This window comes from Pseudomonas sp. NFACC08-1, from assembly GCF_900106735.1.
GTDB classification, from domain to species: domain Bacteria; phylum Pseudomonadota; class Gammaproteobacteria; order Pseudomonadales; family Pseudomonadaceae; genus Aquipseudomonas; species Aquipseudomonas fluorescens_Q.
Map to the genome: position 1 here is coordinate 656,788 of NZ_FNNL01000002.1, position 57,671 is coordinate 714,458.

Consider the following 57,671-nt stretch of genomic DNA (forward strand, 5'->3'; position numbering starts at 1 on the left):
CGGTCAGCGTCGATCTGATCTATGGCCTGCCTTTGCAGACCATCGCCAGTTTCGATGTCACCTTGAGCAAGATCATCGCCCTGCGTCCGGACCGGATCGCGGCCTACAGCTACGCCCACCTGCCGCAACGTGTGCGGGCGCAACGGATGATCCGGCCAGAAGACATGCCGCCGCCAGAGCGCAAGCTGGAGTTGCTCGAGCTGACCATCAATCGCCTGACTGAAGCCGGCTACGTCTATATCGGCATGGACCACTTTGCCTTGCCGGATGACGAACTGGTACGCGCCCGCGCCCAGGGCAGCCTGCAGCGCAATTTCCAGGGTTACTCCACCCACGCCGACTGCGACCTGATTGGCCTGGGGGTGTCCTCGATCGGCAAGGTGGGCGACAGCTACAACCAGAACGTCAAGGAGCTTTCCCAGTATTACGCCCGGTTGGATCAAGGCTTGTTGGCGGTGCAGCGTGGTTATCGGCTGAGCAACGACGATCGCCTGCGGCGCGAGGTCATCAGCGAACTGATGTGTCACGCACGCATCGACTTCGGCCTGATCGAGCGCGCCCACGGCATTCGATTTACCGAGTACTTCGCCGATGCCTTGGACCGACTCCAGGAGCTAGTGCGCGACGGACTGCTGGACCTTCGCGACGACAAGCTGGTGTTGTTGCCCCAGGGGCAATTGATGATGCGCAACGTGGCCATGGCTTTCGACGCGTACCTGGGGGCGGACCAGACGGTTCAGTATTCGCGTACGGTCTGAAAACCGCTCTTGTGGCGAGGGAGTTATCTTCCGGGCTGCAAAGCCCTTTTCAGAAACGCCGCCGTCCGGCTTTCCCGGCAGGCTGCGACTTCCTCCGGAGCCCCGCAGGCCACGACGTTCCCACCTTGGGAACCTGCGCCCGGGCCGATGTCGATGACCCAGTCACTCTGTGCCACGACGCGCATGTCATGTTCCACCACAACCACCGTGTGACCGTCCTCCACCAGGCGATTCAACTGTACCAGCAAGCGGTCGACGTCTTGGGGGTGCAGCCCGTTGGTGGGCTCATCCAACACATACAACGTCGCCCCCCGGGCCTTGCGCTGCAGTTCTGTCGCCAGCTTGATCCGCTGGGCTTCGCCGCCGGACAGTTCCGTGGCCGGTTGGCCCAGGCGCAGGTAGCCCAACCCGATATCCTGCAGCACCTGCAATGAGCGCCTGGCCGCCGCTTGCTCGGCAAACACCTCGAGTGCCTGGTTCACGGTCAGTTGCAGCACTTGGGAAATGTTCAAGCCCTGCCAGTTCACTTCCAGGGTCTGCGGGTTGTAGCGCGCCCCGTGGCAAGTGGGGCAGGGCGCGTACACGCTGGGCATGAACAGCAATTCCACACTGACGAAACCCTCGCCCTCACAGGTCTCGCAACGGCCCTTGGCGACGTTGAAGGAAAACCGTCCGGCATCGAATCCCAGTGCTTGCGCCTGCGCTGTCGCGGCAAACAGTTTGCGCACGTGATCGAACAGCCCGGTGTAGGTGGCGAGGTTGGAGCGCGGGGTGCGGCCGATGGGTTTCTGGTCCACCTGCACCAGCCGCCTGACCGCCTCAAGCCCAGCGCTAACGCGTCCGCCGCTGGTTTGCACGGGTTCGTCTTCCAGGCTTTGTTCATCGGGTTCGGCGTTGGGGCTGGCCTGGCCCAGGTGGGCGCCGACCAGATCCAACAGGGCCTGGCTGACGAGGCTGGATTTGCCTGAGCCGGAGATGCCGGTCACGGCGGTGAAGCAACCCAAGGGAAAGGCCGCGCTCAAGTTGTCGAGGTTGTTGCGGGTGATGCCTTCCAGGCGCAGCCAATCCCTGGGTGTCCGAGGGCTGCGTGCCATAACGTGTTCCTCGCCAAAGAGGTAGGCGCGGGTGCGTGATTCCGGCACTTGGCCGAGGCCTGACGGCGGACCGCTGTAGAGGACTTTCCCGCCTTGTTCGCCGGCGTCCGGGCCGACGTCGATGAGCCAGTCGGCCCGGCGCATGGTATCGAGGTCATGTTCGACCACAAACACCGAGTTGCCCGCTGCCTTGAGGCGTTGCAGGGCGCCAAACAGCGCCTCGCTGTCGGCCGGATGCAGGCCGGCGGAGGGTTCGTCCAGCACGTAGATCACCCCGAACAACTGGGAATTGAGCTGGGTCGCCAGGCGCAGGCGTTGCAGTTCGCCGGACGAAAGCGTCGGCGTGCTGCGTTCCAGGGCGAGGTAGCCCAGGCCCAGGTCGATCAGGGTGACGATCCGTTCCAGCAGCTCGGCGGCGATGCGTTGGGCGGCCAGGCGTTTCTCCAGGGAGAGATTGGGTGTGTGGCGCGCGTCGGGCCCACCCGCGTGCGGGTTGTCGCCCCTGGCGGCGCGTTGCTCGCGGGCTTTTCGGGTTTGCTGGTGGCTGAGGACGTCGCCCGTTTCTTCGGCCTGTTCCAGGTAGTCGGGTGCCAGGACGCGCTTGAGCACTTCGGCCAACTCAAGCAGCGGCAGGTGCGACAGCTCGGCGATGTCCAGGCCGGCAAAGGTCACCGTCAACGCCTGGCGTTTGAGCCGCTTGCCTTCGCACACGGGGCAGGGGCTGGCGCGCATGTATTGCGCCACGCGTTTGCGCATCTGCGCGCTTTGGGAGTGCATGAAGGTGTGCAGCAAGTAGCGTCGGGCGCCACTGAACGTGCCCTGGTAGCTCGGTTCGAGCTTGCGTTTGAGAGCAGCGCGGGTCTGGGCCGGGGTGAGCCCGGCGTATACGGGAACGGTAGGGGTTTGTTCGGTGAAGAGAATCCAGTCCCGCTGCTGCTTCGGCAGGTCGCGCCAGGGGATGTCGACGTCATAGCCCAGGGTCACCAGGATGTCCCGCAGGTTCTGCCCCTGCCAAGCCATGGGCCAGGCGGCCACGGCGCGCTCGCGGATGGTCAGCGACGGGTTCGGCACCATGGAGGCTTCGGTCACCTCATAGACCCGGCCCAGGCCATGGCATTCCTGGCAGGCACCTTGTGGCGTGTTGGGCGAGAAGTCTTCGGCATAGAGCATCGGTTGGTCGGCCGGGTAGCTGCCGGCGCGGGAGTAAAGCATGCGAATCAGGCTCGACAGAGTGGTGACGCTGCCCACCGATGAGCGTGCGCTGGGGGTGCCGCGCTGTTGCTGCAAGGCGACTGCCGGCGGCAGGCCCTCGATGCTGTCCACGTCCGGCACGCCGACCTGGTCGATCAGGCGCCGTGCGTAGGGTGCGACGGACTCGAAATAACGACGCTGTGCTTCGGCGTAGAGCGTGGAGAAGGCCAGCGATGACTTGCCGGACCCCGACACACCGGTGAACACCACCAGGGCATCGCGGGGGATATCCACGTCGACGTTCTTGAGGTTGTGTTCGCGGGCGCCACGCACCCGGACGAAACCGGTGCCTTGCGGCAAGTCAGCGGTTGAAGCGGGGGCGTGGCGCGGGGGCATCGGGCATTCCTTGTGGACGTTGGTGCAACGTTTCAGGGCGTTATGGCGCTGCATTATGGCGATGGCAGAGTGGACTGGACCAGGATACCAACGGTGAACATGGCACAAAAGTGGGCACGGTCCTGTGGCGAGGGAGCTTGCTCCCGCTGGGGTGCGAAGCGCCCCTAATGAAGTTGATGACTCACAGCAATGACAGGCTTTAGGGCTGCTGCGCAGCCCAGCGGGAGCAAGCTCCCTCGCCACAAAGCGGTATGGCCCACATCCACGACCTTGTCATGGAAGACCTTTGTGGCGAGGCTTAAGTTTTTTCCCAAGTTGATTTCAATCAAGGGCCGAAGATGGGGCCGGCCCCTACCATGATCGCCAAGATCCTGTCTTTAAGCCCTGGCGTCCATGACCCCTCCCTTTGTGATGCTGCACCTATCCCGCTTCTGGCTCCGTGGACTGTTCGTTTTCCTGCTGTTGTTCACGGGCCTGGCCCAGGCCAAGGACTACGGCGACACCCCGCAACAGCGCATCCACCATGTCCTGGGCCAGACCGACGCGATCTCCGAGCCCGAAGGGCGGTTCAAGGTGCGCACGCTGTCCGCTGCCGGCAAGGTCCTGGGCTATGTGTTCCAGAGCCTGGACGTGGTGGACATTCCCGCCTATTCCGGCAAGCCGATCAACGTCCAGGTCATTCTCGATCCTGCAGGGGTGATCCTCGATGCCTATGTGCTCGAACACCATGAGCCGATTCTGCTGATCGGCATCGCCGAAGAAAAACTCCACGCGTTCAGCGCGCGCTACAGCGGCATCAAGGTCAACCAGCGGGTGGTGGTGGGGCATTCCAGCGACCCGAATGCCGTGACCGTGGATGCCATCGCCGGGGCTACCGTGACGGCGATGGTGGTCAACGAAGTCATCATGCGTGCCGCCCACGATGTCGCGGTGTCCCTGGGCCTGGTCAAGGGCGATGCGGGATTGGCCGTGGCGCCGGCTCGTGTGCGCGAGGACATCTACGAGCCCGCCGACTGGAAGACCCTGACCGGCAACGGCGCTGTACGGCGCCTGCACCTGACTCGCGCTCAAGTAGACGCCACCTTCAAAGGCACCGACGCCGAACAGGTCGAAGTTGCCAGCGCCGCCCAGGCCGACGACACGTTCATCGACCTGTACGTCACCCACCTCAACCCGCCCACCATTGGCCGCAATCTGTTGGGCGATGGGCAATATCGCACGCTGATGAGCGAGCTCAAACCCGGCGAACAAGCCATTGCCGTGATGGGCAGCGGGCGCTATTCCTTCAAGGGCTCGGGTTATGTGCGCGGCGGCATTTTCGACCGGGTGCTGGTGCGTCAGTTCGGCGACGTCATCAGTTTCCGTGACATGGACTTCCAGCGCCTGGATGACGTGGCCGCCGAGGACATGCCTGAGTTCGACGAAATGGCGGTGTTCATCGTTCGCGCGTCCCACCGTTTCGACCCCGGTTCGCCTTGGAGCCTGGAGCTGCTGATCCGCCGCCAGACCGGGCCGGTCAGCGGTATTTTCAGCAGCTTCGAGCTGGCCTATCAATTGCCGGAGCCCTACCTGGAGCGGCCATTGCCGACCGCCGAGCAACTGGCGGCCGCCGAAGAAGCGAGCCGGCCGATGTGGCTGACGCTCTGGTATCAGAAAAGTGTCGAAATCATCGTGCTTGGCGTAGCCCTGCTGGTGCTGACGGCGATCCTGTTTTTCCAGGATTCACTGGCCCGGCGGCCGACGCTGTTGCACTGGCTGCGCCGCGGCTACCTGGTCTTCACCGTGGTGTTTCTGGGCGGCTACGCCTTGGCGCAGTTGTCGGTGGTCAACGTGCTGACCTTCGTCCACGCCTTGTTCGAAGGCTTTCGCTGGGAACTGTTTCTCACCGATCCGCTGATCTTCATTCTCTGGGTGTTCACCGCCGGCAGCATTCTGCTGTGGGGACGTGGGGTGTTCTGCGGCTGGCTGTGTCCGTTCGGCGCGTTACAGGAGTTGATCAACGAACTGGCGCGCAAGCTCAAGGTGCCCCAATACGAGTTGCCGTTCGCCGTGCATGAGCGGCTCTGGGCGATCAAGTACATCATTTTGCTGGTGCTGTTCGGCGTTTCGCTGGAGTCGATGGCCACCGCCGAGCGGCTGGCCGAAGTGGAGCCCTTCAAGACCGCCATCACCCTCAGATTCGACCGCCAGTGGTGGTTCGTGGCGTACGCCGTGGGCCTGCTGGTGATCAACCTGTTTACTCGCAAGGTCTATTGCCGCTACGTCTGCCCGCTGGGCGCGGCCCTGGCGATGCCGACCCGGCTGCGGCTGTTCGACTGGCTCAAGCGCCGCAAGGAATGTGGCAACCCCTGTCAGCTGTGCGCCAAGGAATGCGAGATCCAGGCGATTCATCCCGATGGCCGGATCAATGCCAACGAATGCCATTACTGCCTCGACTGCCAGATGACCTGGCACAACGAAAACAAATGTCCGCCGCTGATCAACAAGCGCAAGAAGCGCGGCAAGGCGGCCGTGAGCGATCCGCAACTGATTCCCGTGGTGCAGGTGAACCCGGCGCCTTGAGGCCCCCAATGGCCTGTCCCTTGACCGTTTCATTCTTCATGGAGCACACAGCATGAGCGATAAAAAAAACCAAACCCCGGGCGTGGTGGAAGAACCCAGGGGTGTCAGCCGGCGCAGTTTTCTCGGCACTGGCGCGGTAACCGGTGCCGTACTGGCCGGCGCGACGGCGCTGGGGGCCGGGACGTTCACCCGTGAGTCCTGGGCTGCGGCGGCCAAGGAGGCCAAGTCCAAGATTCACGTCGGGCCTGGGGAGCTGGACGAATACTATGGTTTCTGGAGCGGCGGCCACCAGGGCGAGGTGCGGGTGCTAGGTGTGCCATCGATGCGTGAGCTGATGCGTATCCCGGTGTTCAACGTCGACTCGGCCACCGGTTGGGGCCTGACCAACGAAAGCAAGCGCATCCTGGGCGACAGCGCCAAGTACCAGAACGGCGATTGCCACCACCCGCACATCTCCATGACCGACGGCAAGTACGACGGCAAATACCTGTTCATCAACGACAAGGCCAACTCGCGGGTCGCGCGTATTCGCCTGGACATCATGAAGTGCGACAAGATCCTCACCGTGCCCAACGTGCAAGCCATCCACGGCCTGCGCCTGCAAAAGGTGCCGTACACCAAGTACGTGTTCGCCAACGCTGAGTTCGTGATCCCGCACCCCAACGACGGCCATACCTTCGACCTGCAGGACAAAAACAGCTTCACGATGTTCAACGCCATCGATGCCGAGAAAATGGAAATGGCGTTCCAGGTGATCGTCGACGGCAACCTGGACAACTCCGATGCTGACTACACCGGCAAATACGCCGCCAGCACCTGCTACAACTCCGAGAAGGCCTACGACCTGGGCGGCATGATGCGCAACGAGCGCGACTGGGTGGTGGTGTTCAACATCCCGCGCATCGAGGCGGCGATCAAGGCCGGCAAGTTCATCAACCTGGACGGCTCCAAGGTGCCGGTGGTCGATGGCCGCAAGATCGATGGCAAGGACTCCGAATTCACCCGCTACATTCCCGTGCCGAAGAACCCCCACGGGCTCAATACCTCGTCGGACGGTAAATACTTCATCGCCAACGGCAAGCTGTCGCCTACGGTCTCGATGATCGCCATCGATCGCCTGGACGATTTGTTCGCCGACCGCTTCAAGGACCCACGCGAAGTGATCGTCGCCGAGCCGGAACTGGGGCTCGGGCCATTGCACACCACGTTCGACGGGCGCGGCAATGCCTACACCACCTTGTTCATCGACAGCCAGGTGGTGAAGTGGAACATGGACGAGGCCATCCGCGCCTACAAGGGCGAAAAGATCAATTACATCAAGCAGAAACTCGACGTCCAATACCAGCCTGGCCATAACCATGCGTCTCTCACCGAAACCAGCGAGGCGGACGGCAAGTGGTTGGTGGTGTTGTGCAAATTCTCCAAGGACCGCTTCCTGCCCACCGGCCCGCTGCACCCGGAGAACGATCAACTGATCGACATTTCCGGTGAAGAAATGAAGCTGGTGCACGACGGCCCGGCCTTCGCCGAACCGCATGACTGTATTCTCGCGCGGCGCGATCAGATCAAGACCCAGAAGATCTGGAACCGCAACGATCCGTTTTTCGCCGACACCGTGGCCCGGGCGAAGAAGGACGGCATCAACCTGGAAACCGACAACAAGGTCATCCGCGACGGCAACAAGGTGCGGGTGTACATGACGTCGATGGCGCCGGCCTACGGCCTGACGGAGTTCACCGTCAAACAAGGCAATGAGGTGACGGTGACCATCACCAACATCGACCAGATCGAGGACGTGTCCCACGGCTTTGTCATGACCAACCATGGCGTCAGCATGGAGATCAGTCCGCAACAGACCTCATCCATCACCTTCACCGCCGACAAGGCCGGCTTGCACTGGTACTACTGCAGCTGGTTCTGCCACGCGCTGCACATGGAGATGGTCGGGCGCATGCTGGTTGAAAAGGCCTGAGTCATTCACTAGGGAGACAGGCGCAATGACCGGGAATATGCAGCATCCAAACGTTCGTCGACTGGTCATTGCCCTGGTGTTCAGCCTGCTGTCGGGCGGCGTGCTCGGCGCGCCGCAGCCGATCACCGATTTGCCTTTGCAGGCCGAGGGCGACCAGCAATGGCGCCTGCCTGCGGGCCAGTACCGGGGCTCGTTCAGCATCGACCAGCCCATGACCCTCACGTGTGCGCCGGATGCGGTATTCCAGGGCCTGGGCGAGGGCAATGGCGTGATCATTCGCGCCCCGAACGTGCGGGTCCAGGGATGTACGTTCCTGGACTGGGGCCACGACCTGACGGCCATGAACGCGGCCGTGTTCATCCAACCGGTTGCCCAAGGAGCGGTGGTGCGTGGCAACCGGATGCAGGGCCAGGGCTTCGGTATCTGGGTCGATGGCACGCGGGACGTCAGCCTGATCGACAACCGCATCCAGGGCGACCCCAGCCTGCGCTCCCAGGACCGTGGCAATGGCATCCATTTGTATGCCGTACACGGCGCCCGGGTCATCGGTAACCAGGTGCGCGAAACCCGCGATGGCATCTACATCGACACCTCCAGCGGCAACCTGCTCCAGGGCAATGTCCTGGAGGACCTGCGCTACGGCGTGCATTACATGTTCGCCAACGATAACCGTCTGCTGGATAACGTCACCCGGCGTACCCGCACCGGTTATGCCTTGATGCAAAGCCGCCAGTTGACGGTCATCGGCAATCGCTCCGAACAGGATCAGAACTACGGGATCCTGATGAACTACATCACCTATTCGACCCTGCGCGACAACTTCGTCACCGACGTGCGCGACGGGTCCACCGGCGACACCATGATCACCGGCGCCGAGGGCAAGGCCCTGTTCATCTACAACTCATTGTTCAACCGCATCGAAGGCAACCATTTCGAGCGCAGCGCCGTGGGTATCCACCTGACGGCGGGCTCGGAGGATAACCGCATCGCCGGCAATGCCTTCGTCCACAACCAGCGCCAGGTCAAATACGTGGCCACGCGGTTGCAGGAATGGTCGGTGGATGGCCGCGGCAATTACTGGAGCGACTACCTGGGTTGGGATCGCAATGGCGATGGCTTGGGCGATGTCGCCTATGAACCCAACGACAACGTCGATCGCCTGCTGTGGCTGTATCCCCAGGTGCGCTTGTTGATGAATAGCCCGGGGATCGAACTGCTGCGTTGGGTGCAGCGAGCCTTCCCGGTGATGAAATCCCCCGGGGTGATGGACAGCCATCCGCTGATGGAAACGCCTGTCCAGCCCCCGCCACGCAACAGTGCCCAGGAGGACGCGTCTTGAACGTCGTCGAGATCGAAGGCGTCAGCCAGTACTATGGCGATGTCGCCGTGCTGCGCGGGCTGGACTTGAACCTGGCCCAGGGCGAAGTGCTCGGCCTGTTCGGGCATAACGGTGCGGGCAAGACCACCACGATGAAGCTGATCCTCGGTTTGCTGCGGGCCAGCGAGGGGCAGGTGCGTGTCTTCGGCCGCGCGCCCAGTGACCCGAGCGTGCGGCAGATGCTCGGTTATCTGCCCGAGAACGTGATGTTCTATCCGCAATTGAGCGGGCTGGAAACCTTGCGCCATTTTGCCCGGCTCAAAGGCGCTGCACCGGAGCAGGTGCAGCGTTTGCTGGAAGAGGTCGGGCTGGCGGGTGCCGCGACACGACGCGTGAAGACGTATTCCAAGGGCATGCGCCAGCGTCTCGGCCTGGCCCAGGCGCTGCTCGGCCAACCGCGCCTGCTATTGCTGGATGAACCGACCGTGGGCCTGGACCCCATCGCCACCCAGGACCTCTATCAGTTGCTCGACCGCCTGCGTTGGCAGGGCACCAGCATCATTCTCTGTTCTCATGTCCTGCCTGGCGTGGAAGCTCACATCAACCGCGCCGCGATTCTCACCCGGGGTCGCCTGTTGGCCCTGGGCAGCCTGGCCCGCCTGAGGGAGGACGCCGGGTTGCCGACACTGATCCGCGCCTCGGGCCTGTCGCGGGCCGATTGGCTTCGCCAGCATTGGCGCAGTGAAGGGCACGCCACCCAAGGCTGGGGCGCCGAAGGGGTACAGGTGTCCGCGCCGGATGGCAGCAAGCTTAAATTGCTGCGCCAGTTACTGGCCCAGGATGACCCGTCGGATGTCGAGATCAAGCCGCCGTCGCTGGAGGATTTGTACCGTCATTACATGGTCCGTGCCGCGGCCGAGGAGACCCGCCTATGAATCCGGTCTGGAACATGGCTCGCAAGGAATTCAGCGATGGCCTGCGCAATCGCTGGTTGTTGGCGATCAGTCTGTTGTTCGCGGTGCTGGCGATCGGCATCGCCTGGCTCGGCGCGGCGGCGTCCGGTCAACTGGGGTTCACCTCGGTGCCGGCCACGGTGGCGAGCCTGTCCAGCCTGGCGACCTTCCTGATGCCGCTGATTGCCTTGCTGTTGGCCTATGACGCGATTGTCGGCGAGGACGAGAGCGGCACCTTGCTGCTGTTGCTGACCTACCCGTTGGGCCGCGGACAATTGCTGCTGGGCAAGTTCGTGGGGCACGGCTTGATCCTGGCCCTGGCCACCTTCATCGGTTTTGGCTGCGCGATGCTGGCTATCGCCCTGTTGGTGGACGATGTCCAGTTGAGCCTGCTGCTCTGGGCCTTCGGTCGCTTCATGGTGTCCAGCACGCTGCTGGGCTGGGTGTTCCTCGGGTTGGCCTATGTGCTGAGCAGCTTGTCGGCAGAGAAATCCACCGCGGCCGGATTGGCGCTGGGGGTGTGGTTTTTCTTCGTGCTGGTGTTCGACCTGGCGTTGCTGGCATTGCTGGTGCTGAGCGAAGGGCGCTTCAGCCCGGAACTGTTGCCATGGCTGCTGCTGTTCAACCCTACCGACGTGTATCGGCTGATCAACCTGTCCGGGTTCGATGCGGCGTCCAGCGGCGCCGCGGTGTTGACCTTGGGCAGCGACCTGCCGGTGTCGGCGCCTTTGCTCTGGCTGTGCCTGGGCCTGTGGATGGCGGTGCCGTTGTGGCTGGCCTATCGGTTGTTCAATCGCCGATGCCCGTGAATTTCAATCTTGATAAGGGAGCATGCAACGATGAACAGGGTGTATTTCAAGGCGGGTCGCCTTTGGGTCGGGGTATTGATGTGCCTGGCACTGGCGGCTTGCGGCAAGGCCGAGCCACCCGCGGCCAGCGAGGCGGCGCTGGCGTTCCATCCCGGTGACGAGTGCCATGTGTGCGGCATGGTCATCACTGACTTTCCCGGGCCCAAGGGCGCGGCGGTCGGGGCAGGGGGCGTAAAGAAATTCTGCTCGCCGGCGGAGATGCTGGGCTGGTGGTTGCAGCCGGAAAACCATCGGGCCGACGTCAAGCTGTATGTCCACGACATGGGCCGCAGCCATTGGGACACACCGGATGACGCCCACCTGATCGACGCCCGGACCGCCTACTTCGTCATCGGCAGCGGGCTCAAGGGCGCCATGGGCGTCGTCCTGGCTTCGTTCTCCGACGCCCAGGCGGCACAAAAACTCGCCAGCGATACCGGCGGCCGGGTGCTGCGCCTGGAAGACATCGACCAGAAACTGCTGGGGCAGGCGACCGCCATGTCGCCGATGAGTCACTGATATTGCCTGCACACCGAACCGCCTTTGTGGTGAGGGGATTTAGCGAAACGTCGCACCGCCCCGCTGGGCTGCGAAGCAGCCCTGAGACTTGACAGCGCGCTGTGTCAGGTTGACTGCATTCAATTTGCTTGGGGCTGCTTCGCAACCCAGCGGGAGCAAGCTCCCTCGCCACAAAGGTATTCCATATCAGGGGTGTAGATGTTGGCGGCGGCGTCGTGTGCGCCGATCTTCTCATCCCATGGAAGCGTCCACCCGCTACCCAAGTAGCATACGTCGACTCGACGCGGCTTCGTACACTCAGGGCTCCTATCACGCACCCGTCGGAGGCGAAGATGCAGCAGGCCCAGAGCGAAGGTGTGGTGAGCGCCATGTCCCAGGCCACGGACGTCCAGCAGGTGGCCCAGGAGTTGGCGCGGCAGTTGTTGCACCCGCACCTGGGCTTCGTGCTGTTTTTCTGTTCCGCCGAATATGACCTGCCGGCCTTGGGCCAGGCGCTGTCCCAGAGTTTCGGTGGGATTCGCCTGGTGGGCTGTACCAGCGCCGGTGAAATCACCGCGCAAGGTTATGGTCGCAACTGCGTGACGGCGGTGGGTTTCGATCACCGGCACTTTTCCATCGCCGCCGAACTGATCGGCGAGATGGAGCACTTCAGCCTGATCGACGCCCAGCAAATGGTCGAGCGTCTGGCGAGTGGCTGTCGCAGCAACGCCCTGGCCCCGATCAAGGGCCACAGCTTCGCCTTGACCCTGCTCGATGGCCTGTCCAGCCGCGAGGAAATGGTGCTGGCAGCCTTGAGCGCCGCGCTGGGAGACATCCCGCATTTCGGCGGGTCGGCCGGCGATGACAACTACCTGACTCACACCCACGTGTACTTCGAAGGCCAGTTCCACAGTGGCGCGGCCGTGGTGGTGCTGATCAACACCTGGCTGGAATTCGAAGTCTTCACCACCCATCACATCCTGCCCCGGGAGGAGAAATTGGTGGTGACCGGCGCCGACAGCGCCTCGCGACGGGTCTACGAGCTCAACGCCGAACCCGCCGCCGAAGAATACGCCCGGCACATCGGCGTGCCGGTGAGCGCCCTCGACTACCGGGTCTTCGCCGCCCATCCACTGGCGGTGCGCATCAACGACCAGTACTACGTGCGCGCCATCCAGCAGGTGCATCCGGACTTGAGCCTGAGTTTCTACTGTGCGGTGGAGAACGGCATTGTCCTCACCGCCATGACCCCCGGGCCCTTGCTGCACAACCTGCAAACCTTGTTCGACGGTTTGCAGGCACGCCTCGGCGACTTGCTGCTGACCATCGGCTGCGATTGCTTTCTCCGGCGCCTGGAGCTGGAAGATCGCGGCGGCCTGGAGCAGATCGGCCAGTTCCTGCGCGAACAACGGGTGATGGGGTTCAACACCTATGGAGAACAGTTCAATGGCATGCACATCAACCAGACGTTCACCGGAGTTGCCATTGCCCGACATCGCGTCCCCGGCCATCGCTGAGCTGCAGGCCCAGCTCGCTGCCCAGCAGCATGAAAACCGCAAGTTGCGGCGCATCAATGAGGCGCTGATCGAACGGGTGGAGTCCGGCGTAACTCGGGGCAACGACCCGTACGCGGCGTTCCAGCACTCGGTGGTGCTGGCCGAGCAGGTGCGCGAGCGCACCGATGCATTGAACCAGGCCATGGCCGAACTCAAGGCCGGCAATCACTTGCTGGGCGAGGCGCGGCTGCGGGCGGAAACCGCCCACCGGCATCTGATCGACGCCATCGAAAGCATCTCCGATGCGTTTGTGCTGTTCGACGAGCAGCAACGTATTGTCCTGTTCAACAGCCGCTTCAAGGCCTTCTGGGCCAACAGCCGGGTGCGCATCATCGCCGGCATGCGCCTTTCCGAGGTCAAGCGCTTGATGACCGCCAACGGGCTGTTCAGCGAAGAGCCCCGGGGCCAGGCCGACGAGCATGTGCTGTATCGCTTGCAGAACGGACGTTGGTTGCAAGTCAGCGAGCGGCCGACCCAGGAGGGCGGGCGGGTGATCCTGTTTACCGACATCACTGACGTCAAGCTCAGCGAAACCGTGCGTCGCGAGCAGGCCATCGCGCAGAAATCCCACCTGTTGCAGCGGGCGGTGGACAATCTGTCCCAGGGCGTGGCGATGGTCAATGCCCAAGGCGTGCTAGAGCTTTGGAACCGGCGCTTCCTGGAACTCAGCGGCTTGGCTCCGGTAGCGGCCCACCGGCCGTTCAACGAAGTGATTGCCGACAGTGAGTTGCAACTGCTGACCCCGGCCAGTCGCGACAGCAACGGCCGGCTGATCCACGAATCCGAGCAGCGCCTGTCCGATGGCCGGGTCCTGGAGATCCGAACGCATCCCTTGCCCACTGGCGGCTACGTCAACACCTTCACCGACATCACCGAACGCTACCAGCACGCCGAAGCCCTGAGCGAAAGCGAGCGCTGGATCCGCCTGATCACCGACCATGTGCCGGCGCTGATCGCCTACCTCAACGCCGACCTGGTCTACGAGTTCACCAACAAGGTCTACGAGCAATGGTATTGCTGGCCCCGTGGCGTGATGCTCGGCCAGAGCCTGCGCGAGGCCCACAGCGAGCAGCATTACCAGCGCCTGGAAGCCTACGTGGCCCGGGCGTTGGCGGGCGAGAGCGTGACGTTTGAATTCGCCGAAACCAACATCAACAACCAGGAGCGCTACATGCTGCGCTCCTATGTACCCAACCGCCTGGCCAACGGTGAAGTGGTGGGGATTTTCGTGCTGATCCGCGACATCACCGAACGCCGGCGCACCGCCGAAGCGCTGCACCAGGCCTACCAGAACCTGGAACAGCGGGTCCAGGAACGGACCGCCGAACTGACTACGCTCAATGACCAGTTGCTGCGCGAGATCGACGAGCGCAGCCGGGTGGAATTGCGCCTGCGGGAGGCCAAGCGCGAGGCCGAGCAGGCCAACCTGTCGAAGACCAAGTTTCTCGCAGCGGTCAGCCATGACCTGCTGCAACCGCTCAACGCTGCCCGGTTGTTCACCAGTGCCTTGCTTGAGCGCCGCGAGCCGGTCGCCAACGCGCAACTGGTGCGTAACGTCAGCAATTCGCTACAGGACGTGGAGAACCTGCTGGGCACCCTGGTGGACATCTCCAAGCTGGACGCCGGGGTGATCAAGGCCGACGTCGCGCCGTTCGGCCTCAGTGAGTTGCTCGACAACCTGGCCGCCGAATACGCCCAGATCGCCCGCAGCGAAGGGCTGGAGCTGCACTTTGTCGGTTGTTCGGTGCTGGTGCGCAGCGACATGCAATTGCTCGCGCGGATCTTGCGCAACCTGCTGAGCAACGCCATTCGTTACACTCCCAGCGGGCGGGTGGTGCTGGGTTGCCGGCGACACCGCCAACGCGTGTCGATCCAGGTCTGGGACAGCGGCATCGGTATTGCCGAGAACCGCCTCGAGGAAATATTCCAGGAGTTCAAGCGTGGCGACGTGCAACGCCCGAACCAGGACCGTGGGTTGGGCCTGGGCCTGGCGATTGTCGAAAAAATCGCCGGGATCCTCGGGCACCGGATCCAGGTGCGCTCTTGGCCGGGCAAGGGCTCGATGTTCTCCATCGACGTGCCGCTGAGCGCCACCGCGCCCAAGCCGCTGCCGTGCCTGGACATGAGCGAGCCGATGCTCGAACGCCTGCGCGGGGCACGGGTCTGGGTGCTGGATAACGATGCAGCGATCTGCGCCGGCATGCGTACGTTGCTGGAGGGCTGGGGTTGCCAGGTAGTGACCGCGTTGTCGGAACAGGACCTGGCCCGCCAAGTGGACAACTACCATGCCGAGGCCGACTTGTTGATCGCCGATTATCATCTGGACAACGATCAGAATGGCGTCGATGCGGTGGCCAGGATCAACGCCCGCCGGGCCTCACCGATCCCGGCCATGATGATCACCGCCAACTACAGCAACGAACTCAAGCAGCAGATCCGCGAACGCGGGCACACCCTGATGCACAAGCCGGTGCGGCCGATGAAGCTCAAGATTGCGATGAGTCATCTGTTGGATCCCTCCCGATCTTGAGCCGAACACTGTTGTGGCGAGGGAGCTTGCTCCCGCTGGGCTGCGAAGCAGCCCCCTTCGCGCGCCACCCTGATTATCGGTGTTGTTGCAGACTTTTCAGGGCCGCTGCGCGCCCCAGCGGGAGCAAGCTCCCTCGCCACAGGGATTCATGGCGCCTGTTCAGCGCCGCAAATAAGCCCCGAAATCAATATCCCCGGCACTGAGGATCGCCTGCACCCGGTTGTGCACGTTGAGTTTGCGCAGGATCGCCGAGACGTGGGCCTTGACCGTGGTTTCAGCGATGTCCAGGGTGTAGGCGATCTGTTTGTTCGACTCGCCCTTGGTCATGCGTTCGAGCACCAGCAGTTGCTTGCGGGTCAAGGCCTGGAGCAGTTCCGGCGGGAATGCCGGGGTTTCGTTCAGGCGGCGGCCCATCGGGCTTTTTTGCGTGCGAATGATGTCGGGCGGCAGGTACACGTTGCCGTTGAGGATCTGCTCGATGGCGTCGGTCATCTGCGAGCGTGGCGAGGATTTGGTGATGAAGCCCACCGCACCATAGGTGATGGCCTGCAGCACCACCTGTTTGTCCTGCTCGGCGGAGACAATCACCACGGGAATGGTCGGTGCCTCGTTGCGCAGGTTGATCAGGCCATTGAGCCCGTGCATGCCGGGCATGTTCAGGTCCAGCAGGATCAGGTCCAGGTCGTCGTGCTCGGCAGTCAAGGCCAAGGCGCTGTCCAGGTCGGCGGTCTCCATGACCTCGCTGCCAGGAAAACCGTCGCTGATGACGTTGTGGATGGCTTCGCGAAACAGTGGGTGATCGTCGGCTATCAGGATTTTATACATGGCCATTCACCTCGTTATTGTCGTGTGGGGCAGGGCAGTTGCACGCACTTCTTGCAAGATCAGGGAAAAGGTTCGGGCCGGGCCGCTTGCAGGGGCAGGTTGGCCGCCTCCCAGGCATCGAGGCCATCGCGATACCAGTACACATGGTTATAGCCCATGGCAGTGGCGCGTTTTACCGCGTTCCAGCTCAGCCAGCAATCGGCGCGGCAATAAAAGACCAACGGTGAATCCAACCGCCCGCCGGTGGCCGTGCGCAGGTGATGGCTGAAGTAGTCCTGCCAGGTCGGGTCGAGGTCGCCGTCACCGGTATTGGCCAGCCACAGGCTGCCCGGGAGGTTGGCGTGGGGTTCGTTGTCGATGAAACGCCCTTGGACCCACGGCCGGCGATAAACGTCGATCAGCACCGGGGGCGAGGCTTGCTCAAGCAGCTGTTGCAGGGCCTGGGTATCGAGGGTCTGGGCGCCGTCGACAGTGGCGGGCGTCGGGCTGCGGTATTGGGCGATGCGATAACCCTGCGCCGAAAACAGCGCGGTATCGGCCTGCGCGACATTCAGCGCCAGGCCCAGCAGGAGGATCGCCAGCAAACGGGGCATAGGATTTATCCTTTTTGTTATGCGCCCATTACATGCCAGGGTCGAGGTCTTGTGAATGCGACCATAGACAGGAAAACCAGTACTAAAGTAGTAATTTTGGCCATGAGCCCTGCACAGAACCCCCGTGGGATATGGGTATGGGGCAATTCAATTGGCCTTGCGCAACGCCGCATGCTGCGGATTGAACGTCCACACCGCCAACAGCGCGAACACCAGGGTCAACCCCACGCACACCGCCATCGCCAGCAGGTTGAACTGCTCGTACAGCGCAAAACGCACCAACTCCACGCCGTGGGTGAACGGGCTGACCGAGCAAAGCCAGTACAGCCAAGGGCTGGCTTCCTGCATTTTCCACAGCGGGTACAGCGCCGAAGACAGGAAGAACATCGGGAAGATCACGAAATTCATCACCCCGGCGAAGTTTTCCAGTTGCCGGATGGCATTGGACAGCAACAAGCCCAGGGCGCTGAGCATCAGGGCCACCAGCAACAGGGCCGGCAGGGCCAGCAGCAGGCCCATGGTCGGTGGCTGGATGCCGTACAGCCAGGCGATAGCGAGAAAGGCATAGACCTGCAACAGCGAGATCAGCGAGGTCGCCAACAACTTGCTCGCCAGCAGGAAAGCCCGGGGCAAGGGGCTGGTGAGCAACACGCGCATGCTGCCCATCTCCCGGTCGTAGACCATCGACAGCGAGCCCTGCATGCCGTTGAACAACAGGATCATGCAGGCCAGCCCAGGCACGATATACACCTCGTAGGGGATGTAGGTGTCGTAGGGCGCGATGATGGCGATGCCCAGTGCTGCGCGAAAACCGGCGGCGAATACCAGCAGCCACAGCAGGGGCCGTACCAGGGCACTGAGCAGCCGTGTGCGTTGCAGCACGAAGCGCAACCATTCGCGCGTCACGATGCCGCTGAAACATTGCCAGTACGCATTCATGGCCCGACTCCCGTGGTGGTCAAGCGGGTGAAGGCCGAACCGAGGGTGCCCCCATGTTCCAGGCTCACCGCGTCGGCCTGTCCGCTGGCGACCAGACGGCCCTGGTGCACGATCAACAGGTCGTCGCTGGGCTGCACTTCGTCGAGCAAGTGAGTGGTCCAGAGCACGCTGATGCCTTGTTCGCTGCACAGTTGCCGGATGTGCAGACCCAGGGCGAGGCGGCTGGCCGGATCGAGGCCGACGCTGGGTTCGTCGAGCAGCAGCAGGTGCGGTTCGTGGAGCAGGGCGCGGGCGATCTCCACCCGGCGTCGATGGCCACCGTTGAGGTCGCGTACCCGCTCGTGGCGGCGCTCCGTCAGGTGCTGGCGGGTCAGTTCGGCGTCGATGCGGGCGCTGCCCTGGCGCCGCGAAAAACCGTGCAGCGCCAGGTGATAGCGCAGATTCTGTTCAATGCTCAGGTCCAGGTCCAGCGTGCTCTGTTGGAACACCACACCCAACTGGCGCAGGGCCGGTCTTGGTGATTTCTGCAGGGAATGACCGCCGATGTGGATCTCGCCACGTTGCAGGTCGTACAGGCGTGTGAGCAGGGCGATCAGCGTCGACTTGCCGGCACCGTTGGGACCCAGCAGCGCGGCGAAACGGCCTGCGGGCAGGCTGAAGTTCATCTGCTTGAGAGCTTCGCGCGCGCCATAGGCAAAGCTCAGGTCGCTGACCTCCAGGGCGTTCATGGCGTGACCACCACGCCCCAAGGGTAGCGCCCGACTTTCACCGACTTCAGGACCTTGCGGCTCTCTACATCGATCACCGAGACATCGCCGCTGACGCCGTTGGTCGCCAGCAGCTGCTTCTGGTCCGGGGTGAACGCCAGTTGCCAGACCCGTCGGCCCACCAGCAGGTAATCCAGCACTTCGAAGGTCTTGGCGTCGATCACCGCCACATGGTTGGCCGGGCCCAGGGCGACGAACGCCAGCTTGCCGTCGGCGCTGAGCTTGATGCCCACTGGTTGGACCTTGTCCGGGTGCACGCCCTTGATCTGGAACGTCAGGGTCTTGAGCACCTGGCGCGTGGCGACGTCGAGTACGGTCAACGTGCCGCCGATCTCCGCCGAGGCCCAGAGCTGCGTACCGTCGTGATTGAACTCGACGAAACGTGGCCGCTGGTCCACCAGGGTGTTGTCGGCCAGGGTCTGGGTGCTGGTGTCGATCCAGTGCAGCATGTTGGTGGTTTCACTGGTGTTGACCGCCCACTTGCCGTCAGGGCTGACGGCCATGCCCTCGGGTTCGACACCCACGCCGATCTGGCCCAGCACTTCGGAAGTCTGGGTGTCGATCACCGTGACCAGGGCATCGTCTTCGTTGGAGACGTACAGCCAGCGGTCGTTGGGGTGCAGGGCGAACTGCTCCGGGTCCTTGCCGGAAGGCAGTTCCTTGATGATCTTGCGGGTGGCGACATCCATCACCTGGACCCGGTCCGAGTCGCTGGCGCAGATGTACAGCAGGCGATTGTCGTGGGACAGCAGCAGGCCCCGGGGGCGCTGGCCAACCGGTAGGGTCTCGATGACTTCCAGGCTCTGCATGTCGATCAGGCTCAGGCTGTTGTCCTTCTCGTTCGAGACCCAGGCGATGCTGGCGGCGGCGGGGCCGGCAGCCAGCAGAACAGCACCCAGGGCAAGGACTTGGCAGAGCAGGGCCGGTTTGAACAGCGGGCGGCGCATGGCGGTTTTCCTTATTGTTGTTATCGATCAGGGGTAACGGCAGCTTACTTCGGGCCGGTCATAACCCAGGCTGTCCATTTCATTGGAAGGGTGGAGAAAACCGTCCTGGGGCGAGGTGCTGACCAGTGCCCGTGGCTGGACCAACGCAATTGGTTGGCGCAACTGGCCGTTCCAGGGCCGGTAGCTGAGCTTGCGACCCTTGAAGCCGTCCAGGGGCAACTGGTCGCTGAGGGCCAGCTGGCGAATGGCGAGCGGGTCGTCCTGACGCAACTTGCTCACGGCGCTGGCGATGCTGCGCACGGCGATCCAGGCAGCAAAGTCGCGGTCGTTCATCCAGCGTCCGGCCAGGGCTTCAAAGCGTTTTTGCAGTTGCGCCGCGCCGTAGGTTTCCACGGTCTTGTGCCAACCGGTGGGCGTCAGCCCTTGGGTGCCGGCCACCGGGCGTGGGTACCAGGTCTGGTAGGGCAGGTATTCACCGAAGTCGCCGCGCTCATCGGCCACCAGCACCACGTCATACTCGGCGGTCTGGGTGAACAGCGGCATGTCGGCCTGGGCGCTGCGGCGCTGGTCGTTGTCGAACTGCCAGGCCTTTTCGGCGACGATTTTCATGCCGAAGCGTTTCATGGCCCGGCGCAATGCGTCGGCATAGGCCCGGTCCTCGGGCGTCTGGCCGACGATCAGCAAGGCCCGCTGCCATTTACGCACGACGCTGAACTGCACCAGGGCATCGGCGAGCATGGCGCGGTCGGGCAGGCTGTGTAGCACGTTGCCCAGGCAGTCGGTGGTGCGCAGGCTGTCGTCGGGGCTACCGGCGTTGAACAGCAGGCTGTCGGGCAGGGCGGCGCTGAGTTGGCGCAGGCTGGCGGCCGGTGCGTTGACCACGAACAGCCGCAGGCCCTGGTCATGTTGGGTCCGGGCGGCCTGGAGCAGCGCTTCGGGAGTGTCGACGCTGGCGCTTTCCAGGCGGTAGTCGTGCTTGAGAAAACGCCCGGTGCTGTTGCTGTCGACGATCGCCAACTCAGCGCCGCGCAACCCGGCATCGGCCGGTTCGGGAATGACGTTGGATAGCAACGGGCCCGGATCGGGACGGTAACCCAGGTAGCCGATGCGCACTTGCAGCGGCGTGGCATCGCCCGCGTGAGCAGTTGCCGCTGCCAGCAGAGAAACCAGGGCGTAACTGACGAGCCGGCGCATGACATCCTCCATTGCAGGTAGCGCCAGCATAGAAAGCCCAGGGGCATGGGGAAATATGCAGAAAGTACCGCCGGTGCAGTACCAAGGTAGTAACTCACCTTGGAGGTCGGGGTTTTAGCATGCAGGCATCGTCATTGACCAGGAGGGGGCAGACCATGCGGATTCTCAAAGCGCTGCTGTTGCCGTTTCTGCTGATCCTGAGTTTGATCGGGGTTGATCGTCCCAAAACCTGGAAACTCCCAAGCCCCCCTGTGGGTGCCAATTCAGGGCTGGAGCGCTAGCCATGTCAGCCCTCTGGCGCATCAACCTCTGGGTTTCCGCCTTCTTCGCCCTGGTCACCCTGGCCTGTGCCGTCCTGCTGCTGCACCAGGCCACGGCCGATGTGAAACGAGAGCTGCAATCGGCCGAGTCGGTGGTGCGTTACCTGCGCGAAACCGCCGAGCGCGATCCGGCCAGTCTCCAGCCGCAGTTGACCGGCAGCCTGCGGCATGTGCGGGTCCGTTGGCTGGCCCCTGGGGAGCTGTTCCCGGCGAATGAATCCGGAATGAAGGCCTGGCTCGGCCGCCGGTTACTGGATGACGGACCTGCGGCTCAGGTGGTGGATTTGCCGGACGGTCGGCGGGCCTGGATTGCCGTCGACCCTCGCGATGAAATCGACGAGATTCTCGATTCCTTGGTGCAACTGTTGTACGTCTGTGCCCTGGCGCTGTCGCTCAGCCTGTTGGTGATTCGTTGGGGGGTACGCCGGGGCATGCGCTTGCTCGATGAGCTGCTGCATGCGTTGCGTCAGGTCTCAGCCGGGAACCTGCAGGTGCGCCTGGGCACTGAGGGTGTCCCGGAGGCGCAGCATCTGGCGGGGCATTTCAATCGCATGACCGCTGCGCTGGCCGAGGCCCAGGCCGATAACGCCCGGCTTACCCAGGCCTTGCTGGCCGTGCAGGAACAGGAGCGTACCCAGCTGGCCCAGACCCTGCACGACGACTTGGGCCAATACGTGGCCGGCATTCGTGCTCGCGCCTGCCTGCTGCGGCTGTTGATGGATCAGCCGCTGGCGCTGGAGCAGACCGTCAGCCAGCTCGAAGAGCATTGCGAGCATTTGCAATCGGGTTTCCGGGCACTGGTGCATGACTTGTACCCAGTGGTGTTGCAGTACCTGCCATTGTGCGAGGCCATCAGGCTATTGGCCGGGCAATGGCAGGCCAGCCAGGGCATCACCTGTCAGGTGTGGATCGACAAAACACTGCCGTCCTTGTCCGGTCCGGACAAGACCCACTTGTATCGTTTGTTGCAGGAAGCGTTGACCAACGTTGCCCGGCATGCCGGCGCCACGCAGGTGCGGATACGCCTGCAACACCGCGCCGGGCGCCTGCGGTTGCTGGTGCGCGACAACGGTTGTGGAGCGACGCAACCATCGCGCGCCGGTGTCGGCTTGCACTCGATGTCCGAGCGGGCGCGCAGCCTGGGCGGTGAGCTGCGCATCCTCAGCCAGGCTGGCGCCGGTTGGGCGCTGGCCTTGAATATCCCCCTGGAGGCGTGATGAACATTCTGTTGGTGGACGACCATGCGGTGGTTCGGCAGGGCTATGCCAGCCTTTTGCGGGTGTTGATGCCGGACCTGCAGGTCCGCGAAGCGGCGACCGGTGAGGAGGCGTTGAGCCAGGTGCAGGAGCAGGTGCCGCATCTGGTGATCATGGACTTCGGCCTGCCCGGTATCAGTGGCTTGGAAACCACCCGCCGGCTACGCCATCGCCTGCCGCAACTGCGGGTGCTGTTTTTCAGCATGCACGATGAATTGCCCTTGGTGCGCCAGGCATTGGACGCTGGCGCCGCGGGCTACCTGACCAAGAATTCGGCACCCCAGGTGCTGGTCGACGCGGTGCGGCGAGTGCTGGCCGGGCATGTCTACATCGAGCAATCCCTGGCCACGCAACTGGCCTGCACCCGTTCGCGCCAGGATGTCGACCCGCGGCTGCAATGCATGACTCAACGGGAGTTGGAGATCTTTGTCATGCTCGCCAAGGGCACCCCCGCCCGCACCATCGCCGAACAGCTGTGCATCAGCGCCAAGACCGTGTCCAACCACCTGACGCTGCTCAAGAGCAAGTTGCAGGTCAGCTCCCATGCCGAGCTAGTGCACTTGGGGATCGATATGGGGGTGGTGCGGGTGGCGGGATAAATCCCAGGTTCATTGTGGCGAGGGAGCTTGCTCCCGCTGGGGCGCGAAGCGGCCCTGAAACCAGGCACCTCGGTAGGACGGATTGACTGAGTTGGCCGGCGGAGGGGGGCTGCTGCGCAGCCCAGCGGGAGCAAGCTCCCTCGCCACAGGGGGTTGTGGCAATCCTTACTGATCCCAGGAAGTCGGGCAACCGGTACAGCCCTCCATATTCGCATCCTGGAAATTCCCGTAGTGCTGGCGAGAACCGCTCAGGTTGGCCTGTTCCAGGTTGCTTTCGCCGAGCTTGGCTTCCTGCAGGTTGGCGTCGCGCAGGTCGGCGCCCTTGAGGTCGGCCTTGCTCAGCCAGGCCATTTCCAGGTCAGCGGCCTGCAGGTTGGCACCCTGCAGGTGCGCGCCGGACAAGCGGGCGAACTGAAGGTAGGCGGCGGTCAGGTCGGCGCGTTGGAACTGCGTGCCTTGGGCGAACAGACCCCAACCCTGGATCGCCTTGAGCGTGGCGCCGCTGAAGTCCGCCAGGCGCAGGTTGCTTTGTTGCAGGCTGGCACGGGTTAGGTTGGCGCCCTGCAGTTGGGCTTTCTCGAGGTTGGCCAGGTCCAGCCGTGCGTGCCGCAGGTCGGCGTCGCGCAGGTCGGCACCGCTGAGGTTCATTTTGCGCAGGTCCTGGTTCGCCAGTTTTGCACCGCGCAGGTTGGCGCCGGGGCATTGGCTGGATTCGGCGATGAGGCAGCCGTTGAGGGTGAGCGGGGTGTCGGTCTCGTCGGCGTTGGCAAAGGCGCCAACGAACAAAAGCAGCAATGACAAGCATCTCATGGCATGAGCTCGGGCAATTGTGGGAGCTTGCTCGCGATAGCGCCATGTCAGTCAACATGAATGCCAGCTGAACCACCGCTATCGCGAGCAGGCTCGCTCCCACAGGGGATTGTTGTATCGATTAGGATTCAGGTGGGATTGGGCTATTTCTGCGCCGTCGCCTTATCCCAGCTCGGAATCTTGAATACCCAGAACGACCCACCCTGGGCCACCGGCTTGGTCAGTTCGGCCATGTCGCCGCCCCACAACGGTACGGCACCACCGTAGCCGACGGTCACGCCGATGAATTGCTCGCCGTCCTGCTCCCACGTGATGGGTGGGGAAACGATGCCGCTGCCGGTCTGGAACTTCCAAAGCTCCTTGCCGGTTTTCGCATCAAAGGCCTTGAAGAAGCCGTCGCCGGTGCCGGTGAACACCAGGTTGCCCTTGGTCGCCAGTACGCCGGCCCACAGTGGCAGCGGTTCCTTGTGCTCCCAGACTACCTTGCCGGTGGTGGGGTTCATCGCCCGCAGGCTGCCAACGTGATCGTCGTACATGCGCTTGATGCGAAAACCCATGCCGAGGTAGGCCGAGCCCTTCTTGTAGTTCACTTCCTCGGTCCAGTATTCCTCTTTCCACTGGTTGCCGGGGACGTAGAACAAGCCGGTGTCCTGGCTGTAGGCCATGGGATTCCAGTTCTTGCCGCCGAGGAAGGGCGGCGAGACTTCCACCGGCTTGCCCTTGGTTTCACCCGGCAATGGCTTGGCCGGACGCTGGCCGGGGTTTTCCACCGGGCGGCCGGTCTTGAGGTCGATGTGGCTGGCCCAAGTGATGTTGTCGACGAACGGGAAGGCGTTCTGCAGCTTGCCGTTGTTGCGGTCCACCACGTAGAAGAAACCGTTGCGGTCGGCGTGTGCGGTGGCTTTGACCACCTTGCCGTCCTTGTCCTTGTAGTCGAACAGCACCAGCTCGTTGTTGCCGGAGAAGTCCCAGGCGTCGTTGGGCGTGTGTTGGTAGAACCACTTCACTTCGCCAGTGCTTGGGTCGACACCCACCTGGCCGGAGGTGTAGAGGCTGTCGTAATCGTGAGGGTTGCCATCCTTGGCCGTGCGCGCCCAGGTGTTCCACGGGCCAGGGTTGCCCGCGCCGACGATGATGGTGTTGGTCTCGGCGTCGAAACTGGCGCTCTGCCAAGGTGCGCCGCCGCCGTGGCTCCAGGCTTCGACCTTGCCGGTTTCAGTGGTCTTGTCGTCGGGCCAGGAGGGCGCCTTGACATCGCCCGTCGGGGTGCTGTCCTTGCCGTTGAGGCGGCCCACGTGGCCTTCGACGAACGGGCGCATCCAGACTTCTTCGCCGGTATCGGGGTCGCGAGCGAACAACTGGCCGACCACGCCGAACTCATCGCCGGAACTGCCATGGATCAGCAGGACCTTGCCACTGGTCTTGTCCTTGATCAGCACCGGCGCCCCGGTCATGGTGTAGCCGCCGGCGTGGTCGCCGAACTTCTTGTTCCACACCACTTTGCCGGTGTTCTTATCCAGGGCGACGACTCGCGCGTCCAAGGTGCCGAAGTAGATCTTGTCGCCGTAGATGGCCGCGCCACGGTTGACCACGTCGCAGCACGGGCGAATGTTGTCCGGCAGCCGGTGGTTGTAGGTCCACAGGCGCTTGCCGGTCTTGGCGTCGAGGGCGAATACCCGCGAGTACGAGCCGGTGACGTACACCACGCCGTCGCTGACGATGGCCTGTGATTCCTGGCCGCGCTGCTTCTCGTCGCCGAATGAGTAGGACCAGGCCGGGGTCAGCTTGAACACGTTCTTGTCGTTGACCTGGGCCAACGGGCTCCAGCGCTGGGCGTTGGTGCCCATGCCGTATTGCAGCACGTCCTGGGTGGTCAGGTGGTCGTTGGCGATGTCTTCCCAGGTGACGGCAGCGCGCGCCAACGGACTCGTTGACAGACTGCCGGCCAGCAGCAAGGCGACCGTCAGGGAGGAGAGGGCGGGTAGCGTTTTTATTCTCATGGTGGCAGTTCCCAGTGAAAGGTTTTGGCCTGACTAGGGTGAGTGGTGCCACGACCCGACCGATACGGAAAAAGTCCCGCCCTTGCCGGGAAGACTTCCCAAACCGCCTGTCTTTACGACCTGCGTCGGATGGCCTGCTACCAAGGAACTAGATCCCGGCCACCAAAGCAGCATTCGGCTGGGGCAGGGCGGTTCCTAAGATGACGGCACGGCTTCTTCACAGAGGTCTTGCGTGCAATCCAGAGGGCATAACAATGACAACAAAACGCAACGCCATCATCGCTACCGCACTGCTGATAGGGCTGACCGGCGCAGGCTCCGCATGGGCCCATGGCAACGTAGTGCCCCAGGCAGTGGAAACCAAGGGATTGACCCCGATCAAGGACACCAACCTGCCGCTGGACGGTGATGGTTGGGCCGCCCAGAACCCCTATCGCAGTTCCCCCGAGCGTGACAAAGCCATAGAAATCGGCGCTTCGGCCTACAACCAGAACTGCGCCGCGTGCCATGGCCTGGAGGCCAAGTCGGGCGGCATCGCCCCGGACCTGCGGATGCTGGACGCCGCCGAAGCCGGGGATGAATGGTTCGTCGAGCGCGTACGTCACGGCGCGGTGCGCGACGGCCGGGTCTACATGCCGAAAATGGCCGACTACCTGAGCCAGGAAGCCTTGTGGGCGGTGCGCACCTATCTCGACAGCGTACACGTCGAGGAGTGATCGCCATGCGCCTGTTCGCGTGGGTGATGTGCAGCCTGCTGCTGTGTGGCCAGGCGGCGCAGGCGCAGGTGCGCAGCTACGACCAGATGATCGCCTCCGGTGAGTTGAAGGTCGCGGTCTACAAGGACTTCGCGCCCTACAGTTTTGAGGATCACGGGCAACCCAGGGGCGTGGACGTGGAACTGGCCCAGGCCCTGGCCAAGGCGCTTGGCGTGCGTCTGCAATTGATGTGGGCACCACCGGGCGAGAAGCTTGATGACGATTTGCGCGATTACATCTGGCGCAGCAGCCCGCTGCACGACCGACAACTGGCCGACCTGATGATGCGTGTGCCGTACGACCACGACTACGTGCAGAAGCGCAACGACATCGGTGAGCTGGAAAATGCCCAAGTGGTGATGTTCGGACCTTATCAGCAGGAATGTTGGCAGGTGGCATATGACCGCCGCCGACTGGATTCGGTGGGCAGTGTCGCAGTGTTCCAGCAACACCCCATCGGGGTGGAAGTCGACAGTGTGCCGTCGTTCTACCTGACCTCGGTGTTCAACGGCATGCTCAGTGCCAAGACCCGCCATTACCCCGGTGTCAGCCAGGCCTTCAAGGCCATGCAGGCCGGGGAGGTGGACGCCGTCATGGCCATGCGCGGTGAGGTCGATTGGCAAGTGCACGAGGCGGCTGATCCGCAACTGGCGCTGGCGGAAAACGCCTACCCGAGCATGGGCAAGCAACGTTGGGAAATCGGCATGGCGGTGCATGAAAGCAACCGTCAGTTGGCCTATGCGGTGGAAGAGGCGCTGGAAGGCTTGATCCGCGACGGCAGCGTCAAGACTCTTTATGCCCATTACGGCCTGCGTTACGAAGTGCCGGAGATGTATCAATAGGAGCGCAGGGATGAAATGGGCCATGTGGTGCCTGCTGTGGTGCGGCCTGCCGACGATTGCGCTGGCGGCGGTCGAACCGGGGAAGGACCCGGTGCCGTCGGTGATGTGGGCCTTTTATCACAAGCAATTGCTGGGGGACGCGCCGTTCGTGTTCGATGACCGGGTGCGCCTGCTGGCCCCACCCTTTGCCGAAGACGCACGCCAGGTGCCACTGGAAATCGATGCCCGGGCCTTCACTGGCGACGTCGTACGGGTGCTGGCCTGGGCCGAACTGAACCCGTTGCCGAAAATCGTCGACTTCCAACCAGGGGCGCGTGTGCTGCCCTGGTTGTCGATCCGTATTCGTATCGAACAAGCCACGCCGCTGCGTGCTGCCGTGCAGACCCGCGATGGCCTGTGGCACGTCGGCTCGACCCTGATCGACGCGGCCGGTGGCGGCTGCACCGCGCCCAGCGTGGTGCGCACCCAGCCAGGTTGGGAGGAACACTTGGGCGAGGTGCTAGGCGCCCGCTATCCCCGGGGCGATTCGAGCCGCCTGCGCTTGCAGGTCGCTCATCCGATGGATAACGGCCTGGTGAGCGGCATCCCGGAGTTTTTCCTCAACCAGGCGCAACTGCTGGACGCCGACGGCCAGGTGCTGGCGCGCCTGGAGCTGTTCCCGGCGGTCAGTGAAAACCCCAACCTGGGCTTCGACATCCGAGGCCCGGGCCAGACCCGCCTGCTGCTGCGCGACAACAGCGGCAATACGTTCGAGGCGGCGATCCCCTGACCACAAGGAGCGCGCCATGCGCTGGTTGTTGCTGATGTTCCTGAGCCTGTGCTGGCCGACGTGGGCCGGGACGGACTACGCGCTCAAGCCCCGGCAGATCGCCGAAGGCACCTGGCTGCTGGAAGGCAGCACCGAGAATTTTGCCAAGGCCAACGGCGGCAACATCGTCAACACCGCGTTCATCGTCACCGATGCCGGCGTGGTGGTGATCGACACCGGGCCGTCGAAGCGCTACGGCGAAGCCCTGCGCCAGGTCATTGCGGCAACGACGGATAAGCCGGTGATCCAGGTCCTGCTGACCCATCATCATCCCGATCACGTACTGGGCAACCAGGCCTTCAGCGACGTCCCCATCGGCGCCTTGGCCGGGACCACGGACCTGCTGCGCCAGCAGGGCGACGCCATGGCGGAGAACATGTACCGGCTGGTGGGCGACTGGATGCGCGGCACCGAGGTGGTGCTGCCCACCCAAGCGTTGACGCCCGGTGTGCTCAAGGTGGGCAATCACGCGTTGCGGCTGCTGCAACTGGCCGGGCACACCGGGGCCGACCTGGCGATCCTCGACGAAACCACGGGCGTGCTGTTCGCCGGCGACCTGGTGTTCTACGAACGCGCCCTGACCACCCCCAACAGCCCGGGGCTGGAGGTCTGGCTCCAGGACCTCGACACCTTGCAGGCCTTGCCCTGGAAACAGATCGTGCCCGGCCACGGCCCAGTGGCGACCGGCGCCCAACCCTTTGCGCAGATGCGCGATTACCTGGGCTGGCTCGACCAACTGATGCGCAAAGGCGCGGCTCGCGGCGACGACATGGCCGAGATGATCCGCAGCCCCATTCCCGAGCGCTTTGCCGGGATCAGCCTGAGTCGTTATGAGCTGATTCGCAGTGTCAGCCATCTCTATCCACGTTATGAGCGGGCGGGGATGAAGCGGGTGGATGCCCAATGACCGTTGGCTGAGCAAATCCTCTGTGGCGAGGGGATTTATCCCCGCTGGGGCGCGAAGCGGCCCTCTATCTTCTGCTGACTATCGGGTTACTGAACTGGCTCATGGGGCTGCTGCGCAGCCCAGCGGGGATAAATCCCCTCGCCACAAAGGGAGGTGCTCGCCTAACTGAGGCCACATTGCCGAACTGTGTTTAGCAGAGTTTTTTAAAAATCAGCAGGTTGTGATTTTTTTCATGAAGGCTTGCTCCCGCAGGGCTGCGCAGCTGCCTGAAGCATCCAAAAGCGCGGTGTTCCAATTCGCTAACCTAACAGTTCTGTTAGTAGTCGCCTGATGCAGTTACCCACTACCCTTCAGTTGCACGTCAAAACTTACTAGGTGTCATCCTATGCCTACCCAACACGAATCGTTGCTCTGTCGATACCATTACGACCCGCTCGACCGTTTGATCGGCTGTACGTTGCTGAATGGGCCTGAATCTCAGCGTTTCTACTGCAAAAAGCGCCTGGTCACAGAGATTCGAGGCACGATAAAAAATTCAATATTCCAATACAACGACCAGCTACTCGCGCAACAGTGTCATGGCGTTAAGTTTGACACTGCGCTGCTGATAACCGATTGCCAGCGGTCGGTGTTGCACACGCTCAGTGAAAACAGCCAGCGACAACCCATCGCCTATTCACCTTACGGCCATCGCCCCATTGAACGCGGTGTAGCCAGTTTGCTGGGGTTCAACGGCGAACGAGCGGACCCGGTGACCGGGCATTATTTATTGGGTAATGGGCGTCGGGCGTTCAGCCCGGTGTTGATGCGATTTAACAGTCCAGACAGTTTTAGTCCGTTTGGGGAAGGTGGGCTAAATGGATATACATACTGCTTGGGTGACCCGATTAATAGATGCGATCCTACAGGGAACTCTCCACTGGCATGGGTAGGCCTGAAAACAAAGCAGGTGGGTGAAGGTCTTTGGACAAAGAAAGGGGTCACCAGCTTTGAAGGAAAACGTGCGTTAAAAAGAATTCAAGCTTTAGAAGAAGCGATTGAGGTGATTAAACGTGATGCTCAGAGGCAGCTCTTCCAAGCAGATAAGAAGGTATTGAACGCGGGGGGCGGCATCGAAAAAAACACCACGCCACAATCCGGAATCCGACTGGATAACCTTGCTTATAAGGCGGTGCGCCCTGAAAACCATCCGTTTTCTTCACTGGCAGGCAAAATCTTAGAACCTCATTTAGAGCCGATGCAGCGCCAAGCGGCCATCGAACAAACTAAGCATCGTGGTATCTTCGATTATTTGGAGAAGAAGGTAGCGGATAAAAACGAGTATCTTGCAGACGCCCTAGAAGACAACAGTCTCAAGTTCGACGAGGAAATAGTTGATGCATATAAACTTAGGTTGCGATTGTATGCACTGAAAGCTAGGTCTGAGTCTGGTTTGGTTGCAGAGCAAAACCGAATTCGCGATAAATACTTGACTTATTTTCCTTGAGGGCATCGCCCCGGAAATAGTTGAATCCGTATCGCGCTAGACTGCAATCAGCCACATTTCAAGAGTTTGCTATATTGGTGTATGAACGTAACCGAGCTCACGCAAAGTACTTGCGCGGTGGATAGAAAGACCTTAAGCAGACTGCATTGGACAGATGCCCAAGAAGTTGTGGTTTTTTACCGACGAGACCGCCGCACAAACGTCAGGGTGCTCAAATAAGAGGGAGCAGTTGCTCATTCCCTCACCACGGGGGCGTTGCGTTGGCCGACCAAGCCGCCTTTGGCATGTACCAAGGAACTAGAAAACTCAACACTGCGGGCAATTGTTGCCAGCGGCCCTGGGGCCAAGAATCTGCGACAGACCGGGAAAATTTCCCGGGTATAACAATAACCGCAGAGGTAGCCGTCATGAGTCAACCCGCACGTCGCCAACCGTTCGCCGTGAGCCTGCTGCTCAGTGCCATGCTGCTGTCCGGTTCGGTCCTTGCAGCCGTGACCGATCAGGAAATTCTCCAGGACCCGAAGAACCCCGAGCAGATCGTGACCAACGGCCTGGGCGTCCAGGGCCAGCGCTATAGCCCGCTCGACACCCTCAACACCGACAACGTCAAGGACCTGCGGCCGGTCTGGGCGTTTTCCTTCGGTGGCGAAAAGCAGCGCGGCCAGCAAGCCCAGCCGATGATCAAGGACGGGGTGATGTACCTCACCGGTTCTTATTCACGGGTGTTCGCGGTGGATGCGCGCACCGGCAAGAAACTGTGGCAATACGATGCGCGCCTGCCCGATGACATCCGCCCTTGCTGCGACGTGATCAACCGTGGCGTGGCGCTGTACGGCGACCTGGTGTTCTTCGGCACCCTCGACGCCAAGTTGGTGGCCTTGAACAAGGACACCGGCAAGGTGGTGTGGAGCAAGAAGGTTGCCGACCACAAGGAAGGCTACTCCATCAGCGCCGCGCCGTTGATCGTCAACGGCAAGCTGATCACCGGCGTGGCCGGTGGCGAGTTCGGTGTGGTGGGCCAGATCAGTGCCTATGACCCGAAGAACGGCGAATTGCTGTGGACCCGCCCCACCGTGGAAGGCCACATGGGCTACGTCTACAAGGACGGCAAAGCCATCGAGAATGGCATTTCCGGCGGCGAGGCGGGCAAGACCTGGCCGGGCGATCTCTGGAAAACCGGCGGTGCCGCACCTTGGCTGGGCGGCTACTACGACCCGGAAACCAACCTGCTGCTGTTCGGTACCGGTAACCCGGCGCCGTGGAACTCCCACCTGCGTCCTGGCGACAACCTCTATTCGTCGTCGCGCCTGGCCCTGAACCCGGACGACGGCACGATCAAATGGCACTTCCAGAGCACGCCTCACGACGGCTGGGATTATGACGGTGTCAACGAGCTGATCTCGTTCAACTACAAGGAAGGCGGCAAGGACATCAAGGCAGCAGCGACCGCCGACCGTAACGGCTTCTTCTACGTGCTCGATCGCACCAACGGCAAGTTCATCCGCGGCTTCCCGTTTGTCGACAAGATCACCTGGGCCACTGGCCTGGACAAGGACGGGCGGCCGATCTACAACGAGGCCAGCCGTCCGGGCGCTCCGGGCAGCGAAGCCAAGGGCAGTTCGGTGTTCGTCGCACCGGCCTTCCTCGGCGCGAAAAACTGGATGCCGATGGCCTACAACCAGGACACCGGGTTGTTCTACGTGCCGTCCAACGAATGGGGCATGGACATCTGGAACGAAGGCATCGCCTACAAGAAAGGCGCGGCGTTCCTCGGCGCCGGTTTCACCATCAAGCCGCTGAACGAGGATTATATCGGCGTGCTGCGGGCCATCGACCCCAAGACTGGCAAGGAAGTCTGGCGCCACAAGAACTTCGCGCCGCTGTGGGGCGGGGTTTTGACCACCAAGGGCAACCTGGTGTTCACCGGCACGCCTGAAGGGTTCCTGCAGGCGTTCAATGCCAAGACCGGGGAAAAGGTCTGGGAATTCCAGACCGGCTCCGGCGTGCTCGGTTCGCCCATCACCTGGGAAATGGACGGCGAGCAATACGTCTCCGTGGTCTCCGGCTGGGGCGGCGCGGTGCCGCTGTGGGGGGGCGAGGTGGCCAAGCGCGTGAAGGACTTCAACCAGGGCGGGATGCTCTGGACCTTCAAGTTGCCGAAAGCGTTGGTGGCCAAACGCTGATATCCGCACTGAACCGTGGCGAGGGAGCTTGCTCCCGCTCGGCTACGAAGCAGTCGCCAACCCGGCGGGCCAGTTTTTCGGCCATGAACCGAGGTAAGGGGAGCGCTTCGCACTCCAGCGGGAGCAAGCTCCCTCGCCACAAAGGTATCTGCGATGGGTTCACGTTCGCGGATGCCTTGCTCTGAATCTACGACCAAATAACGAGAGTCCCCCTGCCAACGACGCATTCGTCCGCCGCGCGGGGCTCTCTACCATCGGTCTATCGCCTGTCCCGCGACAGGCATCGACCAGGCAGAGGCCCATCATGATCTACGCACAACCCGGAACTCCAGGCGCCGTCGTTTCCTTCAAGCCGCGCTATGGCAACTTCATCGGCGGCGAATTTGTCGCGCCGGTCAACGGCGAATACTTCACGAACACGTCTCCGGTCAATGGCGAAGTCATTGCCGAATTCCCGCGTTCCAGCGCCGCCGACATCGACAAGGCCCTGGATGCCGCCCATGCCGCGGCCGATGCCTGGGGCAAGACCTCGGTGCAGGACCGTTCCCTGGTGCTGTTGAAAATCGCCGATCGTATCGAGCAGAACCTGGAAATCCTCGCTGTCAGCGAGACCTGGGACAACGGCAAGGCCGTACGCGAAACTCTCAATGCCGACGTGCCGCTGGCGGCCGACCATTTCCGTTATTTCGCCGGCTGCATCCGCGCCCAAGAGGGTGGGGCGGCCGAGATCAACGAACTGACCACGGCCTATCATTTCCACGAGCCGCTGGGCGTGGTCGGACAGATCATCCCGTGGAACTTCCCGCTGCTGATGGCCGCCTGGAAACTCGCCCCGGCCCTGGCTGCCGGTAACTGCATCGTGCTCAAGCCGGCTGAACAGACGCCGCTATCGATCATGGTCTTCATCGAGCTGGTCGCCGACCTGCTGCCGCCCGGCGTGCTGAACATCGTCCATGGTTTCGGTCGCGAGGCCGGCGAAGCCCTGGCCACCAGCAAGCGCATCGCCAAGATCGCCTTCACCGGTTCCACCCCGATCGGCTCGCACATCATGAAATGCGCCGCCGAGAACATCATCCCGTCCACCGTGGAACTGGGCGGCAAATCGCCGAACATCTTCTTCGAAGACATCATGCAGGCCGAGCCGGCCTTCATCGAGAAAGCCGCCGAAGGCCTGGTGCTGGCGTTCTTCAACCAGGGCGAAGTCTGCACCTGCCCATCCCGGGCCCTGGTGCAAGAGTCGATCTACGCGCCGTTCATGGCCGAGGTGATGAAAAAGATCGCCAAGATCAAGCGTGGCAACCCGCTGGACACCGAGACCATGGTTGGCGCCCAGGCGTCCGAGCAGCAATTCGACAAGATCCTGTCGTACCTTGAAATTGCCCAGCAAGAGGGCGCCGAGCTGCTTACTGGCGGTGCTGCCGAGCGACTCGAGGGGGATTTGTCGAGCGGCTATTACATCCAGCCGACCCTGCTCAAGGGCCACAACAAAATGCGTGTGTTCCAGGAAGAGATCTTCGGTCCGGTAGTGGGCGTGACCACCTTCAAGGACGAAGCCGAAGCCCTGGCGATCGCCAACGACACCGAGTTCGGCCTCGGTGCCGGTCTCTGGACCCGCGACATCAACCGCGCCTACCGCATGGGCCGGGCGATCAAGGCCGGTCGCGTCTGGACCAACTGCTACCACCTGTACCCGGCGCACGCCGCGTTCGGTGGCTACAAGAAGTCCGGTGTCGGCCGTGAAACCCACAAGATGATGCTCGATCACTATCAGCAGACCAAGAACCTGCTGGTGAGCTACGACATCAATCCGTTGGGGTTCTTCTAATCCCCGACATCGAGTGAGTGAACACTGTGGCGAGGGAGCTTGCTCCCGCTGGGCCGCGCAGCGGCCCCAAAAGTAATCATCAAGCACTCAAATGCAGTGCCTTGAAGAAGGGGCGCTTCGCGCCCGAGCGGGAGCAAGCTCCCTCGCCACAGGTGCCCGCTCTGCAGTAGTACCAACGCACTCCCTCCACCGCTTCGAAAGTAGCATTCGAGCCTTGGGCGGGGTATGCATTAATGACTTGCCGGAATCGCCCGGTACAAGAAGAGGAAAGACCCATGTGGACTAAACCCGCGTTTACCGACCTGCGTATTGGCTTTGAAGTGACGATGTACTTCGCCAACCGATGAGTGCCAGCCCGGCCTGACGCGTTCAGGCCGGGCTACCCATTGGTCTGATTGCAATCGCGGTGGGATGCTTTAGGCTCAAGGTATCCCAAGACAATAACAACAGGCTTACCGATGAGCCACGTACCTGAAAAGATGAGCCTCAGCCCGCTGCGCAAGTTCGTTTCCCCTGAAATCATGTTCGGTGCCGGTTGTCGGCACAATGTCGGCAATTACGCCAAGACGTTCGGTGCACGCAAGGTGCTGATCGTCACCGATCCCGGGGTCATCGCCGCCGGTTGGGTGGCCGACGTCGAAGCCAGTCTCCAGGCCCAAGGCATCGACTACTGCGTCTACAGCGCGGTCTCGCCCAATCCGCGGGTCGAGGAAGTGATGCTCGGTGCCGACCTTTACCGGGAAAACCATTGCGATGTCATCGTCGCGGTGGGCGGTGGCAGCCCGATGGATTGCGGCAAAGGCATCGGCATTGTCGTTGCCCACGGTCGCAATATCCTCGAGTTCGAAGGCGTCGATACCCTGCACGTGCCCAGCCCACCACTGATCCTGATCCCCACCACGGCGGGGACGTCGGCGGACGTGTCGCAGTTCGTGATCATCTCCAACCAGCAAGAACGGATGAAATTCTCCATTGTCAGCAAGGCGGCGGTGCCGGACGTGTCGCTGATCGACCCGGAAACCACCCTGAGCATGGACCCGTTCCTGTCCGCCTGTACCGGCATCGACGCCCTGGTGCATGCCATCGAGGCGTTCGTGTCCACCGGTCACGGGCCGCTGACCGACCCTCATGCGCTGGAAGCCATGCGCCTGATCAATGGCAACCTGGTGCAGATGATCGCCAACCCGGCGGACATCGCCCTGCGGGAAAAAATCATGCTGGGCAGCATGCAGGCCGGGCTGGCGTTTTCCAACGCAATCCTCGGCGCGGTGCACGCGATGTCCCACAGCCTGGGCGGTTTCCTCGATTTGCCCCATGGTTTGTGCAACGCGGTACTGGTGGAGCACGTGGTGGCGTTCAACTACAACTCGGCGCCGGAGCGTTTCAAGGTGATTGCCGAGACGCTGGGCATCGACTGCCGGGGACTCAACCACCGGCAGATCCGCACTCGGCTGGTGGAACACCTGATTGCCCTCAAGCACACCATCGGCTTCCACGAGACGCTGGGCCTGCATGGCGTGAGCACCTCGGACATTCCGTTCCTGTCGCAGCATGCGATGCACGACCCGTGCATCCTCACCAACCCTCGGGAGTCGAGCCAGCGGGATGTCGAGGTCGTCTATGGCGAAGCCCTCTGACGAGCAGCAAAAAGCCCTGGCGGGGCTGTTGGGGCTGGGCAATCACTCAACGCGCAAGAGTCACTACCCGGAACTGGCGGCGCGCCTCGATGAGCTGGAGCAGGCCCGGCAACATCTGCAGCAGCTCAATGATCAACTGGAACAGAGGGTGGCCGAGCGCACCGACGCGTTGCTGGAGGCCAACCACAACCTGCAGCAGCAGATTGTCCAGCGCGAACTGATCGAGCAACAGTTGCGCGATGCCCGGGACGCCGCCCAGGCCGCCAACCGCAGCAAGGACAAATACCTGGCCGCCGCCAGCCATGACCTGTTGCAGCCACTCAACGCGGCCCGCCTGCTGATCGCCACGTTGCGTGAGCGCCAGTTGCCTACCGCCGAACATGTACTGGTGGAACGGACTCATCAGGCGCTCGAAGGGGCCGAAGACCTGCTCACCGACCTGCTGGACATTTCCCGGCTGGACCAGGCCGCCGTCAAGCCCGACCTGGCGCCGTATCGGCTGGATGAGTTGTTGGGGCCGCTGGTTTCCGAGTTTCAATCGGTGGCCGGCGCCGCGGGGTTGGAATTGCGGGTGCGGTTTGGCGATGAAGCCGTGCTGACCGACCTGCGATTGATCAGCCGTATCCTGCGCAACCTGCTGAGCAATGCCTGCCGCTACACCACTCAGGGCGGTATTCTCCTGGCGGCCCGGCGCCGGGGAGGGCGCTTGAGCATCGAGGTCTGGGACACGGGGCGGGGCATCGCTGCCGATTGCCTGGAGTCGATTTTCCTCGAATTCAACCAACTCGATGTCGGCCGGGCGGCGGATCGCAAAGGCGTGGGCCTGGGGTTGGCGATTGTCGAACGTATCGCCCACATCCTCGGTTACCGGGTCAAGGTGCGTTCTCGGCCGGGACGGGGCTCGGTGTTCAGTATCGAGGTGCCGCTGTCCAGCGAAAAACCCCTGCCAGTGTCCCAGGTTCCGGTACAGGCGGTCGCGGGCAACCCGCTACCGGGGCGGCGTTTGTTGGTGATCGACAATGAGTTGAGCATCTTGCAAAGCATGGCGGCGTTGTTGGGGCAGTGGGGCTGCGAAGTCTTGACCGCCACCGACGAAGCGGGCGCCCTGGATGTGCTGCAAGGCCGTGCGCCGGAGCTGATCCTGGCGGATTTCCACCTGGATCACGGGGTCGTGGGCTGTGAAGTGGTCAAGCATTTGCGCGAGCATTTCCACCAGGCGATCCCTGCGGTGATCATCACCGCCGACCGCAGCGACCAGTGCCGCCGCGCCTTGCGTAAACTGGGCGCGCCGCTGCTCAACAAACCGCTCAAGCCTGGCAAGTTGCGGGCGGTGTTGAGTCAGATGCTCGGGTAGGGGACCCGAGGCAGGCCTCACCTGATGAGGTCCCCGAAACCGTCTCCACCACAATCCCCAGTGGCAGCGAGCCTGCGCGCGATAACAATTCAGTGTTATGTTATCCGTTTCCGTTTGGCAGGAATTCTCATTCCCTGCCTTGCACGGACCAACGACCTCCATCCGAGTAAAGCCATGAGCCTACCTTCAAGCATGACGAGCCCGTCCGGCGTCATCGCGCCTTTATTTGCAATCAGCGCCGCCAAAACCCATGTGCGCATGCTCGCCATCGATGCCTTGCGAGGTTTCGTCATGCTGCTGATGCTGGTGGATCATGTTCGCGAGACATTCCTGCTGCACCGTCAGGTCACCGACCCCATCGATGCGCTGAGCGTGACCCCGGACCTGTATTTCACCCGCCTGCTCAGTACGCTCTGTGCCCCGGTCTTCATCTTCCTCACCGGTTTGTCGGCCTGGCTCTACAGCCAGAAACACACCGCCGGCCAGACCTCGTTGTTCCTGCTCAAGCGTGGCCTGTTCCTGGTTTTCCTGGAACTGACTTTCGTGTGTTTCGCCTGGAACGCCGAGTTCCCGCCCAAGACACTGTGGTTGCAAGTGATCTGGTGCATTGGCATTTGCATGATTGTCCTGGCTGCGTTGTTGCACCTCAAGCGCAGTTGGCTGATCCTCCTCGGCGTTGCCATCGTTGCTGGACACAATCTGTTGGACGGTGTGGTGCCAGGGCCTGACTCGCCGTTTTTCGTGCCGTGGTCGATTCTTCATCAACGGGCATTCATCGATATCACCGAGTTCACCCGGGCCCGTACCACGTATCCGGTGCTGCCGTGGATCGGCGTGATCCTGCTGGGCTGGGTCATCGGGCCGTGGTTTGGCAAGGATGTTGAACCCGCCGTGCGCCTGCGACGGTTGTTCAAGATGGGGCTGGGTCTGCTGCTGGCTTTTGTGCTTATCCGTTACCTGAACGTGTACGGCGACAAACCTTGGCTCCAGACCGGCGACGCGCTACGCACCTTCATGAGCTTCATGAGCGCGACGAAGTATCCGCCGTCGCTGATGTTCCTGATGCCGACCCTGGGAATAGGGCTGATGTTGCTGGCACTCTTTGAAAAAGCCCAGGATCGGGGAGCCATCGCGCTGTTGGCGATCTATGGCGGCGCACCGATGTTTTTCTACCTGCTGCACCTTTACGTGCTCAAGGCCCTGTACCTGACCGCCGTTGCCATCTGGGGCACCAACCAGGGTACCTATTTCGGATTCGATGATTTACCCATGGTGTGGTTGTGGAGTGTGTTGCTGGGTGTCGTGCTGTTTTTTCCGACACGTTGGTTTGCCGGGCTCAAGCAACGGCGGCGTGATATCGCGATCCTCAAGTATCTCTGACCCGCAGGGGCTCTGGTCGCGCGAACGGTGGCGATCAGGGCCATTAAAATGCCGTCATTTGGTCGGCGTTTTTGTCAGGAATGTAAAAAGACGTTTCGGTCTGTTTATTTCCTTATGTAAACTCCCCCCGCTGCGACAATCGGACACGGCCGCGCCATGCCCGATGAACACCGTTCGCAGCGTCCCTCACCCCAGCTGAAGCCAAGACCTACAAGAAGTCAGCGCCGGAGAGATATAAACGAGAGGCCGACGTATTGCTCGGCCCTGTAGGTCCATCCTCCGGTCCTTCTCGATAGCCGCCCTGCTGGCGTTGCCGGCCATGGACGTGGGCTATCCGTGATCAGGACAGGTGGACGGAATGGCGTTCATCCTAGGGATACACACATGTTGAAGAAAACACACACGGCGCTACTGGGCCTGGCGATGGCGATGGGTCTTGCGACCACGCATGCCGCCGAGCCAAAAAAAGTGGATGTCTTGCTCATTGGTGGGGGCATCATGAGCTCGACACTCGGCGTCTGGCTCAATGAGCTGGAGCCGGGCTGGACCATGGAAATGGTCGAGCGCCTGGACGGTGTTGCCGAAGAGAGCTCCAACGGCTGGAACAATGCCGGTACCGGTCACTCTGCGCTGGCCGAGCTGAACTACACGCCGGAAGACAAGAACGGCAAGGTCGATATCTCCAAGGCCATCGAAATCAACGAAGCCTTCCAGATCTCCCGTCAGTTCTGGTCCTGGCAGGTCAAGAACGGCGTGTTGAAGAACCCGCGTTCGTTCATTAACTCCACGCCGCACATGAGCTTTTTGTGGGGCGACGAGAACATCGCGTTCCTGAAGAAGCGCTACGAAGCCCTCCAGGCCAGCCCGTTGTTCGCCGGCATGCAGTATTCCGAAGATCGCGAGCAGATCAGCAAGTGGGTGCCGCTGATGATGCAAGGGCGTGACCCGAGCCAGAAAGTCGCGGCCACTTGGAGTCCACTGGGCACCGACGTGAACTTCGGCGAAATCACGCGTCAATTCGCGGCTTACCTGCAAACCAAGCCGAACTTCTCCCTCAAGCTGTCCAGCGAAGTGGAAGAGATCACCCGCAACGAAGACGGTACCTGGCGCGTTTCGTACAAGAACCTGAAAGACGGTACCGAAACCGAGACCGACGCCAAGTTCGTGTTCATCGGCGCCGGCGGTGGTGCCTTGCACCTGCTGCAGAAGTCCGACATCCCGGAAGCGCGTGAATACGCGGGTTTCCCGGTGGGTGGTTCGTTCCTGGTCACCGAAAACCCGACGGTTGCCCAACTGCACCTGGCCAAGGCCTACGGCAAGGCTTCGGTGGGCGCACCGCCGATGTCGGTTCCGCACCTGGATACCCGTGTGCTCGATGGCAAGCGCGTGATCCTGTTTGGCCCGTTCGCAACCTTCTCCACCAAGTTCCTGAAGAACGGTTCGTACTTCGACCTGCTGACCAGCACCACCACCCACAACGTGTGGCCGATGACCAAGGTCGGTATCGAACAGTACCCACTGGTCGAGTACCTGGCCGGTCAACTGATGCTGTCGGATGAAGATCGCTTCAACGCCCTGAAAGAGTACTTCCCGGAGGCCAAGCAGGAAGACTGGCGCCTGTGGCAGGCCGGTCAGCGCGTGCAGATCATCAAGCGTGACGAAGAGAAGGGCGGCGTACTGAAACTCGGTACCGAAGTGGTTGCGTCCCAGGACGGCAGCATCGCCGGCCTGCTGGGTGCCTCGCCAGGCGCCTCGACCGCCGCACCGATCATGCTGACCGTGCTTGAGAAGGTCTTCAAGGACAAGGTCGCCAGCCCGGCCTGGCAGGAAAAACTGCACCAGATCGTGCCAAGCTACGGCACCAAGCTCAACGATAACCCTGAGCGTGTCGCCCAGGAATGGGCCTACACCAGCGAGGTCCTGCAACTGGATCCTCCGCCGGCGATCGGCAAGCTAGGCGCCACCGCGGCACCGGCCAAGCCGGCCGCTGCCCGTGAAGCCAACCCAGCGGCTGACATGGCGCTGTAAACCGGACGCCGTCTGGTGAGGTACAAAAACGCCGCTCATTGAGCGGCGTTTTTTTTGGGCTCGGTTAACCCTGTGGGAGCGAGCCTGCTCGCGATGGCGCACGCTCAGTCAGCATCAATGCTTGATCTGCTCAACATGCGAAGGATCATCTGCACTTGCCTGCATTCACCGCTTGTTCAAACCTGTACCGCTCCAGTCGCCACTGCGAAGGCGAGCATCACCAGGCTGACGCCCCAGGCCCAGAAGAACGTATAGGCCATGTGCTTGCGCAGCTCTACGCCGGACAACGCCAGCGCCAGGTACACGCTGGGCACCACCGGGCTGATGGAGAATCCGGTGTTCTCGCCGATCAACATGGCCCGGGCCACGGCCTCGAGGGGGACACCCGCGGCAGCGGCCACGTCCCTGATCACTGGCAGCAAGGCGAAATAGTAGGCATCCGGTGAGAAGATCATCCCCAGAGGGACGCCGAAGAAGCCGACGATCACATGCAGATATTGGGCGGAACCGGCTGGCATGGTATCGATCAGTGCCAATGCCATGCCGTCGGACATCTTTGCGCCGGAAAGCACGCCCAGCAGAACGGCGGCGGCCATCATCACCAGGACCATTTGCAGCGCATCGGCCGCATGGGCCTTGAGGCGTTCGGCCTGGGCGTCCAGGGACGGGAAATTCAAGGGCAGGGCGATGCCCAATCCCACCATGAAACAGGCATACAAGGGAAAAATGCCGGTGAACAGGCACGCCAGGATCCCACCGGTCAGCGCCACGTTCAGCCAGTAACGCAGTCCTCGCGGGGAGAGGGCGAGTTCACGGTCTTGGGGTTGCAGGCTGTCCATGTCACAGGTTGCAGCCGCGCCCAGCGACATCGGTTGGCGACGTTGGGCGCGCAAGCCCAACACTGTCGCGACAACGAGCATGCACGCCAGGCCCACCATCTGCACTGGCAGCAAGCCTAGCCACAGTTGGGTGGCATCCAGCCCCGACACTGCGGCGGCGCGTGCAGTCGTTCCACCCCAAGGGACCATATTGATCACGCCGGCCGTGGTGCCCACCAGGCACAACAGCATCGCCGGGCTCATGTTCAGGCGTTTATACAAGGGCAGAAGGGCCGGGATGGTCAGTAAGAATGTGGCGGCGCCGACGCCGTCGAGATGGACCACTGACGTCACCAATACCGTCACCAGTGCCACGGCCAGCGGCTTGCCGCCCGTGCTGCGGATCAGCAGGTTGACCAAGGGATCGAACAATCCCCGGTCGCGCATGAGGCCGAAGAACAGGATGGCAAACAGAAACAGTGCTGCGGTCGGGGCCACCGTGATCAGGCCGGTCTTGATGAATTCGCCGATCTGCCCGAGATTGAAGCCGGCCAGCAGGCAAACGATCACGGGAAGGGTGGTGAACGCCACCACCGGGCTGATCCTGCGTAGCAATATCAACCCGATAATGGCGAGCATCATCAGGAAACCCAGGGTTGTAATCATGTTGCAGCCTCTCTTTTTTATTGTTGTCGAAGGTTCGCGGGCGAAGTCGATCAGCCTTGCGGTCCGGGCAGGCGCAAGGCCAGAAGCAGGTAACTCAGGCTCTTGCCGTGACGATCAAGACCGCAACTGCGGTTCACCCCGCCCTCCAGGGCGTCCTCGAGCACGAAATTCAGCGCATTCAGGTTTGGCAGTTCATAGCGATGCACCTTGGAGGGCTGTCGCGTCGCGAATTGCTCGGCCACTCGGGCGCAGGTCAATTCCCGTAGCAGCCATGGATAGTGGGCCGGATCGTGGGGGAACAGGGCGATGCTGAGAATGTTGCCCTTGTCGCCAGCACGGGCATGGGCATAGTCGGCGAGGGTGACCAGGTTCATCAGTACCACTCCAGGGTTGTATGGATTTGATCTCGCGGTAGCAGGAAACTGCGGGTGGTAACGGTCTCGGCGAGGTGTCGCCGGACGCCACCGCCGCCCGCCGGCCCGTTGGTGTAGAGCGACTCGACCTCTGCCAGCAGGGCCTCCACCAGCCGTCGGTCGGTGTGAGTCAGGCCGATCCGCACGCGCACATCCTCCAGGGCGGGCGCCTGGGCCAGTTGCTGTTGCAGGTATCGACCGCCCTGGTCGTTGAAGAGGCTGGCGACCCCGGACAGGTCGATCCAGGGCTGGACCCCGGGTGCCAACTGGTCGAAGCGCTGCAGCAGGATTTCCCGCGCCAGGGCGGCACGCGCCACGGCGCCGGGGCCTGCGTAGGATATTTCCGCCTCGCCGAACCAGAGGCCTCGCACACCCGCCAGGCCCTTGAGTGTGTCGGGACGCGGATGACCCAGCAGGCCACTGATTTCAACACGGTCATCGCCCAAGTCCTGTACACGGGCCTGGCCCAGGTCCAGCACCACGTCCGGGGTCAGATAGCGTCGAGGGTCGTGTACTTCGTAAAGGAGCTGCTCCTTGACCGTCTGTTCGCTGACCCGTCCGCCGCTGTTGCGGGTTTTGCCGATGATCAGGCGGCCATCCTGATGGACTTCAGCAATGGGGCAGCCGAGATTGGCCGGGTCCGGAACGTCTTTCATTCCAGGATGGGCAAAATAGCCACCCGTGACTTGGGTGCAACACTCCAGCAGATGGCCAGCGGTGGTGGCGATCGCCATTTTCTGCCAATCGTCCGCCGACCACCCCAACCCATGGCGGATCGCGCCTACGGCCAACGACGGATCCGCGACCCGGCCACACAGCACGATGCCAGCGCCCTGGGCCAACGCCTGGGCGATACCGTCGGCCCCGGTGTAGACGTTCACCGCCACGGGCTGTTCCAAGGGCTCCGAGGACAGCCATCGTTCGTAACGGGGCGGTGTTTCTTCCAACAAATCATCACCCAGCACGCAGGCGATTTTCAGTGCAGGGAAGCGGCCCGCCAGCGTCTGGCGCAGCCGTTGCGCGGCCGCCCTGGGATTGGCGGCGCCGCCGTTGGTGATTATTGGGATGCCAGCCTCGATGCACACGTCGAGCATGGGTTCGAGGAAATCGAACAGGCGCACGGAATATCCCGCTTGGGGATCCAGGCGCTTGCGTAGTTGCGCCTCGGCCAGGGTCCGTTCAGCCAGCAGTTCCAGCATGATGTAGCGTTGGCCGCCGCGTTGTGCCAGGTCTTGGGCCAGACGCAGGGCGGCGTCGGGTCGATCATTGGCGAAACCGGCGCCGCAGCCGACGAGAATTGTTTTTGTCATGTCGTTTTCCACTGAGGGGTGCCCCCATAGTGGAGAGACTGGATTGTTCTGTGAATTTTAAAGGTAGAATCAATTGATTCATTAATTTTATAAGTTAGCCATGAACGTTACTTTTCGACAGCTTCGTGCCTTTATCCTCATCGCCGAGACGTCGAGCTTTACCCGCACGGCAGAACAATTGCACCTGTCCCAGCCGGCGCTGAGCTATAGCGTCCGCAAACTGGAAGAGAGCATGGGGCTGCAGTTGCTCGCGCGTAATACCCGCAGCGTCGAGCTGACCCCGGCCGGTGAGCATTTTCTACCCCAGGCGCGGCGCATGCTCCGGGACATGAACGACGCCGTGCGCGATGCTCGCGACACCCTGAGCCTGAGCCGTGGCACGCTCCGGCTGGCCGCCTTGCCCACCGCTGCGGCGTCATTCCTGCCGATCGCCATCGCTTCTTTCCAGCACGAGAACCCTGGCGTGACGGTGAGCTTGTTGGACGGCCGCGCCGGGGAAATCATGGGCTGGGTGCAGCGAGGGGAGGTGGACGCCGGCATCAGTTCGTTGCCTGACGATCTGTCCGGACTGAGCTTTGTGCGCCTGTTGGATGACAATCTGGTGTTGCTGAGCCACAAAGACCCGCAGCGTGACGGCCAGGGCGACTGGAAGCGGCAACCCTATATTGCCCTCACGCCTGACACCAGCATCCGGCCCCTGGCTGACGCTGCGTTGCGCTATTTGAACGTCGACCCTGTGCCGGCCTGGGAAGTGGCGCACATGAGCACGGCCACGGCCCTGGTGCGCGAAGGATTGGGGTTTTCTCTGTTGCCGGCCAGTTGCACGGCGGTGTTCAACATTGGCGAGCAGTGTGCTGTCACCGCCATCGACCAGCCGGCGAAGCGCTCGATAGGCCTGTTGCAACGCAAGCCGGTGGCTCAATCACCTTCGTTGAGTCAGTTCATGCAGCATTTGCGGCAGGTGCTGCACAAGGACGATGTCAGCCACGGACACTGAGGTTGATCGGGCCACCGCGCTATTGAGTACCAAACATTGCCGTCCAATAGATCCCGGCATCGCTTTTCGGATCGCTCGCGTACCCGGCGCCCAATTCACGAAACTGCGGGTTCATCAGGTTGGCGCAGTGCCCCGGGCTGGCCAGCCAGCCGTCCACCACCTTGAGCGCAGTGTCCTGTCCGGCGGCGATGTTCTCGCCAATCAACTGGCCCAGATAGCCGGCCAGCTCGGCGCGGTCGCCCGGCATGCGGTTGTCGCGGTCCTTGTGGTCGAAGAAATTGTTGTTGGCCATGGCCCGGGTGTGGTTCACAGCGGCCAGGGCCAAGGTGGCGTTCCAGGCCAGCGGCGTGGTGGCGGCGAAGGTTTCGGTGCCACAGCGACGCGGCTGGGTGCGGGCACTGTTGATCAGTTTCAGCAGCTTCTGGCCCTCGGCTTGCCAATCACCCAGGCGCGCCGACAACAGTGGGCGCGCCAGCACGATGCGCCATTCGCGGTCCAGGCGGCTGACGCCGATGTCGATGAACTGCGGGTCGAGTACTACCTGGCAGAAGCTTTCCTGGACGGCTTTCATGGCTGATTGCGCGTCGCGCGGCCCGGACAGGCTGATGGCCTGCACGTTGACCATTGGATAGGCCGCCCGCGCCAGCGCCTGCTGCAGGTCGCCGATGCCATTGGCCGACAGGATCAGCCGGGAATCCATCGCCAGCGGTGGCAACTCCAGCGAGGCCTGGCCGGCACAGCTTTGGGACTGGCTGCGGTAAAGGTTGATGGACTCGACCAGTTGCGTCTCTTCGGTGGCCGTGGCACCGGTGGTGAATAGCAGGCCCAGCGACAGCACGACAAGACCCATGACGGATGAAATGGCACGCATGTAAATCTCCCTTGAGCGGACGGCGCCTATGATGCGCAATTTTTGCCCCGCTGGGGCAACGGTATTCACGCTCTTTTGAAATCCCTTGGAACGGCACCGTTGGGTAGCGTTCGGGATGATCCTCAAATAGTGGGATCAACTTTCAGGCGAATAAGTCCATTTCCGTCGTTTCAAGGCCATAAAATCGCAGATTATCAGCTCATCCAGTTCCCGCCATCGACGTTATAGGTCTGCGCGACCACGTATTCGCTCTCCGCCGAGGCGAGGAAAATCGCCATCCCGGTGAGGTCCTCGGCCGTGCCCATCCGGCCATAGGGCACCTGTTGCCCTACCTGGCGCTTCTTTTCCCCCAACGGCAGGTTTTCGTGGCGGGCGAACAGCGCATCCACGCCATCCCAATGCTCGCCATCCACCACGCCGGGGGCGATGGCGTTGACGTTGATCCGATGCTTGATCAGATCCAGCCCAGCGGACTGGGTCAGGCTGATCACCGCTGCCTTGGTGGCGCAATAGACACCAACCAGCGCTTCGCCACGCCGACCGGCCTGGCTGGCCATGTTGATGATCCGCCCGCCATGGCCCTGGCGGATCATCTGCCGCGCCGCCGCTTGCAGGGTGAACAGCGTGCCGGCGACATTGATGGAAAACAGCCGCTCGTAGCTCTGGCGGGTGATTTCCACGATGGGCGCCAGGTCGAACAGCGCGGCGTTGTTGATCAGGATATCCAGCTTGCCCACCCGGGCCACCACGGCGTCGATGGCCTGGTCGATCGAAGCCTGGTCCGTCACATCCATTTTGACCGCGTAGGCGCTATCGCCCAGTTCGGCGGCGGTGGCCTGGGCTCGCTCCAGGTCGATATCGGCGATCGCCACTGTGGCGCCTTCGTTGATGTAGGCCTGGGCGAATGTCCTGCCGATACCGCGGGCGGCACCGGTCACCAGGGCACTTTTTCCTTCCAGTCGTTTCATGGGTTGTCCTGTCTTCAGTCTAGGTGGTAGGCGGCGCACACAGCCGTGTGGCGAGGGAGCTTGCTCCCGCTCGAGTGCGTAGCACTCGCCGATGTGGGGCCGCTGCGCGACCCAGCGGGAGCAAGCTCCCTCGCCACAAAAAGGCCGGGGCCAATCGTTATAGCTTTGGATACCCAGCCCGCTTCATTTCCCGCTCGGTGCTCGATTGTGCCGAGGCCAGCGCCTGTTCCACCGTGACCTGTCCGGTGAGGGCGACGGTAAACAGCTGGCCGACGGAGGTGCCGATGGCTTGGAGCTCTGGAATCGTCACGTACTGGATGCCCACGTACGGCACCGGTTCGTCGCCAATGGCAAGCCGATTACAGCAGCGCCCGTGGAGGCCGACAAACGCAGGGAGGATCGTGCGTTGATACTTTTTTAACGCCCTTGAGTGCGACAGGTGCGGGTTAAAAAAGTATCAGTGACCGGTCAGGCCGAGGCTGGCGAAGCGCTGCGCACTCGGCGTAAGGTGCCCGCTATAACGATAAAAGAGGCGCGACATGCCTGATCCCCGAACGCCCCTGTTCGAGCAGCGACCAGCCGAACTGGAAGTCATCCTGCCTGAGCCCGAACACAGTTTTCGCTGGTACGAGCATGATTACCCGTACCCGATGGCGCGCTGGAACCATCACCCCGAATTTGAAATCCACCTGATCCGCCAGGGCAGCGGCAAGCTGTTGGCGGGCGACTACATCGGTCCGTTTGGCCCTGGCCACGTGGCGATGATTGGCCCGGACTTGCCCCACGATTGGATGGGCGACCTGGCGTCGGGCGAGCACCTGCCCGGGCGCGACGTGGTCTTGCAGTTCGACGGTGCCACGCTGCTGACCTTGCGCCGAACCCTGCCCGAACTGGGCGATCTGCAGGGCCTGTTCGAACGCGCCCGCCGCGGCCTGGCCTTCGGCGGCAACACCGCGCGGCAGGCCGCGCACCTGCTGGAAGCCATCGGCCCGGCCCAGGGACTGGCGCGGTTGGCGCTGTTCCTGGAACTGCTTCACACCCTCAACCAAGCCCCTGGCGACGAAGCCTTGAGCCTGGCGAGCCCTTGCTATGCGCCGACCCTCGATGCGCGCAGCTCCGAGCGCATCCACAAAGCCTTCGAATACTTGCAGGCCGAACTCACCGGCGACCTGCGCCTGTCGGTGATCGCCCGCCAATTGGACATGAGCGAGCCAGGCTTCTCGAGGTTCTTCAAGCGCATCACCGGGCACGGTTTCATTGACTTGATGCGCAAGCTGCGGGTCCAGCGTGCCTGTCGCTTGCTGTTGCAGAGTGAAATGCCCGTGACCGATATCTGTTTTGAAGTGGGCTACAACAACTTGTCCAACTTCAACCGGCATTTTCGGATAGAAATGAACCAGACCCCCAGCGAGTACCGGCGGGGCGCTTTTGCCCCTGCTTGACGGAGCCTGCCATGTTGACCGTCGTTGAGCAGCCAGTGTGGGAGCCGAGCTTGCTCCCGCAGGTAATGTTGTTCACTCAAGGCCGGCGATATACCCGTGGCGAGGGAGCTTGCTCCCGCTGGGGCGCGAAGCGGCCCCAAGACCTGCCTTCGCAGCATCTCCCAGGTTCGGTGTTCAGTCCGGTACACCTTTTTGATGCTTCTTCAACCGATACGCGAACTGTGCCCGGCTCAGCCCCAATGAGCGTGCGGCCGCTGCCAGGTTGCCGCTGCTCAGTTGCAGGGCTTCGTTGATCAGCCGTGACTCCAGCCCGTCAATGGAGAAGTCCGAGTCCAGTTGGCTGAGGGACTGGAGCAACGCCGGTTTTTCCGCGGGGTCGTTGGCAGCCATGCCCATCGGCGAGAGACCGCCGTGCAGGTCCACGGAATACGCGTCCACCGGCAGTTGCTCATTGCGAAACAGATGGACCAGGTCAATCGCCTGGCCTTCTTCGCTGGCGATCAGGCCGCGCTCGATGAGGTTCTGCAATTCGCGCACGTTGCCCGGGAAGTCATAGCGCAGCAGGACCTTCAAGGCGCGCATGGTCAGGCCCATCGGGGTGCGGCCGTATTCCTGGCAAAAGCGCTTGAGGAAGGCATTGATCAGCAGCGGTATGTCATCGCGACGCTCGCGCAAGGGCGGCAAGGCGATGGGGTAGACGTTGAGCCGATAGAACAGGTCTTCACGGAACGCGCCGTCCGCCACGGCCTTGCGCAGGTCGATGTTGGTGGCCGCCACGACCCGTACATCGACCTTGATGCCGTGGCCACCACCGATCCGTTCGATTTCCCGCTCCTGCAAGGCGCGCAGCAACTTGCTTTGCCCGGCCAGGCTCAGGCAGGTGATCTCATCCAGGAACAACGTGCCGCCATGGGCTCGCTCGAAACGACCGGGACGTGAATGGGTGGCCCCGGTATAGGCACCGCGTTCGACGCCAAACAGTTCGGCTTCGATCAGGTTGTCGGGGATGGCCGCGCAGTTGAGGGCGATGAACGGACCATCGCGTCGGCGACTCAGTTGGTGCAGCTGGCGGGCGAACATCTCCTTGCCGACGCCGGATTCGCCGCTGACCAGCACGGTGGCGGGGGTCAAGGCCACCCGCTGCAAGGCTTGGGTCGCGGCGTTGAAGGCGGCGCTGGCACCGATCAGCGGCTGTTCGCTGTCCGGCAGCGGGGCGGTGCCGGCAACGCTGTCGGACGGGCTGTCGGTGCGCGCGACGACCGCTGGCGGTGAGGCGTTGAGGTAATTGAGGTCCTGCTCGACATCGCCCCATTGCTCGGCGGTCTTGCCGACGACTCGGCAGCGTTCGTGTCCCATGCCTCGGCATTCCACTTCGCGGAAGATCACCAGTTGCCCGAACAACCCGCTGACGAAACCGATGGCATAGCCCAGTTCGGTCCAGCACACCGGATCCTGCCCGGTGCCATAGGCGGCGACATGCTCGTCGGCCTCACAGGAGTGGTGCCAGAGAAATTCCCCTTCATAGAACCCGGAGTCGGCATCGAACTTGAAATGCAGCGGCTCGACCTTGGTCATGCCTTCAAGGGTGTGCAGATGCGTGCCGGCACGAAATACCGCCGCGGCATCGGCGTGGGGCCAGCGTTCGCGAATCAGCCGGGCGTCCCGGGCGCCGGAGGAATAGCCGGTGCGGGTGAGCATCCCACGGGCCTGTTCCAGCCCCTGGCGTTCGATGATTTCCCGGCGCAACGCACCGAAGGATGAACTGTGCAGCAGCAACATGCGTTGGTCGTTGAGCCAGATACGGCCATCGTCGGGGGAGAAAAACAGACATGCGGTGAGTTCTGCCGTCGTGGGCGAGCTGTTGTCGGTCAGCTCGTTGCTGTCACCCCGTGGACGGAAGTGCTCGGTGGCGATCCGGTGATCCGGCAATTGGCAGTGGGGATTATTCATTGTTATGCCCCTGAATGGCGGGTGATCGAAATGATCATCTGGCGAGATAGTTATTAAGCATAACTTTATCAAATGAACAAGTGGCAGCTGGCCAACGGCCACGTCGGCAGATGCGTTATCAGCCTTGCACTCGATGCAGAGCATTGATCCAGAGCCCTGCGCCAGGTTTATCAACGTCCGCAGGCGAAACCGGCACAGCGCTTGCTCAAGCACTTGCACGGCGTGCGTCGATACCTTCCAGGTGCGGCAAACGATGACAACAACAAAGAGCCGGGAGTGTTAAATGTCTGCATCCAAAAGCCACCTGTTGTCCCAGGTGATCGAGTCGGAATGTGTCTTCAACGGTGACTGGGTGCCTGCGTCGGGGCCATTGCAATCGATCATTGAACCGGCCACCGGTGAGCGCTTGATGCGCTGTGCCACGGCTGACTCCGCCGACATTGCCAAGGCCAGCCGCGACGCAGCCCTGGCGCAACCGGGGTGGGCGGCGCTGGGCCCGCGGCAACGCGCGGCGATCTTCCGCAAGGCCGCCGAGGTGGCCGAGCATTCCTTCGAAGAACTGGCACTGTACGTGGCTCGGGAGTCCGGCGCCGCGCTGTTCAAGGGGCAACACGAAGTGCGCGAAGCCATCGTGCTGTTGCATCAGGCCGCCGGCCTGCTGTCCCAGGCCCATGGGGTGGTCCTGCCCAGCGAGGCGGGGCGCCTGTCCTATGCGCGGCGCCAGCCCCATGGTGTGGTCGGCGTGATTTCGCCCTTCAACTTTCCCCTGGTGCTGTCCATGCGCTCCGTTGCGCCAGCCCTGGCGGCGGGCAATGCGGTGGTGCTCAAGCCGGATCCGCAGACCCCGGTGAGCGGCGGTTTTCTCATCGCTCGTTTGTTCGAGGTGGCAGGGCTGCCCAAGGGCCTGTTGCAAGTGTTGCCCGGCGCGGCGGATGCCGGTGAGGCACTGTGCCGTGACCCTAACGTGCGCATGATCGCCTTTACCGGTTCCACGGGTGCCGGTCGCAAAGTCGCTGAAGTCGCCGGGCGCAACCTGAAAAAGGTCGCGCTGGAGTTGGGTGGCAAGAACCCGCTGATCATTCTTGAAGACGCCGACCTCGACCTCGCCGCCCGCAATGCGGCCTGGGGCGCCTGGCTGCATCAAGGGCAGATTTGCATGGCCACCGGGTTGATCCTCGCCCATGAATCCATCGCCGAAGAACTGACCCGCAAACTGGTGGAAAAGGCCCGGGCCTTGACGGTAGGCAACGCCGCCCAGGGCGAAGCCGCGTTGGGGCCGCTGATCAATCAGCGCCAACTGAAACGGGTGCACGACATCGTCAGCGACTCCGTGCGCGCCGGCGCCCGGCTGGAGGCAGGCGGCGAGCACGATCGACTGTTCTACCAGGCCACCGTGCTCAGCGGCGTGAAACCGGGCATGCGTGCCTTCGACGAGGAGATCTTCGGCCCCGTGGCAACGGTGGTCAGCTTCGCCACCGATGATGAAGCCGTCGAGTTGGCCAATCGCACCGAGTACGGTTTGGCGGCGGCGATCATTTCGTCGTCGGTGGGCCGGGCCATGGCCATCGGTGAGCGGTTGCAGTGCGGCATGTTGCACATCAATGACCAGACCGTCGCCGACGAGTGCATCAACCCGTTCGGCGGGCGTGGCGCCTCGGGCAATGGCGGCAGCGTCGGCGGCCCGGCGGACTGGGACGAATACACCCAATGGCAGTGGGTGACGGTCAAGGACAAGGCGCCGGTCTACCCCTTCTGACAGACAGGTTTACAGGGCCCGATGAGCTGAGGGCCCTGCGAGTACACAAAAATAATAAGAGGACTCAACATGAAACTCGACAACAAGATTGTGCTGGTCACCGGTGTCTCGTCAGGCATTGGTGCTGCCACGGCAAGCCTGCTGCGCGCTCATGGTGCCCAGGTGATTGGCGTCGATCTCAAGGCGCCGCACATGACCCTGGACGGTTTTGTGCAAGGCGATTTGAGTAGCGCCGAAAACATCGAACGGTTGCTGCCGCAGCTACCCGCACGGCTCGACAGCCTGTGCAACATCGCCGGGGTGCCGGGCACCGCAAACCCGCAACTGCTGGCGCGGGTCAACTACCTTGGGTTGCGCCACTTGAGCCGTGCGCTGCTGCCGCGCATCAACGCTGGCGGCAGCATCGTCAATATCGCCTCGATCCTCGGCGCCGAATGGCCGTTGCGCCTGGAACAGCACAAGGCGCTGGCGCGCATCGAGGATTTTACCGCCGCGCAAGCCTGGCTGGCCGACCACCGGGTGCCGGACCAGACCTGCTACCAGTACTTCAAGGAAGCCTTGATCGTCTGGACCTACCTGCAGGCCCAACCCTGGTTTCTTGAGCATTCGGTGCGCATGAACAGTGTTGCGCCAGGCCCAGTGTTCACGCCGATCCTCGACGACTTCGTGAGCATGCTCGGCGAGGCCCGGACCCAGGCCGATGCCCATCGCATGAAACGTCCTGCTTACGCCGATGAGGTGGCGGCGGTGATCGCTTTCCTGTGTGCCGACGAGTCGCGCTGGATCAACGGCGTCAACCTGCCGGTCGATGGTGGATTGGCCTCCACCTACATCTGAATGCGCATCCGTAGAACGGTGCAAGCCGCTACCCGAGCGTGTTGGCTGCAAAGCCATGCCCAAAAATAACAATAATGAGAAGCGTCCATGGATAACCTCAAAGATTGCTTTGGTTTCAAGCATTGCGCCCTGTTCCTGGCGTTATGCAGCACCGGTGTGATGGTCGAAAGGGTCCAGGCCATGCAAATGGACCTGGGTGACTCCGACTGGAAACTGCGCTGGGACAACACCATCAAGTACAGCCAGGCCTGGCGCCTGCGAGGGCAGGACAGCCGCCTGACCAACGCCTCGACCGCCAACGGTCTGTACCCTTCGATCCAGAGCCAGGGCGACAAGAATTTCAGTCGCGGCCTGGTCTCCAATCGCCTGGACCTGTTTTCCGAAATGGACCTGAGCCGGCAAAACTATGGTCTGCGCGTGAGCGGCGCAGCCTGGTACGACGATATCTACAACCAGGACACCGACAGCAGCGAGCAGCCCCACTTCCTCAGCGAAACCCGCAAGCTCCACGGCCGTGATGCGGAAATTCTCGACGCCTTCGTGTTCCTGCGCGGTGACCTTGGCGAAGATTCCCAGGGCGTGGTGCGGGTAGGCCGGCACAGTCTCATCTACGGTGAAAGCCTGTTCTACGGCGGCAACGGAATCGCCAATGCCCAGGGACCGAGCGATGTGGTCAAGTTGCTCAGCGTGCCGGGGACCCAGTTCAAGGAGATCCTGCGGCCGGTCAATCAGATTTCCGGGCAGTTGCAGATCAACCCGCAGTTGTCGCTGGGGGCTTACTATCAGTTCGAGTGGGAGCGCTCCAACGTTCCCGGTGCCGGCAGCTACCTGAGCGATGTCGATGCCATTGGCTACGGTAGTGGTCCGTTGCGCGAAGTGTTTGGCAACGACACCGTCAATGCCGGTGACTTGAAGCCGCGCAATTCGGGGCAGGGCGGTATGCAGATCCGCTACAAGCCTGATGGGACCGAACTGGAGCTGGGTTTCTACGCCGCGCAGTACCACGACAAAGCCCCGAGTGGCCTGTACGCCTATCTCGACGGCGCCGCCTCGGCGGCCACTGGCTTGCCGATCCTGGGTTCCTATCGCCAGGTCTACGCCGAAGACATCAAGACCGCCGGCGTCAGTTTCTCCACTGCCCACGGGCCGTTCAACTTCGCCGGTGAAACCTCCGTGCGCTGGAACGCGCCGCTGGTCAGCAATCTGCAAGTGGTCGCGCCAGGCCTGGACGTCGATGGCGGTAACGATGAGCTGTTTGCCCGAGGCAAGACCGCCCACGCCAACCTGTCGGCGATTTACCTGTTGTCGCCCACCTCGTTCTGGGACGGCGGTTCCGCGCTGGCCGAACTGGCCTGGAACCGTACCTTGAGCGTCACCAAGAACGCGGCGGCCCTGGACTCCAATACCACCCGCGATGCCACGGCGTTGCGGGTACTGCTGGAACCGGCGTACTTCCAGGTGATCGACGGCATCGACCTGACCGTGCCGATTGGCATGGGCGTGGTACTCGATGGGCGTTCGTCGGCCGTCAGCAAGGCAGGCTTCGGCAACACCCACTCCGGTGACTGGAGCGTCGGGGTCAAGGCAACCTACCTGCAGCGTTGGGACGTTGGCCTGAACTACGTGAACTTCTTCGGCGCACCGAAAGCCGGGCTGCGCGAGGACGGCAATTTCAGTTACGGACAGTCGTTGGCCGACCGCGACTTCGTCTCGCTCTACGTGAAAACCTCATTCTAATAAGGTGGATTCGCCATGCAGAACAACACATTGCTCAACACCTGCCTCCTGACGCTGGCCCTGGCCGGGGTGAGCCTGGCCCAGGCGGCGGTGTCGCCTGAACAGGTGGCACGCTTGAAGACTGAACTCACGCCCCTCGGCGCCGAGCGCGCCGGTAACGCCGATGGCAGTATCCCGGCCTGGGACGGTGGCTACACCAAGGTTGTGGCCGGCTACAAACCGGGCGATAAGCGGCCCGATCCGTTTGCCAGCGACAAGCCGCTGTACTCGATCAAGGCGTCGAACATGGAGCAGTACGCCGGCCAACTGGCGGAAGGTACCAAGCTTTTGCTGAAGAAATACCCGGACTACCGACTGGACGTGTACCCCACTCATCGCTCGGCGGCGGCACCACAATGGGTGTATGACAACACCGCCAAGAACGCCGGCCGCGCCACGTTGGATGTCGGGACCGAGAAAGTCAGCGGTGCCTTCGGCGGCATTCCGTTCCCGATCCCGGACAACGGCACGCAGGTGTTGTGGAATTACCGCTTGTCCTGGCAGGGGGCCGAGACCATCAGTGCGCCGTTCGATACGTGGCTGATGACCGCTGGCGGCAAGAAAGTCCAGGCCACCCGTGCCCTGTTCAGCTACCAGTTTCCCTACTATTCCGAGAACGGTAGCCCGGAACAATTCGCTGGCAAGTACCAGGTCGGCAAGTTATTGACTGAGCTGCCGTCCTCCAAGGCCGGAGAAGGCCTGATGACTCATTGGGACCTGGACCCGGGCAACCGTGCGGCCTGGCAATACCTGGTCGGCCAGCGCCGAGTGCGGCGGGCGCCGAACATCGCCTATGACACGCCGGACTTCGTCACCTCTGGCGTTGGTCTGTTCGACGAAGCGTTCATGCTGTTCGGCCCCACCGACCGCTACGACCTGAAGCTGGCGGGCAAGAAAGAACTGATCGTTCCCTACAACAATAATCGCGCCGGCCTGGTCAAGAGCGACGAGCTGGTCAAGCCGAACTTCCTCAACCCTGACCTGGTGCGTTGGGAGAAGCATCGGGTCTGGGTGGTCGAGGCCACGCTCAAATCCGGCAAGCGCCATGTGGTGCCGCGTCGGACCTATTACATCGATGAGGATTCCTGGCAGATCCTGTTGGTCGACGGCTATGACGCCCAAGGCAAGTTGGGACGGCAGATGTATTCGCTGACGCTGTTGGCCCCGGACATGCCGGTGCTCACTTCACAGGTCATGTGGGGCAGCTACAACCTCGATACCGGCGCCTATTTCCTCAATTCGTCGAGCAATGACCTGGCGGTCCAGTACCAGAAGATCGCCACGCCTTCGGCGTCCTTCTACACCCCGGATGCCATGGCGAACGAAAACATGCGTTGAACCCTGGAGCACCGCGGCGGGTGAGAGGCTCGTCGCGGATGCTGGCGATTTTCGAAGTGGGAAAAGACATGAACGTTGAACAATGCTTTGCGAGTTTTGCCCGGCGCTGGGGAGCCTGTGTCCTGGCGTCGTGCCTGTTGGCCAATAGTGCCATCGCGGCACCGGCCACGACGTTCGCCGCGCTCCAGCAATCGGCCTTACCGACGGCCAAGGCACCGCGTGCGGTGTTGCTTGGCTTGACCCGGGCCGGGGAGCGTCTGGTGGCGGTCGGTGAGCGCGGCATTGTGTTGCTCTCGGACGATTCCGGAACGACCTGGCGCCAGGCCCGCGTGCCGGTCAGTGTCAGCCTGACGGCGGTGCAATTCGTCGATGCCGAGCAGGGTTGGGCGGTCGGTCATCTGGGCGTGGTGTTGCACACCCAGGACGGCGGGGAAACCTGGCAGAAGCAACTCGACGGTCAGCGTGCCATCGCCTTGGCGGTGCAGTTCGCTGAGCGCGATGTCAATCAACCCGACGGTACCAGCCACTTGGCGCAGGCACGGCGCATGCTCGATGACGGACCGGATAAACCGTTTCTCGACCTGTACTTCAGTGACCGCCTGCACGGCTACGTCGTGGGTGCCTACAACCAGATCTTCCGTACCGACGACGGCGGGCGAAGCTGGCAGCCGTGGATGCGGCATGTGGACAATCCCCAGGGCTTGAACCTGTATGGCATCCGCGCCGTGGGCAACGATCTGTGGTTGGTGGGTGAGCGCGGTTTGCTGTTGCGTTCGACCGACGCAGGGCAGTCATTCCAGGCCTTGAAGTCGCCGTATGAGGGCAGCTTCTTCGGTCTGCTCGGCACCCGCGACGGGGCCTTGGTGGTCTATGGCCTGCGCGGCAACGCCTGGTGGTCCGGGGATCGTGGCAACAGTTGGCGCCGCCTTGATACCGGTATCGAATCGACACTGGCGAGTGCCCTACAACTGCGCGACGGCGGCCTGTTGTTGGCCAGCCAGAGTGGTGAGCTTTTATTCAGCCATGACCAGGGGCGAAGCTTTGACAAGCGGCAGAGCCGCAGCGGCGGGACCCTCGCTGCCGTGCAACAGGCGGTCGACGGCAGCCTGACCAGTGTCGGCTTGACCGGCGTGGCCGCTGACCAGGATCCGCGGGCCGCAGGTCAACCTTGAAACTTCACGGTGTAGCGCTATCGGGCCACGGCTCGTGCAACAGGAGTCAAACTTGAAAGACGATAAAACTCAAACCGTGATCGGCCGCCAGGAAGACTTTGACCGGGCGTCTGGCAACTTCGCTGAGCGAGCGATCTTCAACCATCGACCGCTGGTGATCCTGCTATGCCTGCTGGTGACGTTGGTGCTCGGTTGGCAAGCCACGCGCATCGGCATCAATGCCAGC

The 57,671-nt window shown here is 62.4% G+C and carries 46 protein-coding genes and 1 pseudogene (2 of these 47 only partly in view); 31 read left to right on the top strand and 16 right to left on the bottom strand.

Annotated features, from left to right (window positions below):
- Positions 1-758 carry the 3' portion of an oxygen-independent coproporphyrinogen III oxidase gene (gene hemN / locus BLU76_RS06505; RefSeq protein WP_092222074.1) on the top strand. The gene continues 631 nt to the left of window position 1, outside the view, so the window shows 758 of its 1,389 coding nt (coding positions 632-1,389); its start codon lies off the left edge, out of view; it ends in the stop codon at positions 756-758.
- A gap of 23 nt (positions 759-781) precedes the next feature.
- Here the strand turns inward: hemN and BLU76_RS06510 are convergent, their stop codons facing one another.
- A complete protein-coding gene (locus BLU76_RS06510) occupies positions 782-3,439 on the bottom strand; it encodes an excinuclease ABC subunit UvrA (RefSeq protein WP_092222076.1) in 2,658 nt (885 codons plus the stop codon).
- A 393-nt stretch (positions 3,440-3,832) separates the two neighbouring features.
- Here BLU76_RS06510 and nosR point away from each other — a divergent pair, with 393 nt between their 5' ends.
- The 8 genes from nosR (at position 3,833) to nahK (ending at position 15,676) form a co-directional block, all read left to right on the top strand.
- Positions 3,833-6,001, top strand: a complete 2,169-nt coding sequence (gene nosR / locus BLU76_RS06515; RefSeq protein WP_256572653.1) for a transcriptional regulator NosR — start codon at positions 3,833-3,835, stop codon at positions 5,999-6,001.
- 52 nt (positions 6,002-6,053) lie between these two features.
- Positions 6,054-7,973, top strand: coding sequence for a TAT-dependent nitrous-oxide reductase (gene nosZ / locus BLU76_RS06520; protein ID WP_092222080.1), 1,920 nt, complete (start codon positions 6,054-6,056; stop codon positions 7,971-7,973).
- A 25-nt stretch (positions 7,974-7,998) separates the two neighbouring features.
- Positions 7,999-9,312: a nitrous oxide reductase family maturation protein NosD gene (locus BLU76_RS06525; protein ID WP_092141447.1), complete on the top strand. Its 1,314-nt coding sequence runs from the start codon at positions 7,999-8,001 to the stop codon at positions 9,310-9,312.
- Positions 9,309-10,226, top strand: coding sequence for an ABC transporter ATP-binding protein (locus BLU76_RS06530; protein ID WP_063321461.1), 918 nt, complete (start codon positions 9,309-9,311; stop codon positions 10,224-10,226). Before BLU76_RS06525 ends, BLU76_RS06530 begins: the two co-directional genes overlap by 4 nt.
- A complete protein-coding gene (locus BLU76_RS06535) occupies positions 10,223-11,053 on the top strand; it encodes an ABC transporter permease (RefSeq protein ID WP_003201419.1) in 831 nt (276 codons plus the stop codon). The genes BLU76_RS06530 and BLU76_RS06535 overlap by 4 nt, the downstream gene beginning before the upstream one ends.
- A gap of 30 nt (positions 11,054-11,083) precedes the next feature.
- A complete protein-coding gene (locus tag BLU76_RS06540; RefSeq protein ID WP_092222082.1) occupies positions 11,084-11,611 on the top strand; it encodes a nitrous oxide reductase accessory protein NosL in 528 nt (175 codons plus the stop codon).
- Between the two features lie 332 nt (positions 11,612-11,943).
- Positions 11,944-13,107, top strand: a complete 1,164-nt coding sequence (gene nosP, locus BLU76_RS06545; protein WP_063321459.1) for a nitric oxide-sensing protein NosP — start codon at positions 11,944-11,946, stop codon at positions 13,105-13,107.
- Complete coding sequence (gene nahK, locus BLU76_RS06550) at positions 13,037-15,676, top strand: hybrid sensor histidine kinase/response regulator NahK/ErcS' (RefSeq protein WP_092141438.1); 2,640 nt, start codon at positions 13,037-13,039, stop codon at positions 15,674-15,676. Before nosP ends, nahK begins: the two co-directional genes overlap by 71 nt.
- Positions 15,677-15,835: 159 nt before the next feature.
- On the opposite strand, the gene BLU76_RS06555 is transcribed toward nahK, so the two are convergent.
- From BLU76_RS06555 to BLU76_RS06580, 6 genes are all read right to left on the bottom strand, one after another.
- Positions 15,836-16,501: a response regulator transcription factor gene (locus tag BLU76_RS06555; protein ID WP_053122521.1), complete on the bottom strand. Its 666-nt coding sequence runs from the start codon at positions 16,499-16,501 to the stop codon at positions 15,836-15,838.
- A gap of 59 nt (positions 16,502-16,560) precedes the next feature.
- Entirely contained in the window at positions 16,561-17,094 is a 534-nt protein-coding gene (locus tag BLU76_RS06560; protein ID WP_092141435.1) for a PQQ-dependent catabolism-associated CXXCW motif protein, read from the bottom strand.
- A gap of 147 nt (positions 17,095-17,241) precedes the next feature.
- Positions 17,242-18,033 (bottom strand): ABC transporter permease, encoded by a 792-nt coding sequence (locus BLU76_RS06565; protein ID WP_063321456.1) that lies wholly within the window; start codon positions 18,031-18,033, stop codon positions 17,242-17,244.
- Positions 18,030-18,761 carry an ABC transporter ATP-binding protein gene (locus tag BLU76_RS06570; protein WP_092222084.1) on the bottom strand — a complete coding sequence of 244 codons (732 nt, stop codon included), beginning with the start codon at positions 18,759-18,761 and terminating at the stop codon, positions 18,030-18,032. The genes BLU76_RS06565 and BLU76_RS06570 overlap by 4 nt, the downstream gene beginning before the upstream one ends.
- Complete coding sequence (locus BLU76_RS06575) at positions 18,758-19,747, bottom strand: YVTN family beta-propeller repeat protein (RefSeq protein ID WP_092222086.1); 990 nt, start codon at positions 19,745-19,747, stop codon at positions 18,758-18,760. Before BLU76_RS06575 ends, BLU76_RS06570 begins: the two co-directional genes overlap by 4 nt.
- A 27-nt stretch (positions 19,748-19,774) precedes the next feature.
- The gene (locus BLU76_RS06580; RefSeq protein ID WP_092222088.1) at positions 19,775-20,941 is read right to left on the bottom strand and encodes an ABC transporter substrate-binding protein; all 1,167 of its coding nucleotides are present in this window, start codon (positions 20,939-20,941) and stop codon (positions 19,775-19,777) included.
- A gap of 283 nt (positions 20,942-21,224) precedes the next feature.
- On the opposite strand from BLU76_RS06580, the gene BLU76_RS06585 reads away from it, so the two are divergent.
- Together BLU76_RS06585 and BLU76_RS06590 are read left to right on the top strand one after the other, a co-directional pair.
- Positions 21,225-22,478 (top strand): HAMP domain-containing sensor histidine kinase, encoded by a 1,254-nt coding sequence (locus BLU76_RS06585; RefSeq protein WP_092222090.1) that lies wholly within the window; start codon positions 21,225-21,227, stop codon positions 22,476-22,478.
- Positions 22,478-23,116, top strand: coding sequence for a response regulator (locus tag BLU76_RS06590; protein ID WP_092222092.1), 639 nt, complete (start codon positions 22,478-22,480; stop codon positions 23,114-23,116). Before BLU76_RS06585 ends, BLU76_RS06590 begins: the two co-directional genes overlap by 1 nt.
- 165 nt (positions 23,117-23,281) lie before the next feature.
- Here the strand turns inward: BLU76_RS06590 and BLU76_RS06595 are convergent, their stop codons facing one another.
- On the bottom strand, positions 23,282-23,926 hold the full coding sequence (locus tag BLU76_RS06595) for a pentapeptide repeat-containing protein (protein WP_092141418.1): 645 nt from the start codon (positions 23,924-23,926) through the stop codon (positions 23,282-23,284).
- A gap of 143 nt (positions 23,927-24,069) precedes the next feature.
- The gene (exaA, locus tag BLU76_RS06600) at positions 24,070-25,926 is read right to left on the bottom strand and encodes a quinoprotein ethanol dehydrogenase (protein WP_092222094.1); all 1,857 of its coding nucleotides are present in this window, start codon (positions 25,924-25,926) and stop codon (positions 24,070-24,072) included.
- Positions 25,927-26,180: 254 nt separating this feature from the next.
- On the opposite strand from exaA, the gene pedF reads away from it, so the two are divergent.
- The 12 genes from pedF to mqo all read left to right on the top strand — a co-directional run bounded on the left by pedF (position 26,181) and on the right by mqo (position 41,131).
- Positions 26,181-26,642 carry a cytochrome c-550 PedF gene (pedF, locus tag BLU76_RS06605; protein WP_092222096.1) on the top strand — a complete coding sequence of 154 codons (462 nt, stop codon included), beginning with the start codon at positions 26,181-26,183 and terminating at the stop codon, positions 26,640-26,642.
- A gap of 5 nt (positions 26,643-26,647) precedes the next feature.
- Entirely contained in the window at positions 26,648-27,523 is an 876-nt protein-coding gene (locus tag BLU76_RS06610) for a substrate-binding periplasmic protein (RefSeq protein ID WP_092222098.1), read from the top strand.
- A gap of 10 nt (positions 27,524-27,533) precedes the next feature.
- The gene (locus tag BLU76_RS06615) at positions 27,534-28,292 is read left to right on the top strand and encodes a quinoprotein dehydrogenase-associated SoxYZ-like carrier (RefSeq protein ID WP_092222100.1); all 759 of its coding nucleotides are present in this window, start codon (positions 27,534-27,536) and stop codon (positions 28,290-28,292) included.
- A gap of 16 nt (positions 28,293-28,308) precedes the next feature.
- Positions 28,309-29,238 carry a quinoprotein relay system zinc metallohydrolase 1 gene (locus BLU76_RS06620; protein ID WP_092222102.1) on the top strand — a complete coding sequence of 310 codons (930 nt, stop codon included), beginning with the start codon at positions 28,309-28,311 and terminating at the stop codon, positions 29,236-29,238.
- Positions 29,239-29,623: 385 nt separating this feature from the next.
- Positions 29,624-30,724, top strand: coding sequence for an RHS repeat-associated core domain-containing protein (locus BLU76_RS06625; protein ID WP_092222104.1), 1,101 nt, complete (start codon positions 29,624-29,626; stop codon positions 30,722-30,724).
- A gap of 407 nt (positions 30,725-31,131) precedes the next feature.
- Positions 31,132-32,907: a PQQ-dependent methanol/ethanol family dehydrogenase gene (locus BLU76_RS06630; protein ID WP_092222106.1), complete on the top strand. Its 1,776-nt coding sequence runs from the start codon at positions 31,132-31,134 to the stop codon at positions 32,905-32,907.
- A gap of 304 nt (positions 32,908-33,211) precedes the next feature.
- Positions 33,212-34,732 (top strand): acetaldehyde dehydrogenase ExaC, encoded by a 1,521-nt coding sequence (locus BLU76_RS06635; protein WP_063321443.1) that lies wholly within the window; start codon positions 33,212-33,214, stop codon positions 34,730-34,732.
- A gap of 275 nt (positions 34,733-35,007) precedes the next feature.
- Positions 35,008-35,079, top strand: coding sequence for a pyrroloquinoline quinone precursor peptide PqqA (gene pqqA, locus BLU76_RS06640; protein WP_003253598.1), 72 nt, complete (start codon positions 35,008-35,010; stop codon positions 35,077-35,079).
- 132 nt (positions 35,080-35,211) lie between these two features.
- A complete protein-coding gene (ercA, locus tag BLU76_RS06645; protein WP_092222169.1) occupies positions 35,212-36,369 on the top strand; it encodes an alcohol dehydrogenase-like regulatory protein ErcA in 1,158 nt (385 codons plus the stop codon).
- Positions 36,353-37,723: a hybrid sensor histidine kinase/response regulator gene (locus BLU76_RS06650; protein WP_092222108.1), complete on the top strand. Its 1,371-nt coding sequence runs from the start codon at positions 36,353-36,355 to the stop codon at positions 37,721-37,723. Before ercA ends, BLU76_RS06650 begins: the two co-directional genes overlap by 17 nt.
- A gap of 174 nt (positions 37,724-37,897) precedes the next feature.
- Positions 37,898-39,103 carry an acetyltransferase domain-containing protein gene (locus BLU76_RS06655; protein WP_092222110.1) on the top strand — a complete coding sequence of 402 codons (1,206 nt, stop codon included), beginning with the start codon at positions 37,898-37,900 and terminating at the stop codon, positions 39,101-39,103.
- A 384-nt stretch (positions 39,104-39,487) separates the two neighbouring features.
- Entirely contained in the window at positions 39,488-41,131 is a 1,644-nt protein-coding gene (gene mqo, locus BLU76_RS06660; RefSeq protein ID WP_092222112.1) for a malate dehydrogenase (quinone), read from the top strand.
- Positions 41,132-41,307: 176 nt separating this feature from the next.
- On the opposite strand, the gene BLU76_RS06665 is transcribed toward mqo, so the two are convergent.
- The 3 genes from BLU76_RS06665 to BLU76_RS06675 are packed head-to-tail and all read right to left on the bottom strand — an operon-like array spanning position 41,308 to position 44,338.
- On the bottom strand, positions 41,308-42,615 hold the full coding sequence (locus BLU76_RS06665) for a CitMHS family transporter (protein ID WP_092222114.1): 1,308 nt from the start codon (positions 42,613-42,615) through the stop codon (positions 41,308-41,310).
- Between the two features lie 50 nt (positions 42,616-42,665).
- Positions 42,666-42,989 carry an AtuA-related protein gene (locus BLU76_RS06670; RefSeq protein ID WP_003201468.1) on the bottom strand — a complete coding sequence of 108 codons (324 nt, stop codon included), beginning with the start codon at positions 42,987-42,989 and terminating at the stop codon, positions 42,666-42,668.
- The gene (locus tag BLU76_RS06675; RefSeq protein WP_092222116.1) at positions 42,989-44,338 is read right to left on the bottom strand and encodes an acyclic terpene utilization AtuA family protein; all 1,350 of its coding nucleotides are present in this window, start codon (positions 44,336-44,338) and stop codon (positions 42,989-42,991) included. The genes BLU76_RS06670 and BLU76_RS06675 overlap by 1 nt, the downstream gene beginning before the upstream one ends.
- A gap of 100 nt (positions 44,339-44,438) precedes the next feature.
- On the opposite strand from BLU76_RS06675, the gene BLU76_RS06680 reads away from it, so the two are divergent.
- On the top strand, positions 44,439-45,335 hold the full coding sequence (locus BLU76_RS06680; protein WP_092222118.1) for a LysR family transcriptional regulator: 897 nt from the start codon (positions 44,439-44,441) through the stop codon (positions 45,333-45,335).
- 19 nt (positions 45,336-45,354) lie between these two features.
- Here BLU76_RS06680 and BLU76_RS06685 read toward each other — a convergent pair whose 3' ends face one another.
- The 3 genes and pseudogenes from BLU76_RS06685 to BLU76_RS06695 form a co-directional block, all read right to left on the bottom strand.
- Positions 45,355-46,206: a CAP domain-containing protein gene (locus BLU76_RS06685; protein ID WP_063321438.1), complete on the bottom strand. Its 852-nt coding sequence runs from the start codon at positions 46,204-46,206 to the stop codon at positions 45,355-45,357.
- A 194-nt stretch (positions 46,207-46,400) separates the two neighbouring features.
- Entirely contained in the window at positions 46,401-47,174 is a 774-nt protein-coding gene (locus tag BLU76_RS06690) for an L-iditol 2-dehydrogenase (RefSeq protein ID WP_092141382.1), read from the bottom strand.
- A 157-nt stretch (positions 47,175-47,331) separates the two neighbouring features.
- A pseudogene (locus BLU76_RS06695) lies at positions 47,332-47,514 on the bottom strand (sugar ABC transporter substrate-binding protein); the annotation flags it as partial.
- 199 nt (positions 47,515-47,713) lie between these two features.
- Here BLU76_RS06695 and BLU76_RS06700 point away from each other — a divergent pair.
- Positions 47,714-48,616 (top strand): AraC family transcriptional regulator, encoded by a 903-nt coding sequence (locus BLU76_RS06700; RefSeq protein WP_063321436.1) that lies wholly within the window; start codon positions 47,714-47,716, stop codon positions 48,614-48,616.
- A 174-nt stretch (positions 48,617-48,790) separates the two neighbouring features.
- Here BLU76_RS06700 and BLU76_RS06705 read toward each other — a convergent pair whose 3' ends face one another.
- Positions 48,791-50,566 carry a sigma-54-dependent Fis family transcriptional regulator gene (locus BLU76_RS06705; RefSeq protein ID WP_092222120.1) on the bottom strand — a complete coding sequence of 592 codons (1,776 nt, stop codon included), beginning with the start codon at positions 50,564-50,566 and terminating at the stop codon, positions 48,791-48,793.
- A 283-nt stretch (positions 50,567-50,849) separates the two neighbouring features.
- Between BLU76_RS06705 and BLU76_RS06710 the strand changes: the two genes are divergently transcribed.
- The 6 genes from BLU76_RS06710 to BLU76_RS06735 all read left to right on the top strand — a co-directional run.
- The gene (locus BLU76_RS06710) at positions 50,850-52,322 is read left to right on the top strand and encodes a benzaldehyde dehydrogenase (RefSeq protein ID WP_092222122.1); all 1,473 of its coding nucleotides are present in this window, start codon (positions 50,850-50,852) and stop codon (positions 52,320-52,322) included.
- A 69-nt stretch (positions 52,323-52,391) separates the two neighbouring features.
- A complete protein-coding gene (locus BLU76_RS06715) occupies positions 52,392-53,159 on the top strand; it encodes a coniferyl-alcohol dehydrogenase (protein WP_092222124.1) in 768 nt (255 codons plus the stop codon).
- 87 nt (positions 53,160-53,246) lie between these two features.
- Complete coding sequence (locus BLU76_RS06720) at positions 53,247-54,896, top strand: DUF1302 domain-containing protein (protein ID WP_092222126.1); 1,650 nt, start codon at positions 53,247-53,249, stop codon at positions 54,894-54,896.
- A gap of 15 nt (positions 54,897-54,911) precedes the next feature.
- Positions 54,912-56,273, top strand: a complete 1,362-nt coding sequence (locus BLU76_RS06725; protein WP_092222128.1) for a DUF1329 domain-containing protein — start codon at positions 54,912-54,914, stop codon at positions 56,271-56,273.
- Positions 56,274-56,341: 68 nt separating this feature from the next.
- Positions 56,342-57,445 carry a WD40/YVTN/BNR-like repeat-containing protein gene (locus tag BLU76_RS06730; RefSeq protein WP_063325091.1) on the top strand — a complete coding sequence of 368 codons (1,104 nt, stop codon included), beginning with the start codon at positions 56,342-56,344 and terminating at the stop codon, positions 57,443-57,445.
- A 52-nt stretch (positions 57,446-57,497) separates the two neighbouring features.
- Positions 57,498-57,671, top strand: partial view of an efflux RND transporter permease subunit gene (locus tag BLU76_RS06735; protein ID WP_063321431.1) — the beginning only. Its footprint extends 2,247 nt past the window's final position; the window shows 174 of its 2,421 coding nt (coding positions 1-174); its start codon is at positions 57,498-57,500; its stop codon lies off the right edge, out of view.

What these genes read in the sequence shown, in the direction of transcription:
- BLU76_RS06510 (WP_092222076.1), bottom strand. Translation starts at nt 3,439, where the DNA reads ATGCCCCCGCGCCACGCCCCCGCTTCAACCGCTGACTTGCCGCAAGGC.
- nosR (WP_256572653.1), top strand. Translation starts at nt 3,833, where the DNA reads ATGACCCCTCCCTTTGTGATGCTGCACCTATCCCGCTTCTGGCTCCGT.
- nosZ (WP_092222080.1), top strand. Translation starts at nt 6,054, where the DNA reads ATGAGCGATAAAAAAAACCAAACCCCGGGCGTGGTGGAAGAACCCAGG.
- BLU76_RS06525 (WP_092141447.1), top strand. Translation starts at nt 7,999, where the DNA reads ATGACCGGGAATATGCAGCATCCAAACGTTCGTCGACTGGTCATTGCC.
- BLU76_RS06535 (WP_003201419.1), top strand. Translation starts at nt 10,223, where the DNA reads ATGAATCCGGTCTGGAACATGGCTCGCAAGGAATTCAGCGATGGCCTG.
- BLU76_RS06540 (WP_092222082.1), top strand. Translation starts at nt 11,084, where the DNA reads ATGAACAGGGTGTATTTCAAGGCGGGTCGCCTTTGGGTCGGGGTATTG.
- nosP (WP_063321459.1), top strand. Translation starts at nt 11,944, where the DNA reads ATGCAGCAGGCCCAGAGCGAAGGTGTGGTGAGCGCCATGTCCCAGGCC.
- nahK (WP_092141438.1), top strand. Translation starts at nt 13,037, where the DNA reads ATGGCATGCACATCAACCAGACGTTCACCGGAGTTGCCATTGCCCGAC.
- BLU76_RS06555 (WP_053122521.1), bottom strand. Translation starts at nt 16,501, where the DNA reads ATGTATAAAATCCTGATAGCCGACGATCACCCACTGTTTCGCGAAGCC.
- BLU76_RS06560 (WP_092141435.1), bottom strand. Translation starts at nt 17,094, where the DNA reads ATGCCCCGTTTGCTGGCGATCCTCCTGCTGGGCCTGGCGCTGAATGTC.
- BLU76_RS06565 (WP_063321456.1), bottom strand. Translation starts at nt 18,033, where the DNA reads ATGAATGCGTACTGGCAATGTTTCAGCGGCATCGTGACGCGCGAATGG.
- BLU76_RS06570 (WP_092222084.1), bottom strand. Translation starts at nt 18,761, where the DNA reads ATGAACGCCCTGGAGGTCAGCGACCTGAGCTTTGCCTATGGCGCGCGC.
- BLU76_RS06575 (WP_092222086.1), bottom strand. Translation starts at nt 19,747, where the DNA reads ATGCGCCGCCCGCTGTTCAAACCGGCCCTGCTCTGCCAAGTCCTTGCC.
- BLU76_RS06580 (WP_092222088.1), bottom strand. Translation starts at nt 20,941, where the DNA reads ATGCGCCGGCTCGTCAGTTACGCCCTGGTTTCTCTGCTGGCAGCGGCA.
- BLU76_RS06585 (WP_092222090.1), top strand. Translation starts at nt 21,225, where the DNA reads ATGTCAGCCCTCTGGCGCATCAACCTCTGGGTTTCCGCCTTCTTCGCC.
- BLU76_RS06590 (WP_092222092.1), top strand. Translation starts at nt 22,478, where the DNA reads ATGAACATTCTGTTGGTGGACGACCATGCGGTGGTTCGGCAGGGCTAT.
- BLU76_RS06595 (WP_092141418.1), bottom strand. Translation starts at nt 23,926, where the DNA reads ATGAGATGCTTGTCATTGCTGCTTTTGTTCGTTGGCGCCTTTGCCAAC.
- exaA (WP_092222094.1), bottom strand. Translation starts at nt 25,926, where the DNA reads ATGAGAATAAAAACGCTACCCGCCCTCTCCTCCCTGACGGTCGCCTTG.
- pedF (WP_092222096.1), top strand. Translation starts at nt 26,181, where the DNA reads ATGACAACAAAACGCAACGCCATCATCGCTACCGCACTGCTGATAGGG.
- BLU76_RS06610 (WP_092222098.1), top strand. Translation starts at nt 26,648, where the DNA reads ATGCGCCTGTTCGCGTGGGTGATGTGCAGCCTGCTGCTGTGTGGCCAG.
- BLU76_RS06615 (WP_092222100.1), top strand. Translation starts at nt 27,534, where the DNA reads ATGAAATGGGCCATGTGGTGCCTGCTGTGGTGCGGCCTGCCGACGATT.
- BLU76_RS06620 (WP_092222102.1), top strand. Translation starts at nt 28,309, where the DNA reads ATGCGCTGGTTGTTGCTGATGTTCCTGAGCCTGTGCTGGCCGACGTGG.
- BLU76_RS06625 (WP_092222104.1), top strand. Translation starts at nt 29,624, where the DNA reads ATGCCTACCCAACACGAATCGTTGCTCTGTCGATACCATTACGACCCG.
- BLU76_RS06630 (WP_092222106.1), top strand. Translation starts at nt 31,132, where the DNA reads ATGAGTCAACCCGCACGTCGCCAACCGTTCGCCGTGAGCCTGCTGCTC.
- BLU76_RS06635 (WP_063321443.1), top strand. Translation starts at nt 33,212, where the DNA reads ATGATCTACGCACAACCCGGAACTCCAGGCGCCGTCGTTTCCTTCAAG.
- ercA (WP_092222169.1), top strand. Translation starts at nt 35,212, where the DNA reads ATGAGCCTCAGCCCGCTGCGCAAGTTCGTTTCCCCTGAAATCATGTTC.
- BLU76_RS06650 (WP_092222108.1), top strand. Translation starts at nt 36,353, where the DNA reads ATGGCGAAGCCCTCTGACGAGCAGCAAAAAGCCCTGGCGGGGCTGTTG.
- BLU76_RS06655 (WP_092222110.1), top strand. Translation starts at nt 37,898, where the DNA reads ATGAGCCTACCTTCAAGCATGACGAGCCCGTCCGGCGTCATCGCGCCT.
- mqo (WP_092222112.1), top strand. Translation starts at nt 39,488, where the DNA reads ATGTTGAAGAAAACACACACGGCGCTACTGGGCCTGGCGATGGCGATG.
- BLU76_RS06665 (WP_092222114.1), bottom strand. Translation starts at nt 42,615, where the DNA reads ATGATTACAACCCTGGGTTTCCTGATGATGCTCGCCATTATCGGGTTG.
- BLU76_RS06670 (WP_003201468.1), bottom strand. Translation starts at nt 42,989, where the DNA reads ATGAACCTGGTCACCCTCGCCGACTATGCCCATGCCCGTGCTGGCGAC.
- BLU76_RS06675 (WP_092222116.1), bottom strand. Translation starts at nt 44,338, where the DNA reads ATGACAAAAACAATTCTCGTCGGCTGCGGCGCCGGTTTCGCCAATGAT.
- BLU76_RS06680 (WP_092222118.1), top strand. Translation starts at nt 44,439, where the DNA reads ATGAACGTTACTTTTCGACAGCTTCGTGCCTTTATCCTCATCGCCGAG.
- BLU76_RS06685 (WP_063321438.1), bottom strand. Translation starts at nt 46,206, where the DNA reads ATGCGTGCCATTTCATCCGTCATGGGTCTTGTCGTGCTGTCGCTGGGC.
- BLU76_RS06690 (WP_092141382.1), bottom strand. Translation starts at nt 47,174, where the DNA reads ATGAAACGACTGGAAGGAAAAAGTGCCCTGGTGACCGGTGCCGCCCGC.
- BLU76_RS06700 (WP_063321436.1), top strand. Translation starts at nt 47,714, where the DNA reads ATGCCTGATCCCCGAACGCCCCTGTTCGAGCAGCGACCAGCCGAACTG.
- BLU76_RS06705 (WP_092222120.1), bottom strand. Translation starts at nt 50,566, where the DNA reads ATGAATAATCCCCACTGCCAATTGCCGGATCACCGGATCGCCACCGAG.
- BLU76_RS06710 (WP_092222122.1), top strand. Translation starts at nt 50,850, where the DNA reads ATGTCTGCATCCAAAAGCCACCTGTTGTCCCAGGTGATCGAGTCGGAA.
- BLU76_RS06715 (WP_092222124.1), top strand. Translation starts at nt 52,392, where the DNA reads ATGAAACTCGACAACAAGATTGTGCTGGTCACCGGTGTCTCGTCAGGC.
- BLU76_RS06720 (WP_092222126.1), top strand. Translation starts at nt 53,247, where the DNA reads ATGGATAACCTCAAAGATTGCTTTGGTTTCAAGCATTGCGCCCTGTTC.
- BLU76_RS06725 (WP_092222128.1), top strand. Translation starts at nt 54,912, where the DNA reads ATGCAGAACAACACATTGCTCAACACCTGCCTCCTGACGCTGGCCCTG.
- BLU76_RS06730 (WP_063325091.1), top strand. Translation starts at nt 56,342, where the DNA reads ATGAACGTTGAACAATGCTTTGCGAGTTTTGCCCGGCGCTGGGGAGCC.